The sequence below is a fragment of the Rhodococcus jostii NBRC 16295 genome (assembly GCF_001894825.1).
Lineage (GTDB): Bacteria > Actinomycetota > Actinomycetes > Mycobacteriales > Mycobacteriaceae > Rhodococcus_F > Rhodococcus_F jostii.
In genome coordinates this window covers 57,672-115,342 of sequence record NZ_BCWY01000020.1, presented here as the reverse complement: position 1 = coordinate 115,342, position 57,671 = coordinate 57,672, and the positions used below count along the sequence as shown (strand labels likewise).

The 57,671-nt window shown below is 68.0% G+C and carries 48 protein-coding genes and 1 pseudogene (1 of these 49 only partly in view); 14 read left to right on the top strand and 35 right to left on the bottom strand.

Annotated features, from left to right (window positions below; translation table 11 throughout):
* From RJ1_RS15735 to glyA, 14 genes are all read right to left on the bottom strand, one after another.
* On the bottom strand, window positions 1–97 hold the 5' end (the start) of the coding sequence (locus RJ1_RS15735) for a DoxX family protein (protein ID WP_073361352.1). It extends 434 nt beyond the left edge of the window; 97 of the gene's 531 nt are visible here — the first part of the coding sequence; the start codon lies at window positions 95–97; the stop codon falls past the left edge of the window.
* 18 nt (window positions 98–115) lie between these two features.
* Entirely contained in the window at window positions 116–607 is a 492-nt protein-coding gene (locus tag RJ1_RS15730; RefSeq protein WP_073361314.1) for a DUF4188 domain-containing protein, read from the bottom strand.
* Between the two features lie 133 nt (window positions 608–740).
* The gene (locus RJ1_RS15725; RefSeq protein WP_073361350.1) at window positions 741–1,235 is read right to left on the bottom strand and encodes a pentapeptide repeat-containing protein; all 495 of its coding nucleotides are present in this window, start codon (window positions 1,233–1,235) and stop codon (window positions 741–743) included.
* Window positions 1,236–1,442: 207 nt separating this feature from the next.
* Window positions 1,443–1,823: an excalibur calcium-binding domain-containing protein gene (locus RJ1_RS15720; protein ID WP_073361312.1), complete on the bottom strand. Its 381-nt coding sequence runs from the start codon at window positions 1,821–1,823 to the stop codon at window positions 1,443–1,445.
* Between the two features lie 457 nt (window positions 1,824–2,280).
* A complete protein-coding gene (locus tag RJ1_RS15715) occupies window positions 2,281–2,826 on the bottom strand; it encodes a hypothetical protein (protein WP_240319757.1) in 546 nt (181 codons plus the stop codon).
* A gap of 1 nt (window position 2,827) precedes the next feature.
* Complete coding sequence (locus tag RJ1_RS15710) at window positions 2,828–4,210, bottom strand: L-serine ammonia-lyase (RefSeq protein WP_073361310.1); 1,383 nt, start codon at window positions 4,208–4,210, stop codon at window positions 2,828–2,830.
* Window positions 4,211–4,213: 3 nt separating this feature from the next.
* Window positions 4,214–4,627, bottom strand: a complete 414-nt coding sequence (locus RJ1_RS15705) for a glycine cleavage system protein H (protein ID WP_073361308.1) — start codon at window positions 4,625–4,627, stop codon at window positions 4,214–4,216.
* 150 nt (window positions 4,628–4,777) lie between these two features.
* On the bottom strand, window positions 4,778–5,452 hold the full coding sequence (locus RJ1_RS15700) for an aminotransferase class IV (protein WP_073361306.1): 675 nt from the start codon (window positions 5,450–5,452) through the stop codon (window positions 4,778–4,780).
* Window positions 5,449–6,348, bottom strand: a complete 900-nt coding sequence (gene folP, locus RJ1_RS15695; protein WP_073361304.1) for a dihydropteroate synthase — start codon at window positions 6,346–6,348, stop codon at window positions 5,449–5,451. The genes RJ1_RS15700 and folP overlap by 4 nt, the downstream gene beginning before the upstream one ends.
* A 75-nt stretch (window positions 6,349–6,423) precedes the next feature.
* A complete protein-coding gene (locus tag RJ1_RS15690; RefSeq protein ID WP_073361302.1) occupies window positions 6,424–7,017 on the bottom strand; it encodes a sarcosine oxidase subunit gamma in 594 nt (197 codons plus the stop codon).
* Window positions 7,010–9,868, bottom strand: coding sequence for a 2Fe-2S iron-sulfur cluster-binding protein (locus tag RJ1_RS15685; protein WP_073361300.1), 2,859 nt, complete (start codon window positions 9,866–9,868; stop codon window positions 7,010–7,012). Before RJ1_RS15685 ends, RJ1_RS15690 begins: the two co-directional genes overlap by 8 nt.
* Window positions 9,865–10,143 carry a sarcosine oxidase subunit delta gene (locus RJ1_RS15680; RefSeq protein ID WP_073361298.1) on the bottom strand — a complete coding sequence of 93 codons (279 nt, stop codon included), beginning with the start codon at window positions 10,141–10,143 and terminating at the stop codon, window positions 9,865–9,867. The genes RJ1_RS15685 and RJ1_RS15680 overlap by 4 nt, the downstream gene beginning before the upstream one ends.
* A gap of 33 nt (window positions 10,144–10,176) precedes the next feature.
* Window positions 10,177–11,412, bottom strand: coding sequence for a sarcosine oxidase subunit beta family protein (locus RJ1_RS15675; RefSeq protein WP_073361296.1), 1,236 nt, complete (start codon window positions 11,410–11,412; stop codon window positions 10,177–10,179).
* A complete protein-coding gene (gene glyA / locus RJ1_RS15670) occupies window positions 11,412–12,737 on the bottom strand; it encodes a serine hydroxymethyltransferase (RefSeq protein WP_073361294.1) in 1,326 nt (441 codons plus the stop codon). Before glyA ends, RJ1_RS15675 begins: the two co-directional genes overlap by 1 nt.
* Window positions 12,738–12,850: 113 nt before the next feature.
* Between glyA and RJ1_RS15665 the strand changes: the two genes are divergently transcribed.
* The gene (locus RJ1_RS15665; RefSeq protein WP_073361292.1) at window positions 12,851–13,522 is read left to right on the top strand and encodes a GntR family transcriptional regulator; all 672 of its coding nucleotides are present in this window, start codon (window positions 12,851–12,853) and stop codon (window positions 13,520–13,522) included.
* A gap of 69 nt (window positions 13,523–13,591) precedes the next feature.
* On the opposite strand, the gene purU is transcribed toward RJ1_RS15665, so the two are convergent.
* The 4 genes from purU to RJ1_RS15645 form a co-directional block, all read right to left on the bottom strand.
* Window positions 13,592–14,440, bottom strand: coding sequence for a formyltetrahydrofolate deformylase (purU, locus tag RJ1_RS15660; RefSeq protein WP_073361290.1), 849 nt, complete (start codon window positions 14,438–14,440; stop codon window positions 13,592–13,594).
* A 127-nt stretch (window positions 14,441–14,567) separates the two neighbouring features.
* Entirely contained in the window at window positions 14,568–15,461 is an 894-nt protein-coding gene (locus RJ1_RS15655) for a bifunctional 5,10-methylenetetrahydrofolate dehydrogenase/5,10-methenyltetrahydrofolate cyclohydrolase (protein ID WP_073361288.1), read from the bottom strand.
* Window positions 15,458–16,078 (bottom strand): cyclodeaminase/cyclohydrolase family protein, encoded by a 621-nt coding sequence (locus tag RJ1_RS15650; RefSeq protein ID WP_073361348.1) that lies wholly within the window; start codon window positions 16,076–16,078, stop codon window positions 15,458–15,460. Before RJ1_RS15650 ends, RJ1_RS15655 begins: the two co-directional genes overlap by 4 nt.
* 23 nt (window positions 16,079–16,101) lie before the next feature.
* Window positions 16,102–18,567, bottom strand: coding sequence for a GcvT family protein (locus RJ1_RS15645; RefSeq protein ID WP_073361286.1), 2,466 nt, complete (start codon window positions 18,565–18,567; stop codon window positions 16,102–16,104).
* Window positions 18,568–18,932: 365 nt separating this feature from the next.
* On the opposite strand from RJ1_RS15645, the gene RJ1_RS15640 reads away from it, so the two are divergent.
* Window positions 18,933–19,733 carry an IclR family transcriptional regulator gene (locus RJ1_RS15640; protein ID WP_073361347.1) on the top strand — a complete coding sequence of 267 codons (801 nt, stop codon included), beginning with the start codon at window positions 18,933–18,935 and terminating at the stop codon, window positions 19,731–19,733.
* An 8-nt stretch (window positions 19,734–19,741) separates the two neighbouring features.
* On the opposite strand, the gene RJ1_RS15635 is transcribed toward RJ1_RS15640, so the two are convergent.
* Both RJ1_RS15635 and RJ1_RS15630 read right to left on the bottom strand, forming a co-directional pair.
* The gene (locus RJ1_RS15635) at window positions 19,742–20,920 is read right to left on the bottom strand and encodes an NAD(P)/FAD-dependent oxidoreductase (RefSeq protein WP_073361284.1); all 1,179 of its coding nucleotides are present in this window, start codon (window positions 20,918–20,920) and stop codon (window positions 19,742–19,744) included.
* Window positions 20,917–21,261, bottom strand: coding sequence for a bifunctional 3-phenylpropionate/cinnamic acid dioxygenase ferredoxin subunit (locus RJ1_RS15630; RefSeq protein WP_073361282.1), 345 nt, complete (start codon window positions 21,259–21,261; stop codon window positions 20,917–20,919). The genes RJ1_RS15635 and RJ1_RS15630 overlap by 4 nt, the downstream gene beginning before the upstream one ends.
* 198 nt (window positions 21,262–21,459) lie before the next feature.
* Between RJ1_RS15630 and RJ1_RS15625 the strand changes: the two genes are divergently transcribed.
* From RJ1_RS15625 to RJ1_RS15600, 6 genes are all read left to right on the top strand, one after another.
* On the top strand, window positions 21,460–22,272 hold the full coding sequence (locus tag RJ1_RS15625) for an IclR family transcriptional regulator (protein ID WP_073361280.1): 813 nt from the start codon (window positions 21,460–21,462) through the stop codon (window positions 22,270–22,272).
* A 380-nt stretch (window positions 22,273–22,652) separates the two neighbouring features.
* Window positions 22,653–23,807, top strand: coding sequence for an aromatic ring-hydroxylating oxygenase subunit alpha (locus RJ1_RS15620; protein WP_073361278.1), 1,155 nt, complete (start codon window positions 22,653–22,655; stop codon window positions 23,805–23,807).
* On the top strand, window positions 23,804–25,423 hold the full coding sequence (locus RJ1_RS15615; protein WP_083400476.1) for a BCCT family transporter: 1,620 nt from the start codon (window positions 23,804–23,806) through the stop codon (window positions 25,421–25,423). Before RJ1_RS15620 ends, RJ1_RS15615 begins: the two co-directional genes overlap by 4 nt.
* Window positions 25,420–26,940 (top strand): aldehyde dehydrogenase family protein, encoded by a 1,521-nt coding sequence (locus RJ1_RS15610; protein WP_073361276.1) that lies wholly within the window; start codon window positions 25,420–25,422, stop codon window positions 26,938–26,940. Before RJ1_RS15615 ends, RJ1_RS15610 begins: the two co-directional genes overlap by 4 nt.
* A gap of 55 nt (window positions 26,941–26,995) precedes the next feature.
* The gene (locus RJ1_RS15605) at window positions 26,996–28,564 is read left to right on the top strand and encodes an APC family permease (RefSeq protein ID WP_073361274.1); all 1,569 of its coding nucleotides are present in this window, start codon (window positions 26,996–26,998) and stop codon (window positions 28,562–28,564) included.
* A complete protein-coding gene (locus RJ1_RS15600; protein WP_073361272.1) occupies window positions 28,561–30,183 on the top strand; it encodes a GMC family oxidoreductase in 1,623 nt (540 codons plus the stop codon). Before RJ1_RS15605 ends, RJ1_RS15600 begins: the two co-directional genes overlap by 4 nt.
* Here the strand turns inward: RJ1_RS15600 and RJ1_RS15595 are convergent.
* The 4 genes and pseudogenes from RJ1_RS15595 to RJ1_RS15580 form a co-directional block, all read right to left on the bottom strand.
* A complete protein-coding gene (locus RJ1_RS15595) occupies window positions 30,086–31,267 on the bottom strand; it encodes an alpha/beta hydrolase family protein (protein WP_073361343.1) in 1,182 nt (393 codons plus the stop codon). The two genes, RJ1_RS15600 and RJ1_RS15595, sit on opposite strands and share 98 nt — an antisense overlap.
* A gap of 208 nt (window positions 31,268–31,475) precedes the next feature.
* Window positions 31,476–32,057, bottom strand: a complete 582-nt coding sequence (locus RJ1_RS15590; protein WP_073361270.1) for a dihydrofolate reductase family protein — start codon at window positions 32,055–32,057, stop codon at window positions 31,476–31,478.
* Between the two features lie 32 nt (window positions 32,058–32,089).
* The gene (locus RJ1_RS15585) at window positions 32,090–32,554 is read right to left on the bottom strand and encodes a helix-turn-helix domain-containing protein (protein WP_205415357.1); all 465 of its coding nucleotides are present in this window, start codon (window positions 32,552–32,554) and stop codon (window positions 32,090–32,092) included.
* Between the two features lie 753 nt (window positions 32,555–33,307).
* Window positions 33,308–33,852 (bottom strand): annotated as a pseudogene (locus RJ1_RS15580) (dihydrofolate reductase family protein).
* A 309-nt stretch (window positions 33,853–34,161) separates the two neighbouring features.
* Here RJ1_RS15580 and RJ1_RS15575 point away from each other — a divergent pair.
* The 4 genes from RJ1_RS15575 to RJ1_RS15560 all read left to right on the top strand — a co-directional run bounded on the left by RJ1_RS15575 (window position 34,162) and on the right by RJ1_RS15560 (window position 37,718).
* Window positions 34,162–34,620 (top strand): NmrA family NAD(P)-binding protein, encoded by a 459-nt coding sequence (locus RJ1_RS15575; protein ID WP_240319755.1) that lies wholly within the window; start codon window positions 34,162–34,164, stop codon window positions 34,618–34,620.
* 164 nt (window positions 34,621–34,784) lie between these two features.
* Entirely contained in the window at window positions 34,785–35,639 is an 855-nt protein-coding gene (locus RJ1_RS15570) for a tryptophan 2,3-dioxygenase (protein ID WP_073361266.1), read from the top strand.
* Window positions 35,636–36,871, top strand: a complete 1,236-nt coding sequence (locus RJ1_RS15565) for a kynureninase (protein ID WP_073361264.1) — start codon at window positions 35,636–35,638, stop codon at window positions 36,869–36,871. The genes RJ1_RS15570 and RJ1_RS15565 overlap by 4 nt, the downstream gene beginning before the upstream one ends.
* Window positions 36,855–37,718 carry a PaaX family transcriptional regulator gene (locus tag RJ1_RS15560; protein ID WP_073361262.1) on the top strand — a complete coding sequence of 288 codons (864 nt, stop codon included), beginning with the start codon at window positions 36,855–36,857 and terminating at the stop codon, window positions 37,716–37,718. The genes RJ1_RS15565 and RJ1_RS15560 overlap by 17 nt, the downstream gene beginning before the upstream one ends.
* Window positions 37,719–37,722: 4 nt before the next feature.
* Here the strand turns inward: RJ1_RS15560 and RJ1_RS15555 are convergent, their stop codons facing one another.
* From RJ1_RS15555 to RJ1_RS15510, 10 genes are all read right to left on the bottom strand, one after another.
* A complete protein-coding gene (locus tag RJ1_RS15555; protein WP_073361260.1) occupies window positions 37,723–38,172 on the bottom strand; it encodes a flavodoxin domain-containing protein in 450 nt (149 codons plus the stop codon).
* A gap of 34 nt (window positions 38,173–38,206) precedes the next feature.
* Window positions 38,207–39,976 (bottom strand): sulfite reductase subunit alpha, encoded by a 1,770-nt coding sequence (locus tag RJ1_RS15550; RefSeq protein ID WP_073361258.1) that lies wholly within the window; start codon window positions 39,974–39,976, stop codon window positions 38,207–38,209.
* Window positions 39,973–45,480, bottom strand: a complete 5,508-nt coding sequence (locus tag RJ1_RS15545; protein ID WP_073361256.1) for a glutamate synthase-related protein — start codon at window positions 45,478–45,480, stop codon at window positions 39,973–39,975. The genes RJ1_RS15550 and RJ1_RS15545 overlap by 4 nt, the downstream gene beginning before the upstream one ends.
* Window positions 45,481–45,856: 376 nt before the next feature.
* A complete protein-coding gene (locus RJ1_RS15540; protein ID WP_073361254.1) occupies window positions 45,857–46,252 on the bottom strand; it encodes a nitroreductase/quinone reductase family protein in 396 nt (131 codons plus the stop codon).
* 43 nt (window positions 46,253–46,295) lie between these two features.
* Window positions 46,296–47,678 (bottom strand): dicarboxylate/amino acid:cation symporter, encoded by a 1,383-nt coding sequence (locus RJ1_RS15535; RefSeq protein WP_073361252.1) that lies wholly within the window; start codon window positions 47,676–47,678, stop codon window positions 46,296–46,298.
* Window positions 47,679–47,869: 191 nt separating this feature from the next.
* On the bottom strand, window positions 47,870–48,856 hold the full coding sequence (locus RJ1_RS15530) for an isopenicillin N synthase family dioxygenase (protein WP_073361250.1): 987 nt from the start codon (window positions 48,854–48,856) through the stop codon (window positions 47,870–47,872).
* A 31-nt stretch (window positions 48,857–48,887) separates the two neighbouring features.
* Entirely contained in the window at window positions 48,888–49,451 is a 564-nt protein-coding gene (locus tag RJ1_RS15525) for a GNAT family N-acetyltransferase (protein ID WP_083400475.1), read from the bottom strand.
* Window positions 49,452–49,584: 133 nt separating this feature from the next.
* Window positions 49,585–51,081, bottom strand: coding sequence for an aldehyde dehydrogenase (locus RJ1_RS15520; protein WP_174694992.1), 1,497 nt, complete (start codon window positions 51,079–51,081; stop codon window positions 49,585–49,587).
* Between the two features lie 35 nt (window positions 51,082–51,116).
* Window positions 51,117–51,482, bottom strand: coding sequence for a cupin domain-containing protein (locus RJ1_RS15515; RefSeq protein ID WP_073361246.1), 366 nt, complete (start codon window positions 51,480–51,482; stop codon window positions 51,117–51,119).
* A gap of 11 nt (window positions 51,483–51,493) precedes the next feature.
* A complete protein-coding gene (locus RJ1_RS15510) occupies window positions 51,494–53,611 on the bottom strand; it encodes an oxidoreductase (RefSeq protein ID WP_073361339.1) in 2,118 nt (705 codons plus the stop codon).
* Window positions 53,612–53,886: 275 nt separating this feature from the next.
* On the opposite strand from RJ1_RS15510, the gene RJ1_RS15505 reads away from it, so the two are divergent.
* Window positions 53,887–55,428, top strand: coding sequence for an APC family permease (locus tag RJ1_RS15505; RefSeq protein ID WP_073361244.1), 1,542 nt, complete (start codon window positions 53,887–53,889; stop codon window positions 55,426–55,428).
* Window positions 55,429–55,514: 86 nt separating this feature from the next.
* Window positions 55,515–56,441: a LysR family transcriptional regulator gene (locus RJ1_RS15500; protein ID WP_073361242.1), complete on the top strand. Its 927-nt coding sequence runs from the start codon at window positions 55,515–55,517 to the stop codon at window positions 56,439–56,441.
* Here the strand turns inward: RJ1_RS15500 and RJ1_RS15495 are convergent.
* Window positions 56,438–57,646, bottom strand: coding sequence for an enhanced intracellular survival protein Eis (locus RJ1_RS15495; RefSeq protein ID WP_083400474.1), 1,209 nt, complete (start codon window positions 57,644–57,646; stop codon window positions 56,438–56,440). The genes RJ1_RS15500 and RJ1_RS15495 overlap by 4 nt on opposite strands.
* Window positions 57,647–57,671: the final 25 nt, after the last annotated feature.

The window sequence follows — 57,671 nt, the reverse complement described above, 5'->3', positions numbered from 1 at the left end:
GCAGGGCAACGGGCCACGGTCGAAACCGGCGCACACCCGCTGCGCCTGCGGCGAGCAGTGCCAGAGTGACGGCGACGAGGGCGATCAAGGGTTCCATCATCTTCTCCTGAATCGATCAGTGTTCGTGGGAGTTACTGCTGCGGGACAGCCGGTCTCGGGCGCGGCTGAACTTCTGTGTGACGGGTACGCGTTCGGTGGCACGTGCCAGGCCCATTGCCGGGGTACCGACGTAGATCGACTCGGCGTGGTCTACCGGATAGGTCTCGTGCCAGACACCGACCGCGCCGGGAGCCTTGCGGGCCCGCTTGTTGAAGGCGGCCCAGGCCGGGCGATGCTTCGCTTGGCTGTCGCTGGCATAGGCGTACAGCTTGTCGACGGAGTTCCAGTACTGAATCACTGTCGGGCCGCGCCCCTCGAACGTCAGGCGGTAGCCCATCAGGCCCGAATCGGGGTCCTCCGACAGCTCGCGCAGCATCCTCGGCATCGCCAGAAATGCCGGGAGCCACAGGTCCGGTCGCCACGGCCGGTTGATGGTCATCCCGATCAGGAAGACCACCAGTTCGCCGTCGTAATGGTGCGTCGAACGGGCGGGTTCGATCGTCGTCATCGGATGCCTCCCTACATTGGATATCAGTACTATCTAATAATGGATAGTGACAGTATCCAATGTCAAGGGGTGCAGGCATACGAAAACCCGGACCGCGCAGTGCGCAGCCCGGGTGGGGTGGATCAGGGATGGATTACGGGGACTGGACCGGCGGTGTCACCGGGACGACCGAGGCGAGTGCCCGTTCGTGCGCCTCGGTCGACCATTCGGGCTCGGTGGTGATGTTCATGTCCCCGATGATCGTGCCGAAGATGTCGATGTCCGTGCTGTACAGGATCACGGCGTTGCGCTGCGAGTCCGTGAAGTTCGTGTTGGTGATGTTCGCGTCGCTCAGATCGGCGTACGACAGATTCGCGGCAGCGAAGTTGGTGCCGGTGAGATCCGCTCGCTTCAGGTTCGCGCCCGACAGGTCGGCGAAGCTCAGGTTCACCCCGGCCAGATTCGCGAAACTCAGATCAGCGCCGGGGCACGTCGTACGATCTTCGGGCGTCGGATTCGCCACGATTCTGCAGCCGTTGATCTCGGTGAGCGCGTCCGCCGTGGCGGTGCCCGCGCCCGCGGCGAATGCGGCACCCCCGGCCAGCGCCACCGTGCCCAGTGTCAGAGCCGTGAAATGTGTCCTGCTCATGCCGGACTGCCCCCTCGCGTAGAAACCTCCACCGTCATCGCCGAACATAGTGCCGAACGCACCGTGCCGCACGGGGAATCGCCACACCGGCCCTGTCGGGGCTGGCGTTGTGAGATACGCACCCCTTCTCGGTAGCCGCACCCCTTCTAGTGCGCGAAATGGGGTGCATCTGCGGAGAAGGGGTGCGGCTGCGGGTGTAGGTCGGGGTTACTCGCAGGCGATGCCGTCGTTGTCGCGGTCGAGGTGCGACGCGTAGCCGTCCTGGCCTCGGTAGATCGGCGTCACACCGGCGTTGCGGGCCTCGGTGCAGTTCTTGTACCCGGCGCTCGGTGCGGGTGCCGGCGGAGCGGGAGCCGCCTGCGGTGCGGGAGCGGCCTGCGGCGCCGGTGCCACCTGCGGTGCCGGTGCCGGGGCGGCCGGGGCGGGCGGCAGGAGGGGGTTCACCGCATCCGCCGAACCGCTCGGAATCAGGGACGCGATCTCCGGGGGAAGGAAGTCGAAGATCGTCGCCGCCTGCGCGGAGGGTGCGGCTGCCATCGAAATGGCGGCACAACCGAGGACGCTGAGAACGAACCGTCGAGCCTTCATCTTCTACCTCGTTCAGGGGTGGGGCGGGCCTCGACAGGATCACCGGCACATGCACCTCGCGACATCGCTTTCATGATTCGGATCCCGTCTGCCGATGATGGTAGCCGCGGCCGAAAGGTCCTGTGACTCAGGCAGCTCCGATGTCGATCATCCGAATGACAGCGGGAGTCGCGCGACCCGCTGGATCTGAGACGCACCCCTCTTCGGCAGACGCACCCCTTCTGGGGCCCGAATAGGGGTGCGTCTGCGCAGAAGGGGTGCATGTGCGGACGGCGACGACGCTGCGGGAGAACGATCATCCGGGCCTGCCGCGGGCGTTCACCGATGCAGTGCTCGCGGCCGCGAACTAGCTCCCTCCTGTGAGCAGACGCGCCACGGCTCGAGCAGCGTCTCGAAGTGCGAGCCGGTGAAGTCGTCCGTTCCGACCAGATCCGCCACCGCGAGCGCCGCAGCCGCATCACGGACCGCGGTCGCGAGTTCCGAGCACAGCCGCTCGTCCTCCCGCAGGGTCACCCCGTCCATGTGGCGCCGTTCCCAGGCGGCGTCCTGGGCGCGATACCAGGACTTGATCCGTCCGGCCGCCCAGGCCGCATCGCGCGCAGATCCAGGCAGCGAGCCTCGGGCGACTGTCGACGGCGTCGCTCGGCTGCCGCAGTTCTCCGAAGCGCTCGTGCAGGACTGTTGCCGCGTCGACGGCGTGCATCATCACCTGCGGCCAGTTGGGGCCGAACGTCTCCTCACATTCGTGTTCGGTCACCGCGAACGAATCGAGCCCGGCGAGCGCGTCGTCCAGGACGTCCTGCTGCAGGATGTCGGACGCCGGCAGGTCGCGCCGGCTCAGCAACTGGAACGCAACGAACGCGTCACCGCGGACCGGCGCGCAGTGCACGAGGACCTCGAGAACGGAGAAGCCCGTCTCGGGTGCGGAGTCTCCGAGGTCGCGGTGCCGCCGAATGAACTGCGCGGCGCGGGCGGGCAGAAGCCGAAGTTCGTCGGTGATCACGTCAGCACTCGACATAGTTGACCGGAACGTTGACGGCCAGACCGCCGGTCGACGTTTCCTTGTACTTCGACAGCATGTCCGCACCCGTCGAGCGCATCGTCTCGATCACCTGATCGAGGCTGACCCGATGGGTGCCGTCGCCGCGCAAAGCCATGCGAGCGGCGTTGATGGCCTTGCCCGCCGAGATCGCATTGCGTTCGATGCAGGGGATCTGCACCAGACCCTCGATGGGGTCGCAGGTGAGACCGAGGCTGTGCTCCATCGCGATCTCCGCGGCGTTCTCCACCTGTTCGATGGTGCCGCCGAGGATCTCGGCGAGCCCGGCAGCGGCCATGGACGCCGCGGACCCCACCTCGCCCTGGCAACCGACCTCGGCGCCGGAGATCGATGCGCGCTCCTTGTACAGCGACCCCACCGCTCCGGCGGCCAGGAGGAAGCGGATCGCGGTGTCGTCGGGATCCGCCCTCCCCGCCGGCGTGTAGTGGACGGCGTAGTGCAGCACCGCGGGAATGATGCCCGCTGCGCCGTTGGTCGGCGCGGTGACGATCCGGCCGCCGGACGCGTTCTCCTCGTTGACGGCGAGCGCGACGAGGTTGACCCAGTCCTCGGCGAAGGCGGGATCTCGTTGCGGGTCTTCCTGATCCAGCCGCAGGTACCAGTCCCGCGCGCGGCGCCGCACGCGCAGAGCGCCGGGAAGGATCCCGTCGCGGGATATCCCACGCTTCTCGCATTCCACCATGACGTCGCGAATGTGGAGGAGTCGTTCGTGGATCTCCGCGGTCGGACGCTGTTCGCGTTCGAACTCGAGCATCACCTCGCTGATGGTGTAGCCGTGGCGGGCCGCGAGATCCAGGAGTTCCTTCGCTGACCCGAACGACAGGCCGCCGCTGCTGCCCGCCGGCGGCTCCGCGCTCTCCGCTTCGGTGACGACGAAGCCGCCGCCGACGGAAAAGTAGGTCTCGCTGTGGATCTCGACGCTCCCGGCGGCGAAGGCGGTGATCGTCATTCCGTTCGGATGCAACGGCAGGATGGTCAGCGGATGGAGGACGATCTCGTCCTCGGCCAGCGCGACGCCATGCGATCCGCCGATCGTGACGCGGCGGGTGGTCCGCATCTCCTCGAGCCGCCGTTCCATCTCGGCGGTCTCGATCTTCTCCGGGAAATACCCTTCGAGTCCGAGCAGCACCGCCGACATCGTGCCGTGGCCCGCTCCAGTGGCCGCGAGGGAGCCGTACAGGTCGACGCGGACATCGGCCACGTCGGCGAGCGCGTCGAGCGCGCGGAGATCGGCGACGAACCTCGCGGCAGCGCGCATCGGCCCGACGGTGTGGGAACTCGAGGGACCGACACCGACGGAGAACAGGTCGAACACACTGATGGTCATCGGTTACACCGCCTCGCTGAGTTCGTTGGCGTATTGCGCGGGAGTGAGGAGTCCGTAGGCGGACGACGTCGGGAGGGGGAGGACCGCGAACAGCCAGCCCCGGTGGAACGGGTCGTCGGCGACGAGTTGCGGATTCGCGAGGGCGTCGGCGTTCGTGAGGGTGACGAGTCCGCTGATCGGTGCGTACATCGTGATCGGAGTGCGGTCCGACGACCACACCAGGGCGCAGGGGGCGCCGGCCTCGATGGTGCTGCGCACCGCCGGAAGTTCCAGCCCGACCACCTCGACGTCGTCGAGGGTCGTGTCCGTGACGCCGGCCCGGAGCGGAAAGTCGGAGAAGTTCTGTCCCGGTGCGAGGGCCAGCCAGCTGTGCATTGCCGTGAACCGTCGATCCGAGGGAATCTTTCGAGCTCTCATGCCTTTTCCTTTGACAGTCGGGCGTTGTGGTCGCGGACCTCGCGTGGGATCCAACAGATCGGATATTGATATATCAGTCTGTGTGATAACGGTAGGTCAGGTATCGAGGTGGGTCAAGAGGGATCTGGAGAAGGTCCGGAAACGAAGCGGCTACGGCCGGAGGGTCGCGGGCAGCACGCCCTTGAGCGAACTCGTCACGGCGAGTGCTTCGGCGGCCAGGACGTCGGCCGGGGTGAGAATGCGCTCGCGCATCGACCCGCGGTCGAGCTGCCAGGACCGCTCGACACCCGGCAGGCACCCCGACGACAACGGCGGCGTCCACCAGACGCCGTCGATCCGGGCCGCGAGGTTCGCGATCGTGGTCTCGGTGACGTGCCCGAGTTCGTTGACCAGCACCACGTCGTCGGCCCCGGGATTGCGGCGGCGCCTGCGGTCGTACCGCTCGCGCAACGTCGTCTTGTGACCGAGGAGGACGTCCCGGGAGTCGACGGGTTCGTCGTCGAGCACGAGAGACACCGAGGCGGGCGCGACCGGCGGCCCGAAGACGTCGACGTCCACACCACCGTCGCGGTGCAAGCGCACGCGGACCCGGGCCGCTCCGACGCCCGACAGCCGCTGAGCGAGCCGGCTCCGGACGTCCGATTCCCGGAGCGCGTACCCGAGCACGGCCGCGGAGCGGGCCAGACGTCGCAGGTGACGCTCCACGTGCCGCAGGCCGGTCCGCGGATCGTGATACATCGTCTCCATCAGCTGGGCATCAGCCAGCTGAACCCCGCCGGCATCGATCGTCGCGAGCCCGGCTGCGGCGGACACGGGGGTGTTCACAGGGCGGAGGCTCGATTCGGCACGGGAGTGGAGTGGGCGGGACCACGATATACGAGCGCGCGGAGAACGGACACCGCGTCCACGGTCGCGGCGACGTCGTGCACGCGGAGCACGGCCGCTCCGTTCTGCGCCGCGACGAGGGCGGCGGCGACCGACCCGGCGAGCCGCTGGTCGACGTCGCGTCCGGTGATCGCGCCCACCATGCCCTTGCGCGACAGCCCTGCCATGACCGGCAGATCGAGGTCGGCGATCTGGTGCAGCTCCGAGAGCAACTCGAGATTGTGCGTGAGGGACTTGCCGAATCCGAATCCCGGGTCGACGAGGATGTGCGAGCTCGGTATGCCCGCTTCGAGACACGCCGTGATGCGGGCGACGAGGAATCGCCGGACCTCGCCGACCACGTCGGTGTAGGTGGGGGCTTTCTGCATCGACTCGGGGTCGCCCTGCATGTGCATCAGACACACCGGGACCTGCAGTTCCGCGGCGGCGCGCAGGGCACCCCGGACACGGAGTGCGCGGACGTCGTTGATCAGGGTCGCGCCGGCGGCGACCGCTTCCCGCATCACCTCCGGGCGGGACGTGTCGACGGAGATGGGGACAGCGGTCCGGCGAGCGAGTGCGTCGATGACGGGGACCACGCGGTCGATCTCGTCGCTGACCGACGGTGGCCGCGACCCCGGCCGCGTCGATTCACCGCCGACGTCGAGAAGTCCGGCGCCCTCCGCGACGAGCGACAGTCCGTGCTCGACCGCCGCGGACGTGTCGAGGTACCGGCCGCCGTCGGAGAACGAATCGGGTGTCACGTTGACGATGCCGCAGACCACGGGGACATCGTGGGCGAGCGCGGTGAGCAGGCGGTCGGGGCGGGACGCGATGAGAACAGGGGGCGGGGCCATCCGGGCACTCCTTCCAGAATGGGATCGGTCCGGTGGACGGCGCCATGTCGCCCACCGGACCGAGGACTGTCGCGTTTACACGGGTTCGACGCCGAACTCCTCGGCGGCGTCGATCAGCCACTCCGCGAGATACCGGGCGAACGAGGCCCGCACCAGGATGCGGTAGTCGGTGCCGGTGTCGTCGAGCGCGATCAGCACGACGCCGGCGAGACCGAGCATCGTCTGCACGGCCGAACCCGGCCCGAAGACCCTGGGGTGCAAGTCGATCGAGCAGCCCTTGGCGAGAACGTCGCGGGCGTGCACTCCGGTGAGCCGGATCGCCGTGCGCTGCGCGGAGACGTCGATCGCGGCGCCGCCGTGCGGGGTCACCGCGGTGCGCAGCGCGTCCTCGAGCTCCTCGGGAGACTGGGATCGGGTGGTGACCAGCCATTCCTCCGGGCCGAGCCAGACGACGGTGATCTCGCCGCGCCCGACGCGTGTCGACGGTGTCGTGGGCAGGTCGACGCCGAGCATGGCGGCCGCCGCCGCGCCGCCGGGGCCGCTCGGGTCGACCCACAGATCGACCGTCGCGACGAACGGTTCCTCGGCGAGGCTCACCGAACCGGGCAGCGCCGAGAACTTCTGGTCCCAGCCGTGCAGGGGGCTGAGGGGAACGAGGGTGTCAGCCATCGCGGCGTGCTCCTTCGGGATCGACGAGAACGGAACCGGTGACCTCCACAGCCACCAGCTGGCCGTCCACCGGGACGTGCAGGGTGTCACCGACTCGGGCCCGGCCACCCTTGACGAGGGCGAGACCGAACGGCCGGCCGAGTTCGGCGCTGAGGTAGCTCGACGTGACGTGGCCGAGCATCGGCACCGGAGGGGGCGGCAGGACGCCGTCGGAGATCTCTTCGATGATCTGCGCGCCCTCGGGCAGCACGGTCTGCTTGTCGAGGGGCAGCAGCCCGACGAACTGCTTGCGCAGCGGGTTCTGGTTCTCCTCACGGGAGAAGGAGCGCTTCCCGATGAAGTCGGGCTTCTTCTTCGACACCGCCCAGCTCATCCCGAGGTCCTGCGGGGTGACCGTGCCGTCGGTGTCCTGACCGATGATCGGGTAGCCCTTCTCCGCGCGGAGCACGTGCATCGTCTCGGTGCCGTACGGGGTGATGTCGAACTTCTCACCGGCCGCGATGAGGCGGGCCCACACGGCGGGCGCATGCCAGCCGTTGACGTTGACCTCGAAGGCGAGTTCGCCGGAGAAGCTGATCCGCGCGACCCGCACATGCACGCCGCCGAGGGACGTGTCGCGCCAGGCCATGAACGGGAAGGCGTCGTTGCTGACGTCGAGGTCGGGGAAGACCTCCCCGATCACGTCGCGCGAGCGCGGTCCGACGACGGGGAACGTGGCCCACTGTTCGGTGACCGAGGTGAGGCGCACCCTCAGGTGCGGCCATTCGGTCTGGAGCCATTCCTCCATCCAGTCGAGGATCTTCGCGGCGCCACCGGTGGTGGTGAAGACCTGGAACCGGTCGTCGGCCAGGCGCATCACGGTGCCGTCGTCGATGACCATGCCGTCGACGCCGCACATGACGCCGTAGCGGACCATGCCGACCTTGAGGGTGCTCATCATGTTCGTGTAGATCATGTCGAGCAGCACCCCGGCGTCGGGACCCTGGACGTCGATCTTCCCGAGGGTGGAGCCGTCGAGGATGCCGATGCTGCGGCGCACCGCGGCGCACTCGCGCAGCACCGCCGCGTCCATGTCTTCCCCGGGGAGCGGGTAGTAGCGGGGACGCTTCCACTGGCCGACGTCCTCGAACACCGCGCCGCGGCCGACGTGCCAATCGTGTAGTGCCGTCACCCGTTCGGGGTCGAAGAGGGCGCCGCGACTGCGGCCGGCGAGGGCCGCGAACGCGACCGGCGTGTACGGCGGACGGAACGTGGTGGTGCCCAGCGTCTCGATCGGCCTGCCCAGCAGTTCGGCGGTGATACCGGACGAGATGACGCCGGACGTCTTGCCCTGGTCGTGTGCGGTGCCGATGGTCGTGTAGCGCTTGATGTGCTCCATCGACGTCATGCCGGCGCCCACCGCGCGGGAGAGGTCGGCGACCGTCGCGTCACGCTGCACGTCGACGAACTGGCTGTCCTCGCCGGCGACGTCCGGCACCCGCCACAGCACCAGCGGTGCGGACGATGCGGAGTCGGCTGCGGTCGTCACGTCGATCGTGCGGTCGGGGACGGCGTAGCCCAGCTCTCTCATGATCGCCTGCCCGGCCTTCTGCCCGTCGCGCAGACACCCGTCCAAGTCGAAGATTCCGTTGGCGGAACCGGCGACGGAGACGCCGTCGAGGGTCTCGCCGGGGACGAACGCGCCGAGGTTCTCGTCGTAGCGGAGTTTGCCGCGGGCCTGGCTGAACAGGTGCACGGCCGGGTTCCAGCCGCCGCTGACCAGCAGGACGTCGCAGGCGAGGGGAAGTGCGGTGCCGGTGTTTTCGCGCTGGGAGACGACGGCGTGGCTGATCCGGCCGTTGCCGCGAGTACCCGACACCACGGACCCGGTGCGGACGGCGATGCCCCGCTTGTCGCATTCGGCCTGCCAGCGGGCGGGTGCCTGATCGCGGGCCTCGACGATCGCGTTGATGCGGACACCGGCGTCGTGCAGGTCGATCGCCGACTCGTACGCGCTGTCGTTGGTGGTGAACACGACGGCCTGCTCGCCGACCTTGACACCGTAGCGGTGCAGGAAGGTGCGGGCGCCGTGCGCGAGCATGATGCCGGGGCGGTCGTTGTCGGTGAAGACGACGGGACGCTCGTGCGCCCCGGCAGCGACGAGGATGTGCCGGGCCCGGATCCGCCACACACGTTGGCGGCTCAGCGCCGCCGGTGCCTCGACGCCGAGGTGGTCGGTGCGACGCTCGAGTGCGAGGACGAAACCGTCGTCGTAGTTGCCGAACGCCGTGGTGCGCTGCAGGTGCAGCACATCCGGGAAGGTGGCGAGCTCGGCGACCGCGGCGGCCACCCAGTCGAGGGCAGGGGCGCCGTCGATGAGGTCGGTGGACCCGAGCAGGTCTCCGCCGGCTTCGTTCTGCTCGTCGACGATCACCACCCGCGCGCCCGCCCGGGCGGCGGTGAGAGCCGCGGCGAGACCCGCCGGGCCGGCGCCGGCGACGAGCAGGTCGGTGTGGACGTGCGTGGCGTCGTACTTCGCCGAATCGGCGATCGTGGCAAGACGTCCCTGACCGGGGATGCCGCGGGCGACGAGACCGTCGAACAGTTCGATGGTGGTGGCGAGCAGCATCGGCTCGGGGAACGGCTCCTCGATCTGCACGAGGCCACCCGTGTCCTCCGCCCACGCCGCAGTGATGCCGCGGGGCCGGCCCAGTTTGATGCTGGTGGTGATCTGGTGGACGCCGTTGGCCAGCAACGCCGAGCCGAGGGTGTCGCCGGCGTGGCCGGTCAGTTCCCGGCCCTGGAAGGTGAAGGTGTAGGAGGTGTCGCGGTCGATGCGACCGCCCTGGCGGGTGCGGAAGGGTGCGTTCACGATATCGTCGGCTTCTGCTCGTCCAAGCGGTAGACGCTGTGGAATCGGTAGGTGGCGGTGTCGCGTACGGCGTTGAACCAGCGCCGGCATCCGGCGCTGTGGTTCCACCGTTCCGCGAAGAGACCCTTCGGGTTCGCGCGGAAGAACACGAAGTGCGCCCATTCCTCGTCGTTCAGCGACGCGGGGTCTTCCGGGTAGACGACGTGGGCTTCGCCGCCGTAGTGGAACTCGGTTTCCTCACGGGACCCGCACCACGGGCATTCGATGAGTTGCATTGGGGCTCCTGGATTTCAGTGCGCGACGGGGGATCAGTGCGCGACGGCCGCTGCGCCGTGCTCGTCGACGAGGGCTCCGGTGACGAACCGGTCGAGGCTGAACGGCGCGATGAACTCGTGGGGTTCGTCGTTGGCGATCGTGTCCGCCAGGCACCAGCCGAGACCCGGAGTGGCCTTGAATCCTCCGGTGCCCCAACCGCAGTTGAGATACACGTTGTCGTAGGGCGTGCGGCCCACGATCGGCGAGGCGTCGGGGCACACGTCGACGATGCCGCCCCAGGTGCGCAGCAGGTGTGCGCGGGCGAAGACGGGGAACAACTCGACCGCGGCCGCCATCTGCCGTTCGATGATGTGGAACGCACCGCGCTGGCCGTACCCGTTGTAGGAGTCGACACCGGCGCCCATCACCAGTTCACCCTTGTGCGCCTGCGAGACGTACACGTGGATCGCATTGGACATCACGATGGTCGGGTGCACGGGCTCGAGCAGTTCGGAGACCAGCGCCTGCAGGGGATGGGACTGCACGGGGGTGCGGATGCCGAGCATGTCGGTGAGCGTCGAGGTGTGTCCGGCCGCGCACAGGGCGACCTGGCCGGTCGCGATGTCGCCGCGGGTGGTGCGCACCCCGGTGACCTTGTTGCCGTCGGTGACGAACCCGGTGACCTCACAGTTCTGGATGATGTCGATGCCGGCCTCGTCGGCGCGGCGGGCGAATCCCCAGGCCACGTAGTCGTGCTTGGCGATGCCGGCGCGCGGCTGATAGGTCGCGCCCATCACGGGGTAGCGGATGTCGCTCGAAATGTTCACCAGCGGGCACAGCTTCTTCACCTCGTCGGGCCCGACCCACTCGGCGTCGATGCCGTTGAGTTTGTTGGCCTCCACGCGGCGAACACTGTCGCGGACGTCCTGCAGGCTGTGCGCGAGGTTGAGGACGCCGCGCTGGCTGAACAGGATCGGGTAGTCCAGATCCTCCTCGAGACCCTCCCACAACTTCAGGGCGTGCTCGTAGATCTTCGCGCTCTCGTCCCACAGGTAGTTCGACCGGATCAGGGTGGTGTTCCGGGCCATGTTCCCGCCCGCGAGCCAACCCTTTTCCAGGACCGCGACGTTGGTGATGCCGTGGTTCTTCGCCAGGTAGTGGGCGGTGGCCAGGCCGTGCCCGCCGCCGCCCACGATGACGACGTCGTACGACTTCTTCGGTTCCGGGTTACGCCACAGGAAGTCGGGGTGGTCGGGCAGGTGGGCGCCGGGTGGCTGGGTGGCACTCATCAGTTCGCCTCCGTGAGGTCGGGGTAGAGCGGGAAGCGCAGGGCGAGGGCGTCGACGCGGGCGCGGAGTTCGTCGAGTCCGGCCTCGTCGGTGGCCGGCCGCAGCGCGTAGCTGATGATGTCGGCGACCTCGGTGAACGCGTCCAGGTCGAAACCGCGGGTCGCGAGGGCGGGGGTGCCGATCCGCACGCCGGAGCTGACCATCGGCGGCCGCGGGTCGAACGGAACGGCGTTGCGGTTCACGGTGATTCCCACCCGGTGCAGCCGGTCCTCGGCCTGCTTGCCGTCGAGTTCGGACTCGCGCAGGTCCACCAGCACCAGGTGGACGTCGGTGCCGCCGGAGACGACGTTGATGCCGGCCTGCCGGGAGTCGTCCTGCAGGAGGCGGTCGGCGAGGATCTTCGCACCGGCGAGGGTGCGTTCCTGACGCTCGCGGAACTCGGGCTCGGCGGCGAGCTTGAAGGAGACGGCCTTGCCGGCGATCACGTGCTCGAGCGGGCCACCCTGCTGTCCGGGGAACACCGAGGAGTTGAACTTCTTGGCCAGCGCCTCGTCGTTGGTGAGGATGACACCGCCGCGGGGGCCGCCCAGGGTCTTGTGCGTCGTCGAAGTGACCACGTGGGCGTGCGGGACGGGGGACGGGTGCAGTCCGGCGGCGACGAGACCGGCAAAGTGCGCCATGTCGACCATGAGGTAGGCGCCGACCTCGTCGGCGATCGCGCGGAATCGGGCGAAGTCGAGCTGGCGGGTGTACGCGGACCAGCCGGCCAGGATCAGCTTGGGGCGGTGCTCGCGGGCGAGACGCTCGACCTCGTCCATGTCGACCAGGTGATCGTCCTCGCGGACGTGGTAGGCGGCGACGTCGTAGAGCTTGCCGGAGAAGTTGAGCTTCATGCCGTGCGTGAGGTGGCCGCCGTGCGCGAGGTCGAGGCCGAGGATGCCGTCGCCGGGCTTCAGGAGCGCCGACATCGCGGCCGCGTTGGCCTGCGCGCCCGAATGAGGCTGCACGTTGGCGAACTTCGCACCGAACAACGACGTGAGGCGATCGATCGCGAGCTGCTCGATCACGTCGACGTGCTCGCAGCCACCGTAGTAGCGACGTCCGGGGTAGCCCTCGGCGTACTTGTTCGTCAGTACCGACCCCTGCGCCTGCATCACCGCGAGCGGGGCGAAGTTCTCGCTGGCGATCATCTCCAGGGTGCCCTGCTGGCGCTGGAGCTCGGCCGCGATCGCCTGGTGCACGGCGGGGTCGAGGTCGGCGAGCGAATGGGTCAGCGTCGGGTTCGCTGCTGCCGCTTCGGTGCGGCCTGCGGTGTCCACGGTCATGGTTCGCCTTTCTGGAAGGTCAGTTGACTTCGAACTGATATATCAACTGGAAAGTAGAGTAAGGTCAGGACCGGACAAAGGTCAATAGCTCCGGAATATCAGGGAGACGGAACATGAGCCTGGCGCATTCATCGATCGCGGACACGGCATCGAACGGCGGCACCAACGCCGACCGCGCGTACGAGATCGTGCGCGAACGCCTGGTCATGCTGGACATCCGGCCCGGCGAGCCGATCAACGACGACCGCCTCGCCGAAGAACTCGGATTCGGCCGCACCCCGGTGCGTGAGGCTCTCAAGCGCCTCGAACGGGAGCGTCTCGTCGTCGCCTACCCGCGACGGGGAACGTTCGCGACCGCCGTCGACATGACCGACCTCGCCGACATTTCTGAGATCCGCAAGCAACTCGAACCCACCGCGGCCGCACGTGCGGCGCGGACGGCATCGCAGGACGCGCGATCGCGCCTGTCGGCACTCGCCGACGAGATCGCCGAGATCAGCGACAACGAGGACCCGCGTGACGTCCTCCGCAAGGACGTGCGCGTCCACCGCGAGATCTACCGGGCGTCGGGGAATCCGCACCTCGAAGACATCCTCGTCAGCCTCGACGCCCACGCCACCCGCATCTGGTGTCTGTTCCTCGACCGCCTGCCCGACGTCGCGAGCCACGTCCGCGAGCACGCGGACCTGCTCCGGGCCATCGTCGACGGCGACGAGGACACCGCCGCGGCGCTCACCCTCGCTCACGTCGCCGGCTTCGAGAAGGCCATCCGCGACCTGCTGTAGGCGCTCCGCGCCCGTGAGTGATTAACGAGTCTCTGGACTCGTTAACCACTCACGGGCGGCGGAGCCGCCTCAGCTGAAGACCACCGTCCGGTGGCCGTGGAGCAGGACGCGGTTCTCGCAGTGCCAGCGCACGGCGCGGGAGAGTGCGAGGGCTTCGGCGTCCTGCCCGACCGTGGCGAGTCGTGCCGGGTCGAAGGTGTGGTCGATGCGGATGACCTCCTGCTCGATGATGGGGCCTTCGTCGAGGTCGGGGGTCACGTAGTGGGCGGTGGCACCGACCTGCTTGACGCCGCGGTCGAACGCCTGGTGATAGGGCTTGGCGCCCTTGAAGCCGGGCAGGAACGAGTGGTGGATGTTGATGGCCCGGCCGCGCAGTGCCCGGCACGCGTCGTCGGACAGCACCTGCATGTAGCGGGCGAGGACCACGAGATCGGCGTCGAACTCCTCGACCAACTCGAGCAGTCGGGCCTCTGCCTCCGGTTTGGTGGCCGGGGTGACCGGGACGTGGACGAACGGCAGTCCGGCGGCCTCGGCCATCGGCCGGAGCGTCTCGTGGTTGGAGACGACGGCGACGAGTTCGGCGCCGAGGTTGCCGGCCCGCCACCGGAAGATGAGGTCGTTGAGGCAGTGCCCCATCTTGGAGACCATCACGATCACGCGGGGCAGGTCGGTGCCGTTGAAGGTGAACGTCATGCCGAATTTCTCGGCGACGCTCCGGAATTCCTCGGTGAGGCGCTCGATGTCGACGTCTTCTGCCGACACGAACGACGTGCGGAGGAAGAAGGCGTCGCTCAGGGTGTCGTCGAACTGCTGATGCTCGGCGATATCGCAGTTCTGCTCGAAGAGAAAGGAGCTGACTGCGTGAACGATCCCGGGACGCTGAGCGCAGCTGAGCGTCAGAGTGAAGGTCTGGGTCATGTGGGTCTCCTCGATGCCGGACTGGTTGTGGTGTCGCCAATTGAGGTGTCAGTCCGAGCGAACTGATATATCAGAATGGCCAATGTTATTTCAGGCTGGACGAGCGGGTCAAGGGGAGGCGGGGCAGTCAGCCGCCGCTTCGGGACCCGGTCAGCAGAGCGTCCGATCGGGTCTGGGCGTACTGGGTGGCGGCAGCGTCGACGGTGTGATTGAGCAACAGTGCGGTGGTCACCGGTCCCACCCCTCCGGGAACCGGGGTCAGCGCACCGGCGCGTCCGTCGACGGCGGCGAAGTCGACGTCACCGAGCAGTTGCCCGTCGTCGGTGGCCGTGGTCCCGACGTCGATCACGACGGCACCCTCCGCCACGTGCTCGGCCCTGATCAGTCCCGGGATCCCGACCGCGACGACGAGAATCTCGGCGTCGCGGGTAGCGGCGACAAGGTCGGCGGTGTGCCGGTGGCACACGGTCACCGTCGCGTTGCGTTGCACGAGCAGATGCGCGGCGGGACTTCCCACGACCGTCGACCGCCCGACGACCGCGGCGGTCTTGCCGTGCAGGTCGATTCCGTGGTGATCGAGGAGTGCGATCACCGCTTGCGCGGTGGCGGGCGCGAACGCCGGGAGGCGGGCGACGAGGCGTCCGAGGCTGACCGGGTTCGCGCCGTCGATGTCCTTGGCGGGATTGATCGCCTCGCGGAGCGCATCGAGGTCGGTTCCCTCCGGCAGGGGCGTCTGCAGGATGATTCCGTGGACGTCGGGGTCGTGGCCGAGTTCGACGAGCGTCGTGTGGATCTGCTCGGTGGTCGCCGACGGTCCGAGATCGACGATGTCGCACAGAATTCCGGTGCGCTTCGCGGCCGACGCGATGGATCGGACGTACCAGGCGGTCGACTCGTCGTCGGTGGCGAGCACCACCGCCAGGGTGGGCCGGATTCCGATCTCGGACAGGGCATCGGCCGCGACGGAGGCATCGTTGCGGATGGAGGCGGCGAGTTCGGCGCCGCCGAGGCTTCGGGTCATGAACTCAGCTGCTTTCGTACTCGTGTCGTGACGGCGTCGGCGCGGTCGAGGATGGTGTCGACTCCGGCCACGCACTCGGTGAGGGTGTGTCGGGTTCTCGGGTCGGTGATGCCGGGCAGGTTCACCTCGACGTTGACGCGCGCCGTGGTCGCCGCCGCCCGTGCGGCCTCCGCGGCGGCCGCGATGTCGCTGACGACGGTGCGATTCGCCACCGGCAGCAGGGTTTCGGCGAGGGCCACCACCTCGCCCGCCGCGGCCACCACCTCGGCGGGGACCGCGGCGGCGCCGGCGAGGGCCGACGCGATCACCGCGGTGCGCGCGGCGGATTCGTCGTCCGTGCCCTGAGGTAACCGGTAGGCGTCGATGACGGCGGTGAACGCCGCCATGTCGTCCTCGGCGAATTGCAGGGCCTTCTCCCGGTGGGCGTCCGCGGCGGCGCAGACCCGCTCGACGAGAAGACCGTGGTCGGCGTACCGCTTGCCGGTGGTGTACCGGGCGACCATCGCCACCAGGGCGGCGGCCTGGCCGAGGTGCAGCGCGGCGGTCGCGCCGCCGCCCGGAGCCGGGATCCGGGCGGCAAGCGAGTCCAGGAAACCGGTGATCGTGTCGTGCCGCATCTGATCGTTCTCCACGGTCCCCGTCACGACCGGATCTTCTTCATCTCGGGGTCGACGAGCGGTTCCGCCACGACCGTGGCGGGAATGCGGCGACCGAAGTATTCGATCTCGACGGAAGTGTCGACCGTCGCGGTCGCGGGCAGCCACGCGTAGGCGATCGGGGCGCCGACGGTGTGCCCGAATGCGGCACTCGTGACGTACCCGGCGGGTTCGCCGTCGACGAAGACGGGTTCGTGGCCGAGGACCACCGACGTCCGGTCGTCGATCATGAGGCAGACGAGTCGCCGTTCGACCGTCTCGTCGGAGACGCCGTCCAGTGCGTCACGCCCGCGGAAGTCGCCCTTCTGCAGCCGGACCGCGAAGCCCAGGCCGGCCTCGTACGGATTGTGCTCTGTGGTCATGTCGGCTCCCCACGAGCGGTAGCCCTTCTCCATCCGCAGGCTGTTGAACGCGGCCCGGCCGGCGGCGATCACCTCGTACTTCTGTCCCTCCGACCACAGCAGGTCCCACAGGCGCAGGCCGTTGTCGGCCGACGTGTACAGTTCCCAGCCCAGTTCGCCGACGTACGACAGTCGCATGGCGGTGACGGGGACCCCGCCGATCCGGACCTGCTTGGAGCGGAAGTACTTGAAGTTCTCATTGGTGAAGTCGTCGCTGCTGAGCGCTTCCACGACGTCGCGGGCGCGCGGACCCCACAGGCCGATGCAGCACGTGCCGCCGGTGATGTCGCGGACCTGCACGCTGCCGTCGGCGGGAGCCTGCCTGCGGAAGTAGTCGAGGTCCAGGTTTCCGTTGGCGCCGATCTGGAAGGTGCTGTCGGACAGTCGCGTGACGGTGAGGTCGCTGCGCACGCCGCCGGCGTCGTCGAGGGCGAGGGTGTACGTCACCGACCCGACGGACTTGTCCATCTTGCCGGTCGTCAACCCCTCGAGAAGCTCGAGTGCGCCGGGACCGCTGATCTCCAGTCGCTTCAGCGGCGTCATGTCGTACATCGCCACCGAGGTGCGGGTCTTCCAGGCCTCGGCCGCGGCGATGGGGGAGTGGAACTTCGCCGCCCACGGTTCGCGGGCCGGCGGCTGCCACTCGGCCGGAAGCTGCTGCACCAGACGAGCATTGGCCTCGAACCAGTGCGGGCGCTCCCAGCCGGAGCTCTCCAGGAACGCGGCGCCGAGTTCCTTCTGGCGTGCGTGGAACGGGCTCACCCGCAGGTCGCGAGGAGACTCCTTGGGCTGCAACGGGTGCAGCACGTCGTAGATCTCGACGAAGTTCTGCTGCGACGTCTCGCTGACATAGTCGGGTGCGATCTGGATGTCCTCGAACCGGTGGACGTCGCAGCCGTGCAGTTCGACGTCGGAGCGGCCGTCGACGAGCAGTTGCGCGACGGCGCGGCCGACGCCGGCGGAGTGCGTGACCCACACGGCTTCGGCGATCCAGAATCCGGCGACGTCCGGGGACTCCCCGATGAGGGGCCCGCCGTCCGGGGTGAAGGAGAAGACGCCGTTGAAACCCGACTCCAGCTTGGCGGACTCGAGGCACGGCAGCAGACGCTTGCACTCCTCCCAGGACGGGGCGAAGTCGTCGTCGGTGAAGGGGAGCATCGACGGCATGTCGGCGTCGGAGACGTCGTCCCTGCTCTCGGCCAGGTCGCGCAGGTTCACCGGCATCGGTCGGTGTGCGTACGAGCCGATGCCGAGGCGGTCGACGTGCTCGCGGAAGTAGAGATCCTGGTCCTGGTGGCGCAGGATCGGGAAGCCCGCCTCGGCGAGTTCGGTGTTGCGGCCGACGAGTTCGGGAATCAGGTCGGTTTTCGCGTACTGGTGCGCCAGCGGCAGTAGCGGGACGTCCATGCCGACCATCGCGCCGATGTCGGGCCCCCAGAAACCGGCGCAGGACACGACGATGTCGGCGGGGATCACTCCGTTCGGGGTGGCGACGCCGGTGACCTTGCCGCCGGCCTGCTCGATTCCGATCACCTTCGTCGAACCCTGGAATACCGCACCGCGCGCCTCCGCACGGCGGGCGAGGGCGACGACGACCCGCGACGCTTTCGCGAGGCCGTCGGTCTCCACGTACAGGCCGCCGAGGATCCGCTTCTCGTCGAGCAGCGGGTGGAGCTTCGCGCACTCCTGCGGGTCGAGGACGTTGCCCTCGATGCCCCAGGACGTCGCCCACCCCTGCTTGCGGTGCAGGTCGGCCAGGCGCTCGGGGGTGGTGGCCACTTCGAGTCCGCCGATCTGGTTGAAGCACCACTGCCCGTCGACGTCGAGTCCGACGAACTTCTCGACCGTGTACCGGGCGAACTCGGTCATCGTCTTGGATGCGTTCGTCTGGAACACCAGGCCCGGTGCGTGCGACGTGGAGCCTCCGGTGAGCGGCAACGGTCCCTGGTCGAGAACCGTGATCCGATCCCAGCCGCGAGCGGTGAGCTCGTCGGCCAGATTCGCGCCGACGATGCCGGCTCCGATGATCACTACGCGGGGTGACCCCATGATGGTCCTCCTGGTTGGGTGGGTGCCTGTGTGTGGCGAAGTACGGGTGCTGTCATTGCGTGGGCGGCGTCAGGGTTTTCGTTCGGTGTGTGCTCGAGCGGCGCCGGAAAACTTCTGGGATTCTCGAAATGGGCCGGAGTGGGATGGGGCCATTATCGACAACTGATATATCAACACAGTAGGTGTGAGTTCGATATCGGGTCAACCCCGAATTATGGTTAATTCCATGGTGATCGGATACCGGAAACGACGACCGTTCGGCGTATTTCGGTGCAATTGCGCAGCGCGACCGCTGTGACGTTGCGGGACCGGTTGTGGATGGAGGTAACCGTCGCACGGTGATGTCGCCTATCCTGATAGTCGCGATGACTGAATTGGACGATAACTCGAATGGGGATCGGAGCCGGCCGACCGGGGCTGTGCAGTCAGTGGACCGCGCGCTGGCAGTACTCGAAATCCTGGCGAGACTCGGGACCGCCGGGGTCACGGAAATCGCCGATGAGTTGGGTGTCCACAAGTCGACTGCGTCGCGTCTCGTGGCCGTTCTGGATTCGAGAGGCTACGTCGCGCAATTGAAGAACCGGGGAAAATTCCAACTCGGAAATTCGATCGTCCGTCTTGCCCGCACCGCGTCGCCGGACGGCGATCTGGTGCGGCAGAGTCAGGAATTGTGCGCCGAACTCGCGGAAACAGTCGGTGAGAGCGTGAATGTGTCGATACTCGACGGCGATCGCTCGGTGAGCATCGTCAAAGCAGACGGTCCGTCCGGCGTCGGTACCAGTACGTGGGTGGGGCAGAGCAGTCCGGCGCATGCGACGGCGAGTGGAAAATTGTTGCTGACGGAATTGTCCGACAGTGACATTGCGGAGCGCGTGGGAGAAACTCCGATTGCGCTCACGTCCAAAACTCTCACGGATGTGCAGGCGCTCGTGGAGTCGCTGATTACTATTCGCGAACGGGGCTGGGCGGAGTCCGAGGAGGAACTCGAACTGGGGCTGAACGCCATCTCCGTTCCGGTCCGCGACTACACGTCGAAAATGATTGCGGCCCTGAGTGTGTCCGGTCCGGCGTACCGGCTGCTGCCGGAACGGTTCGAGGAAGTCGCCCGCGCCGCACTCGACACTTCCCAGCAGATCAGCAGCCGATTGGGCTATGCCGTCACGTAGCGCCGGCATCAGGCCCGCGACCTGGCGAGTTGCTTCTTGTACCGGGTGAACAGGCGGGGGTTGTTCATCGCGAAGACACCGACGGTGTCGCCGTTCCGGTCGTAGGTGGCCACGAACGAGTCGGTTCCGGGGTCCCCGTCGACGAACCGCACCTCGTCGGTGCTGTGTCGCGTACCGGCGAACTGCAGCATCTTGCCGTACTGGTGGGACCAGAAGTACGGGATCGCGGCGGGCCCGGTCGGCGTCGCCATGATCGTGTCCGCCACTGTCGCGGCCTGCGCGACGGCATTGCTCCAGTGTTCGCTCCGGTGGTGAATCTGGTGGGTGTCGTCGAATGACCGTGCGCAGTCGCCGATCGCGTAGACACCGGGGAGGTTCGTGCGGCACGACGAGTCGGTGAGGAAGCCGTCGTCGATCATCAGTTCCGAATCGCAGGCCCACTCGACGTTGGGGACGGCCCCGATCCCGACCACCACGGCGTCCGCGGGCAGGACCGTTCCGTCACTGAGCCGGACGGCTTCGACTGCGCCGTCGCCCAGCAGGGCGTCGACGACCGCGCCGGTGAGGAGTCGGACGCCGTGCGCGGCGTGCTGTCCCGCGCAGATGGCGCCGAGTTCGATGCCGAGGGGGCCGGACAGGGGGGTCGGCGACGCCTCGACGACGGTGACGGCCAGGCTCATGCCGGCGGCGCTGGAGGCCACCTCCGCTCCGATGAAACCGGCTCCCACGATCACGAGGTTCCGCGCTATCGAGAGTGATTCCCGAAGTGCACGTGCGTCGTCGACCGATCGGAGGGTGTGTACCCCGGCCAGGCCGGAGTGTCCGGGCAGAGTTCGCGCACGCGCACCGGTCGCGACGATCACGGCGTCGGCGTCGAGGTGGGATCCGTCGTCGAAGGTGACGCGGTGCATTCCGTCCGGGGAGCGAACCAGGCCGGTCGCCGTGCTGTTCATGCGCCACTCGACGTCGAGGGTGTCGTCGTCGCTGTTCATCAGCAACAGATCCTGGTCCGTCACCTCGCCGGTGAGGAACTCCTTCGACAGCGGCGGTCGGTCGTAGGGAAAGGACTGTTCGCTGCCGGCCACGACGAGGCGGCCCGCGAACCCCTTCTCGCGAAGCGCACGCACCGCCGACAGTCCGGCGAGCGAAGCGCCCAGTACTACAACGGAATTCGGGACAGCATTCATCGCGTGTCGCCCTTCTGTTCGAGATGGACCAGCACGGTGCCGTCGACGATCGACACGTCGTGCGTGCGGACGGCGATCTTGGCCGGCGGGCCGGAGGGCACTCCGGTGCGCAGGTCGAAGCACGCTTCGTGGAGCGGGCACTCGACGGTGCAGCCCTCGACCCAGCCGTCGGCGAGTGAGGCGTCCTGGTGAGTGCACGTGTCGTCGATGGCGTACAGACCGTCGGAGGTGTGGAAGACGGAGATGGGGGCCATTCCCGGCGGCGTCACCGTGACTACTTCGCCCACGGGCAGTGTCACGAGCTCGCACACTGGGAACAGTGTGGTGCCGGGATGGATCACAACTGGGGAATCGTTATCGAGAATCACTCGATACCTCCGGAAGCGTCGGGGAGGAAGGACAAGTTGTGGAGCAGTTGTTGCGCTATGCGCGACGACTTGCGTGGTGTGCAACACAATGCTCTCCGCTGCGCCCCCTGGGTGTCAAGCACTCGCGTGTAAAAACTGCGTGGCGGAAGTCGGTGGGCATAACCTCGGGGCATGAGTGAATCCGAGGCAACGGCGCCCGCGGCCCAGGGTGCCGAGGGAAAAGCGAAGACCGTGCACGCGGTGGAACGGGCCATCGACGTGCTCGAGATCGTCGCGGCGGAAGGCCGGGTGGGCGCCTCGGAGATCGCCGTGCGGCTCGGCGTGCACAAATCGACCGTGTCGCGCCTGATCGCGTCGCTGCAGCAACGTGGGTTCGTGGAGGAAGCGGGCGTCCGCGGCAAGTACCAGCTCGGGTTCGCGGTCGTTCGGCTGGCCGAGGCCACGGTCGCGCAGAGCGGGCTCGTCGAGGTTGCGCAGCCGGAATGCGACCGGCTGGCCGACGCCTTCGGGGAGACGGTCAACCTGGCCGTGCTGGACGGCGCGGCGACCATCAACGTGCTCGAGGCTCGCAGTGATCGGCACGTGGCGCTGCGTACGTGGGTGGGTCAGGTCAGCCCGGCGCACGCGACCGCGACCGGCAAGGTCCTGGTCTCGGAGATGACGTCCGGTCAGCTCCGGAGCCGGTTGGGGCCGCGTCTCGAGGCGCTCACTCCTAATACGATCACCGATTTCCGGGCGTTCGACGTCGAACTCGAGCACGTGCGGTCGCGCGGATGGGCGTCCACCGCCGAGGAGCTCGAAGCGGGTCTCCATTCCATCGCCGTGCCCGTGCGCAGTCAGGTCACGAAGCGGATCGTCGCCTCGATCTGTGTGTCCGGCCCCGAGTACCGGCTCGCGCCCGAACGGTTCGAAGCGGTGGCGCTCGAACTCGCCGAAGCCGTCGTGCGGATCGAAGCGCAGCAATCCGCCGGCGAAGGCGACTGAGCGCCGGAAGTGCCTCTCGCCCAACGAGGGACAAGTAGATAGTCCCATTTGACGGGTTTCGGACGTCCGCGGTTAACGCGGTGTTTCGGCCGTGTCGCGTCTGCGAAAGAAGTGTCGAATGTGATGTTTGACACGTCTGCGGCCCACAGTCTAAGTTGTGTAAATCGCATAGCGTTGCTGATGACGCAACAATGCCGACGCCGCGGTGGCTCGGCGGAGAACAGCTGTCGGCTGTTCGACCGGTCACCGAGGATCGGGCACGTATGTCGTCTCGCTCGGCAACGACGCCTACTGCGATCTGCGCCCCATACGCACACACACTTCAGGTCACAGCTCGACCGAACGCATCTTTCCCGGCAACGAAAGAAACGGTGACATCTATGTCCGCTCCGGAGATCCAAGCCCCCGCCCCGGCACTGATCCCCACCCTGGGAGGCCGGTATTACACCGACTCCGACATCTTCACGGACGAACAGGAGAACCTGTTCGAGGCGATGTGGTTCTGCGCCGTCCGCGCTGCCGACCTCGCCGATCCCGGAGCCTTCAAGAAGATCACGGTGGGCCGGGAGAGTGTTCTCCTCGTCCGAGGCCGCGACGGCGAACTCCGCGCCTTCCTCAACATCTGCCGGCATCGCGGTGCCATGCTGTGCACCGAGGACGAAGGGCAGATCCGCAGGAACCTGCAGTGTCCGTACCACGCGTGGACGTACGGACTCGACGGCAAACTGGTGGCCGCCCCCAACATGGCCGCGTTGCGGGACGAGACCGGTGCCGACATCGACAGGGTCCGGTACGGACTGATCCCGGTCGCGATCCGCGAGTGGCTCGGGTACGCCTGGGTGTGCCTGGCCGACGACCCGCCGTCGTTCGAGGACGAAGTCGTCGGAGCCGTGACCGAACGACTCGGAGATCCGGGCGCCATCGATCGGTACCAGATCGGCAGCCTCGAACTCGGCCGCCGGATCGTCTACGACGTCGCGGCCAACTGGAAGCTGATCATCGAGAACTTCATGGAGTGCTACCACTGCGCGACCATCCACCCCGAGCTCACCGAGGTGCTCCCGGAGTTCGCGGACGGCCTTGCCGCACAGTACTTCGTGGGGCACGGCGCCGCGTTCGGTGAGGACGTCGAGGGTTTCACCGTCGACGGCAGCGGCGGATTCGAGTCGCTGTCGGGTATCAGCCCCGAGCAGGACCGCAAGTACTACGCCATCACGATCCGTCCCCAGGTCTTCATCAACCTCGTCCCCGACCACGTCATCTTCCACCGGATGTTCCCCGTGTCCGCAGACCGCACCATCGTCGAATGCGACTGGCTGTACGCGCCGGACGTGACCGCGTCGGGCAGGGACGTGTCCCGTTCCGTCGAACTCTTCCACCGGGTCAACCAGCAGGATTTCGATGCCTGCGAGCGGACGCAACCCACGATGTCGTCGAAGGCGTACCGCAACGGGGGTGTGCTGGTGCCGGCGGAACACCACATCGGCGAATTCCACGACTGGCTACTCGAAAGGCTGAGCGGGGATCCGCGATGACGTACGCCGGCGAACAACCGAGGGTGACCGATCCTCCTCGGGTGCAGGCGCCGGAGCCGGCGGCATCCGTCGACGGCGAGGAGCGGGGGAGCGTCGACAAGGTGGTGTTCGGTGCGGCCGCGGCGCTCGGCATCGGACTGATCCTGTGGGGGCTGCTGGCTCCGGACAGCCTCGGGGAGATGTCGGCGGCCGCACTGGACTGGGTGGTGGCCGACCTCGGCTGGCTGTTCATCGCCGCGTCGTCGGCGTTCGTCGTCTTCTCACTGTTCCTCGCCTTCTCCCGGTACGGGCGGATACCGCTCGGCCGCGACGGCGAGAAGCCGGAGTTCCGCACGGTGAGCTGGATCGCGATGATGTTCAGTGCCGGGATGGGCATCGGCCTGATGTTCTACGGCGTCGCCGAACCCCTCGCCCACATGGTGAGCCCGGCGCCGGGAACAGACGGTTCCGTCGGTTCGGCGATGGCCACGACGATGTTTCACTGGGGACTGCACCCGTGGGCGATCTACGCGGTCGTCGGATTGTCCATCGCCTACGGCTCCTACCGGCGCGGACGCAAACAACTCATCAGCGCCGCGTTCTTCCCGCTCCTCGGACGGCGGTCGGAGGGGGCGGCCGGCAAGGTCATCGACGTCCTCGCCATCATCGCGACGATGTTCGGCACCGCCGCGTCGCTCGGGCTCGGGGCACTGCAGATCGGTTCCGGGCTCGAGATCATCGGCTGGATGGGGCACGTCGGCACGTTCGCGCTCGTCGCCCTCGTCGGACTGCTCACCTTCGCGTTCGTCGGTTCGGCGGTCTCGGGTGTCGCGCGCGGCATCCACTGGCTGTCCAACATCAACATGGTGCTGGCCGTGGTCCTCGCGCTGTTCGTCTTCGTGCTCGGTCCGACGGTGCTCATCCTCAACCTGCTTCCCACTGCGATCGCGGACTACGCGGCGCAGCTCACCACCATGTCGGGACGAACGGCGGCGAGCGCCGGTGACGACACCGCGTCCTGGCTGTCGTCGTGGACGATCTTCTACTGGGCGTGGTGGGTGTCGTGGACTCCCTTCGTCGGGATGTTCCTCGCCCGCATCAGCCGAGGCCGCACGATCCGGCAGTTCGTCATCGGCGTGATCGTCATCCCCACCTCGGTCAGCCTGGTGTGGTTCGCGGTGTTCGGCGGCGCCGGCATCGGGCAGCAGCAGGACGGCGTCGATCTGGCGTCGAAGTCCTCGACGGAGGGCCAGCTGTTCGGAATGCTCGACCACCTTCCGTTGACGGGGTTCGCCACAGTCCTGGTCATGGTGCTGGTCGCGATCTTCTTCGTGTCCGGCGCCGACGCCGCGTCGCTGGTGATGGGCACTCTCTCGCAACGAGGCGCGCGGGAGCCGAGCACGTGGGTCGTCATCTTCTGGGGCACCCTCACCGGGGGCACCGCGGCGCTCATCCTCTGGACCGGTGGCTCGGACGCCCTGCAGGGACTGCAGACGATGACCATCATCGCGGCTGCGCCCTTCCTCCTCGTGATGATCGGGCTGTGCTTCTCGCTGTACCGGGACGTCTCCCGCGATCCGCTCATCGTCGGAACATCGAAGAAGTCTGCACACGAAAGGGTTTCGGACACACCATGAACATGTCGGCACTATCGGAGGAACTCGACACCCCGAGGTTGTTCGGAGCGGCGAATTTCATCGCAGGGCAGTGGGTCGCTGCGACGTCGGGCCGCACCCGCGACTGCATCGACCCGGCGACCGGCGCCGTGATCGCCACCGTCGACGAGGCATCGCCGGCGGACGCCGCGAGGGCCGTTGCCGCCGCCCGCGCGACGTTCGACGCCGGGGACTGGCCGGCGACGCCCGTCGCGGATCGGTGCGCGCTGCTGTCGCGGATCGCCGACCTGCTCGAGCGGGACAAGGAGGAACTGGCTCGCATCGAGACACTCGACACCGGTAAGACGCTGGCGGAGAGCCGCATCGACATCGACGACGTCGTCTCGGTGTTCCGCTACTACGCCCGGTTGGCCCTCGTCTCGACCGACCGCGTCGTCGACGTGGGCGACCCCGCCGTCGTCTCCCGGGTGGTCCACGAACCGATCGGGGTCTGCGTCCTCATCGCGCCGTGGAACTACCCGCTGCTCCAGATCTCCTGGAAGGTGGCGCCGGCGCTGGCAGCCGGATGCACGATGGTGCTCAAACCCAGTGAAGTCACACCGCTCAGCACCATCGCGTTCGCGCGGCTCGTCGAGGAGGCCGGTGCGCCCGCGGGCGTCGTCAACCTCGTGCAGGGCAGCGGCGCCGACCTCGGTCCCGCGCTGACCGACACCGGCGACGTCGACTTCATCTCGTTCACCGGCGGACTGGCGACCGGGGCGACCATCCTGGAAACCGCCGCGAAGCACGTCACGAAGGTGGCGGTGGAACTGGGCGGCAAGAATCCGCACATCGTGTTCGCGGACGCCGACTGGGAGTCGTCGGTCGACCAGGTGCTCACCGGCGTGTTCCTGCACTCGGGGCAGGTGTGCTCGGCCGGGACGCGGCTGATCGTCGAGGAGTCGATCGCCGACGACTTCGTGGCCGCTCTCGTCTCGCGAGCCGAGGCCATCCGCATCGGACCGGGCCTCGATCCCGGCAGTGAGACCGGGCCGCTGGTGTCGACGGCGCAGCGCGACAAGATTAAATCCTATGTGGCACTGGGAATCTCCGAAGGAGCGACGCTCCGGACGGGAGGATCCCGGCCTGCCGATCCCGCACTCGACGCCGGCAGCTACTACCTGCCCACCATCTTCGACCACTGCGACCGCTCCATGCGCATCGTGCAGGAGGAGACGTTCGGACCCATTCTCACGGTCGAGCGTTTCACCACGGAGGAGGACGCCGTCCGGCTCGGCAACGACACCGAGTTCGGACTCGCCGCCGGCGTACGGACTTCGGACGCCGCCCGCGGCGAGCGCGTGGTGCGCCGCCTGCGCCACGGAACGGTGTGGCTCAACGACTTCGGCTACTACACGGCCGCGGCGGAGTGGGGCGGGTTCAAGAAGTCCGGCAACGGACGCGAACTCGGGCCCGCCGGGCTCTCCGAATACCAGGAGACCAAGCACATCTGGAACAACACCACCTCACCTGTCGCGGGTTGGTTCACCGCGCCCTGACACGCTCCCGGAGGGTACGCGTGCAGACCCAATCGACTTCTCAGGAAGTGATCGAATGACCAGTACCGACAACACGACCGGCGATCACGACAGCGGACTCGAAGATTTCGGCTACAAGGAGTCCCTCGACCGCAGCATCGGCAAGTTCGCGAGCTTCGCCGCCGGCGTCAGTTACATCTCCATCCTGACCGGCACGTTTCAGTTGTTCTACTTCGGTTTCGGCACCGCCGGCCCCGCGTACCTGTGGTCGTGGCCGCTGGTGTTCGTCGGCCAGCTCGCGGTGGCACTGTGCTTCATGGAGCTGGCCGCCAAGTACCCGATCGCGGGCTCGGTGTACAACTGGGCGAAGACGCTCGGCAGCAGGGTGGTGGGATGGTCCGCCGGGTGGCTGATGCTCACCGCGTCGATCGTCACCCTGTCGGCCGTCGTGCTGGCGCTGCAGCTCAATCTGCCGCGCCTGTGGAGCGGCTTCCAGATCATCGGCGACGGCACCGGCGAACACGACTTCGCCACCAACGCCGTCGTACTCGGCACGGTGATGATCGCGTTCACCACCGTCGTCAACGCGCTCGGGGTCCGGCTGATGGCGATGATCAACAGTGCGGGAGTGTTCATCGAGCTGATCGCCGCCGTCCTGATCGCGATCATCCTCGCCGCCCACGCGACCCGCGGCCCGCAGGTGTTCTTCTCCACCCACGGGTACGGTGCCGGCGAAAGCGATGGATACCTCGGCGCGTTCCTGGTGGCCACCCTGGCATCGGGCTACGTGATGTACGGATTCGACACCGCGAGTTCGCTGGGCGAGGAGACGGTGGAACCACGCCGCACCGCCCCCAAGGCCATTCTGCGAGCGATCCTGGCGTCGTTCGTGATCGGCGGTGCGATCCTGGTCTTCGCCGTGATGGCGGCACCCGACCTGGACGATCCGAAGATCGGCGCGTCGGACGGCAGCCTCCAGTACATCGTGGAGCAGGTGATGTGGGGTCCGCTGGGCACGATTTTCCTGGTCTGCATCGTCATCGCGGTCACCGTCTGCTCGCTCGCCGTGCACACCGCCGCGATCAGGCTGACGTTCGCGATGGCACGCGACAACGCACTCCCGTTCGGGGAGCGGCTCGCTCGCGTTCATCCGAAGACGCGGACGCCCGTCGTGCCCGCGGTGACGATCGGAGTGGTGGCCGCGCTCATCCTGGTGATCAACATCGGCCAACCGCACATCTTCACGGTGCTCACCTCGATCGCGATCATCATGATCTACCTCGCCTACCTCATGGTCATCGGTCCGATGCTGACGAAGAGGCTGCGCGGCGAGTGGCCGCCCCGAGACTTGAAGGAGGGCGGCTACTTCACGATGGGTAAGTGGGGGATGCCCGTCAACATCGTCGCCGTCGTGTGGGGAATCGGCATGGCCGTCAACCTCGCCTGGCCCCGTGAAGCCGTGTACGGGGAACCTTGGTACAACACCTGGGGCGCCTTCGTCTACATCGGCGTCATCCTCGGGTTCGGTCTGCTGTGGTACCTCACCACCGGCCGCCACCACATCGGCACGCTGACCTCACACTGCGCGGCGGTGGTCCCGCCCGCGCCGGAATCCGAACCCATCGACAAGGAGCTTGCCCGATGACCGACGACGAATTGCGGAGCACTGCAGTGGAATTCGACTACGTGATCGCCGGGGGTGGCAGTGCGGGGTGTGTTCTCGCCGCGCGCCTCAGTGAGGATCCGTCGGTGACGGTGTGCCTGCTCGAGGCCGGACCGTCGGACGTCGGCGACCGGGCGATCCTCGAGCTGTCGCAGTGGATGCACTTGCTGGACTCCGGATACGACTGGGACTATCCCGTCGAGCCGCAGGAGCGGGGCAACAGCTTCATGCGGCACGCTCGGGCGAAGGTGCTCGGCGGGTGCTCGTCCCACAATTCGTGTATCGCGTTCTGGCCGCCGGCGGAGGTCCTGGACGACTGGGCGGCGATGGGTGCGTCGGGGTGGGCGGCGCGCGACATCCTCCCGTACGTGAGCCGGCTGGAGAGCAACGACGCCCCCGGCGAGGGGCACGGCCGCAGCGGTCCGGTGCGATTGCGGGACGTCCCGCCGAACGACCCGTGCGGGCACGCGGTTCTCGACGCCGCCGCCGCGGTGGGTCTGCCCACCGTCGCATTCAACCGGGGCGGAACGGTGCTCAACGGCGCCGGGTGGTTCCAGATCAACGCGGCGGAGGACGGCACCCGGATGTCGTCGTCGCACGCCTACCTGCACCCGATCCTCGGCACCCGGCCCAACCTGGAGGTCCGGACCGGCTGCTGGGTCAGCGAGATCCTGTTCGACGAGCAGCGGACGGCGACGGGCGTGCGGTACCAACGCCCGGATCTCACCGGCTACGACACGGTGTCGGCCCGGCGGGAGGTGATCGTCACGGCGGGCGCCATCGACACCCCGAAGTTGTTGATGCTCTCCGGAATCGGCCCCGCGGCGCATCTCGCCGAGTTCGGCATTCCCGTCCGCGTCGATTCACCCGGCGTCGGATCGAACCTCGACGACCATGTGGAGGGCCTCGTCTTCTGGGAGGCGTCCCGGCCGATGGTCACCGAGTCCACACAGTGGTGGGAGATCGGCCTGTTCGCGACCACGCAGGAGGGCCTGAATCACCCAGATCTGATGATGCACTACGGCAGCGTTCCCTTCGACATGAACACCCTGCGCTGGGGATACCCCACCACGGACAACGGATTCTGCCTGACCCCCAACGTCACCCAGGGCCGGTCCCGCGGAACGGTGCGGCTGCGGTCCCGCGACTTCCGCGACCGCGCGAAGGTCGACCCCCGGTATTTCACCGACAGCGAGGGCCACGACGACCGGGTGATGCTGGCCGGGGTGAAACTGGCCCGGACCATCGCCGAGCAGAAGGCGCTCCGCGGGTGGATCGCCCGTGAACTGGCGCCCGGCCCGGACGCGGTGACCGACGAGGACATCCTCGACTACATCCACAAGACCCACAACACGGTCTATCACCCCGCGGGCACGGCACGAATGGGCAGCGCCGACGACCCGATGGCGGTGCTCGATCCGGAACTGCGCGTCAAGGGCGTGCGGGGACTGCGGGTCGTCGACGCGTCCGCGATGCCGAAACTGCCGCACGTCAACCCCAATATCACGGTGATGACGATGGCCGAGCGCTGCGCGGACCTGCTGCGTGGTCGCGCGGGCGCCGCCCAGCGACCGGCGGAGTCGACGCTGTCCGAGGTCTGAGCCGGGAATCGACCGCCTCGACGACGCTTCGCCAGATGTCGCTGCCCGGATCGATGACGGCGAAATGATCGCCGGGACCCTCGATCGCGGCGACGTCGTCGGGCGTTGCCGCTGCGGCGTCGTAATACTGTCTGCTCATCTCCAGCAGGTCCGGTTCGTCGCCGACGGCGCACGCCACCAATTGCGGGACGCCGAGCGGCAGTCGCTGGATCGGTGACGACCGCGCGTAGATCGCCCGGTCGTCCACCCAGTGGCTGCCGACGGCGTCGGCCACCGCGCCCTCGCCGAGCCGGCGTTCGTCGGCGAGCCGCAGATTCAGCACCCCCGCGAGGCTGACCGCCAAGGCCGGGCGCACCGCCGCCCCGTCGGACACGGCGTCGGCGGCGGCGCGCAGCGCGAGTTGTCCGCCGGCGGAGTGCCCGAGGATCACGACGCGCCCCGGGTCCGCCTCCGGGACGGTCCCGGCGGCCTGCACGGCGTCGGCGACATCGGACGCCATCGCTGCCCACCGGTTTTCCGCGGAGCGCCGGTACTCGACATTCCATGTCACGTACCCCCGGGCCGTAAGGTCGACCGCCAGACCGTCCATCAGGTCGAACTCCCAACGGGGGCGCCAATATCCGCCGTGAACCAGCACGGCGACGGGGAAGGGCCCCGCGCCGTCGGGGATCCGCAGTTCGGCGCGCTGATCGGGGTGGTCGCCGTAGCGGAACATGGTCCCGGCGTGGAAGCGGTGGTGGTACCAGCTGTCGACGGCGAAGCGGAGTCCGTCGAGTCCGCGTCCGCGGATGTGCACCCGGGTGCCGTCCGAGCGGTCCGCTTCGCACTCCGCGAGATCGACGCGGATCGCCCCGCAGGCCGGCGCGGCGAACACTGCCCCGGCGCCCGGCACGACGACGAACTCTCCTCGGCTCGCCGCCGACTGCACGGCGCGCTCGAAGTCCGCGGTGTCCGCGGCGAATATCAGAGCGCCGGTGAGGCCGCGCGCGTCCAGGGCGCGGCCGAGAAGTTCCTCCGTGGTTCCGCAGTGCGCCACCGTCCCGGGCGCGAAGACGACGTCGACACGGCGAGAGTGTTCGGTCACCAGGCCACCGTACGCACCCGTGATGACATCTGGCCAAGGCACGCGAGATCCCTGCGAGGGCCCCGATGATCGGAAGGGTTCACGGACTCCCGGTCGGTCGATGCGGCGTCGGCTGCCCGACCAGGGACAGCGATGCGCACACGCAGCCGGAGGCCCGATCTTGTGTCACCGTTCGCAGTGGACTTCTTCGCGTACCCGCTCAGATCGGTCAACGGCGCACCCGATAGCGCAGGTGAAGCACCCGGTTGCCCTGAATCACCACGTCAGGATCCTCCAACAGGTGCTGCGCGTGAACCGACCCGAGGTAGCGCTTGCCGGACCCGAACACCACGGGTACGACGTCCATGCGCACCTCGTCGACCAAACCTGCGGCAAGCACCTGGCCACCGACGTCACCAGCGGCGACCTCGACGATGCGGTCACCCGCAAGCTCCTGCGCCTTGGCCACCGCTGCCTCGACGCCGTCGACGAAGTGAAACGGCGCCTCGGGGTCCCAGCCCTCGGGCTGCGGCCGGTGCGTCACGACGACCACGTGGTCGATCCCGCTCGGAGGCTTCCCGTCCCAGCCGTCCGTCAGGTCGAAGACGTGGCGGCCGACGAGTGTCGCCCCGATCTGGTCCCAGTACGGCCGGGTGTAATCGTAGGATCTCTGCGACACCTTGATCTCGCCGCTCTCGTCCAACGGGACGTCACCGTTGGACAACCAGTCGAACAGCGGTCCGGGCTGGTCGTGCTCGTCCGCGACGAAGCCGTCCACCGACACCGAGCTGTACATGACCACCGTGCCCACGGGGCTCTCCTCCGCTTTGGGGTGCCCCCACATTAGCGTGTCGTGAGCTGTCGCTCGTGTAAGAAATCAATCGGCCGGCAGCGGCCAGCTGTCCAGCGCGTGGCCGGGATGTTCGCGCAGGAACCGCCGCCGGACTTCGACGTACCGTGTCGGCGTGAGCCCGGTGAACGCCCGGAACTCGTGGCCGAAGTGGGCCTGGTCGAAGTAGCCTGCGCCACCGGCGAGGTCGGCCCAGTCGATCGGTCTCTGGCGGGGTTGATCGCGAACACGGTGGCGGTGAAGCGGTAGGAGCGGGCCAGCCGCTTCGGCGTGACGCCGATGAGTGTCTTGAACCGCTGTGCCAGATGAGTGGTGCTGACAGCGGCTGCCACGCTCAGGTCGCCGATCGCCACCGCCCCGCTGGTCGCCGCGATGACGCTGCTCGTATCGCGGACCAGCCCCAGGCCGGCGGTCTCGCACAACCGTCGCATGAGCTCCTCCTCGAGCAGCGTCAGCATCTCGTGCGGTCCGTCCGCCGTGGCCAGCCGGTCTGGCAGCTCAGCAATGGCGGGCCGGCCCCACACCTGCTCTACCGTCACCGGCCGGTCACACCGCCCACAGTATCGCCGACGCCCCGCCCCGACTACACCCTGCATTGTGAAGAGCCATCAATGCGGTGACCTGAACCGCAAATGCCGGAACGGGGATCGGGAAACAAAAGATCAAAAGTAATCCAGAAACGAATACCGCGATACACATTTGTATCGCGGTATTCGACAGACAGTCGGGCAGTGAGGAGCCGGCTGATAAAGATTCGCGGTGGATTCCGTAGGGCAGGGAAGATGCTCGCCGTTTCCGATACCCACGAGCGGCAGTACGTCAGGCAGGATGCAGCAGGCTTGCGAGCTGTTCGTGGTCGATCGACACGCCCGGCGCCCACTCGCGCACGCTGAAGTGGTCGCCGCGGACGTCCAGCACGCCGATATCGGTGACGGTGCTGATGCAGCGTCTACATAGATCTCGTGCTTCCTACCACTGACGTGGCTGGTGTTGGAGATGTATGTACTTCACGGCTACCCGTGACACCGTGCGGTGTTGCGGGTTCTACCGTGTCCCACACCGACGACCACCACCACGCTCACGGCTCCTGCTGACGCGGAGCGGGAGCGGCGACATCCGGAGCCGGAACGGTGAAACTGCCTATCCGGAACGGTCCCGGCGGGATCGCCTGCTGGGAAACCGTCGTCCGCTGAGGGCCCTGGGTGGTGTACTCAGACGGTGTAGTGCAGCAGAGAGACGCCGTTCTGGAAGCCCCGGGCCTCCACCAGTTCCAGCCTCGGCATCTCGTACCCGTCGGGGAACAGCCTTCGTCCCCGACCTTGGACGGCGGGGTACACGAACAGCCGGTACTCGTCGACCAGGCCGGACTCGATCAGGGCATGCGTCAGCATGATGCTGCCCGTGACCACGATGTGGCCCCCTCCTGCCCTTTCAAGGCCCGCACCCGGGCGATCCAATCGCCCGTGAGCACGGTCGAGTTCTGCCACTGGGGGTCGGCCATGGTCGAGGAGACGACGTACTTGTGAATCTGGTTCAGCTCGTCGGTGATCCCCGTCTGGTCGTCGGTCTGTCGGGGCCAATAGCCGCGGAAGTCCTCGAACGTCTGCCGACCCAGCAACATCGCGTCCGTGCGCTCGGACTGCCGGCGGGTCGCCTCCAGCAGCTGCGGATCCTGGTCCGCGGGGTCGAACCAGTCGCCGAGCATCTCGATGGAGCCGTCGAGGGTGATGTTCTGGGTGATCGCGAGTGTTCTCATACCAAATACTGACACCGCGACGGCCGCAAAATCATCGGCAGCAGTCACCGCTAGCGCTGGCGCGTTCCGCCGGACCACCTTCGACGGAAGGTCACGATGCCCCACCCGATCAATCCGAGCAGGACGACCCCTGTCACGGCCAGTACCGGTGTCGGTATTGCGGCGGTGACCCGGTTCTGCCAGCCGATCTCCGCCCTAGGTGCGGATTCTCGAGGAGGACGGGGCGATCCATATACTTTCTCGGTCACGGACCGAATGTCGAACGGGGTGCCGGTGTACGGGCCGCACGCATATCCTTCCCAGACAGCGGTGACCGAGAGGTTGCTGCGAGAATCCTCGGTCTCGTACACGATCGTCGGGCCGACCTACTTCTATGACAACCTGCTCGGTGGACTCGACGGCATCCGCGGAGGCCGACTCGATCTGCTTCTGCCGGTCGATACCCCGCTGCAGCAGTTGTCGCGGCGAGACCTCGGTCGGTTCGTCGCCCTCGTGTTCGACGATCCGGACCGATTTGCCCGGACAAGAATCGACCTGGCGTCGGATGATCCGACGCCACGTCGCATGGCCGAGGTGCTCGGTGAGGTCCTCGGCACGCCCGTGCAGGCCCATGCGTCCGACGCGGACGCCATCGCATCGCCGGACATGCGGGCTATGTTCCGCTTCCTGACCGACACGGGGTACGACGCGAACATCGGTGAACTGCGCCGGCTCTACCCCGAGGTGGGATGGCAGAGCTTCGCCGATTGGGCAGCCGAGTTGGCGTGAGGTCTGCTGGGAGCACCAGCGGTACTGATGGATACCGGTGTGGTGTGGGTGCTGACGGCGAGACCAGGCCGCGAAGCGCGTATTCGACATCTGTAGCGGTCGCCACGATTATGTAATATGGGGGTTGGGAGCCCGGTACTCGAACACCAGCAGTGAGGACGGTCATGGGCGTGCAGGCCAACACCAGAGCCATCGAGAAAGACATCGTCACCGATTTCAGCGAGCGGATGAGCTACGGCTCGTACCTCGACCTCGACACCTTGCTGAGCGCGCAGAAACCGGTGAGCCGGCCGGAGCATCACGACGAACTGCTGTTCATCATCCAGCACCAGACCACCGAACTCTGGCTGAAGCTCGTCCTGCACGAAACCCTCGCCGCCCGAGCCGCTTTCGACGCCGACGACATCGGCAGGGCGCTCAAGTGCGTGGCGCGCGTCAAGCACATCCAGAAGACGCTCACCGAGCAGTGGTCGGTCCTGGCCACGCTGACGCCCACCGAGTATTCCGAGTTCCGTCAGTTTCTCGGCAATTCGTCCGGGTTCCAGTCCTATCAGTACCGGGCCGTCGAGTTCGTTCTCGGCAACAAGAACGCCGGAATGCTGACGGTGTTCGAGGCGGATCCCGCCGCCCACGAACTGCTCGAGCGGCTGCTCCGCGAGCCGAGTCTGTACGACGCCTTCTGGCAGTGCCTGTCCCGGCTCGGATACGACGTGCCGGAGTCCGCGCTGAACCGCGACGTGACCGCCGCCTACACCCTGAACGACGACCTGATGCCGCTGATCAAGTTCGTGTACGAGAATTCCGAGGAGCACTGGGCCGTCTACGAGGCGTTCGAGGAGTTCGTCGACCTCGAGGAGAACTTTCAGCTGTGGCGCTTCCGCCATATGCGCACGGTGCTGCGGACCATCGGCATGAAGCCCGGGACGGGCGGATCCAGCGGTGTCGGATTTCTGCAGAAGGCGCTGGACCTGACGTTCTTCCCGGAACTTCTCGCCGTCCGCACCGAGATCGGACGATGATGACCACCTCCACCGGCGCACTGACGACGCGGGCCGAACAACTCGACGCCGCGGATCCGCTGCGCGCGTACCGCGATCTGTTCGTCGGCGCCGACGACCCCGGGGTCGTGGCCTACCTCGACGGCAACTCGCTAGGTCGGCCCACCCAGGCGAGCGCCGAGCGGATCAACTCGTTCGTCACCCGGTCGTGGGGCGGCCGGCTCATCCGCGGGTGGGACGAGGAGTGGTACGACCTGCCGATCACGATCGGCGACACCCTCGCGCGGGCGACGCTCGGTGCGGCCGCCGGGCAGACCACCATCGGTGACTCGACCACCGTGCTGCTGTACAAACTCGCCCGAGGTGCGCTGGCCCTGCGGCCGGGCCGTTCGGAGATCGTCGTGGACCGCGACAACTTTCCGACGGACCGGTACGTGCTGGAGTCGATCGCCGGCGAACTCGGACTCATCCTTCGATGGATCGAATCGGATCGGCGGGGCGGCGTCGGCACTGGCGACCTGAACGCCGTCGTGTCCGACCGCACCGCGCTCGTCGTCCTCAGTCACGTCGCCTACCGCTCGGGGTACCTGGTGGACGCGGCGGCTGCCGCTCGCGTGACCCACAACGCGGGTGCGCTCCTGCTGCTCGACCTGTGCCACTCCGTGGGGTCGGTTCCCCTCGAACTCGACGCGTGGGGTGTCGATCTGGCGGTCGGGTGCACGTACAAGTATCTGAACGGCGGCCCGGGCTCACCGGCGTTCGCCTATGTCCGTGCCGAGCACCAGCAGGACTTCGTGCAGCCGATCTGGGGCTGGATGGGGCGCGACAACCCGTTCGCCATGGCGCAAGGATACGAACCGGCTCCCGGCATCCGCCGCGTGATCAGCGGAACGCCGTCGATCCTCGGCATGCTCGCACTGCAGGACACCCTCGCCCTTCTCGACGAGGTCGGCATGGAGGCGGTGCGGGCCAAGTCGATCGCGCTCACCGAATACGCGCTCGACCTCGTCCGCGACGTGCTCGTTCCGCTGGGTGTGGAGATCGGATCGCCGGAAAATGCCGCCGAACGCGGCGGTCACGTCATCATCGATCACCCGCAATTCGAGACCGTCGTCGAGCGACTGTGGCAGAAGGGCGTCATCCCCGACTTCCGGGCCCCGCAGGGCCTACGTCTCGGCCTGAGCCCGCTGAGCACGAGCTTCCGTGAGGTGTGTGCCGGGATACTCGCGATCCGTGATGAACTCACCGACTGAACCGGCGAGCGCGATCCTCGACGACTTCGATTCGCGGCCCGGCAGCGTGACGTCGCTGATCCGCACGGTCCTCGGCGCGTACGTGCGCGACCTCGGCGGGTGGGTGGCGATCGCCGACTTCGTGGAACTGATGCAGGCCGTCGGCATCCCCTCCGAATCGACGCGCATCGCGGTGGCCCGCCTGAAGAAGAAGGGGGTGCTGCGGCCACGTGCCCGCGACGGGCGTACCGGGTACGAGGTGACCGAACAAGCCGAGGCGATGTTCACTCGCGGCGATCCGCGGATCTTCGGCTTCCGGCAGATGACGGACACCGACCCGTGGCGGCTGATCTCGTTCACCATCCCCGAATCGCAACGCGCCGCGCGGCACCAGCTGCGCAGGCGGCTCGGGTGGATCGGCTGCGGAACGGTGTCGCCGGGACTGTGGATCGCCCCCGAATACCTCGCCGGTGAGGTGGGGGACATCGTCGACGCGCTGGGCCTGTCCGACTACGTGACGACCTTCGTGTCCACGTCGGTGTTCGTGCCCGATTCGATGACGGACGCCGCGGGACGGTGGTGGGATCTCGACGACATCGCCGCGCGGCACCGGGAATTCCTCGACCACCACCGGTTCGCACTGTCCGAGGCAGAAGAGGTGTCGCCGCGCGACGCATTCGTCCGCTTCGTGCCGCTGCTCGACGAATGGCGGATCATCCCGTACATCGACCCGGGACTACCTGCCGGAATGCTGCCCGCGAACTGGCCGGGCTCCGACAGCGTCCACCTGTTCGCGTCGGCGCGGGACCGCTACCTCGCCGGGAGCCGCGACTGGGTGCGGAGCGTGCAGTCGCGACTCCCGGTGTGAGGTGCTATCCGAGGAATTCCTCGCCGATGTTCTTGGCCCACTCCTCGGCCTGGTCCTTGGGACGGATGGAGCTGGAGCCGTCGTGCCGGCCGTGCTCGCCGACCTGGGCCGCGCCGAGGGAGACGAGCTTCTCTGCGATGATCTCGCCGCCGCGGTTGTACGTCTCCTCGTAGACCTTGTCGCCGAGGCCGAACAGCGCGAACTGCATGCCGGTGAGGTCGGGTTCGTCCTCCTCGAGGCCCTCGAAGAAGGGTTCCGCGCCGGTGGGCAACTCGCCCTCACCGTAGGTGGAGCACACGATGACGTGGAAGTTGTCGGGGTCGAGATCGCCCGCGTCGAACTCCATCATGTCGTACAGGGACGTGTCGCCGTAGTCGCCGAGCACGTCGGCGATGTTGTCGGCCACCAGTTCGGAGGTTCCACCCTCGCTGCCGTACAGAATCACCACTGCCATTGTTCTTGCTCCTCGTGAGTTGCTGCCGACGTGGTCAGTACACGTCGCGCAGGTAGCGCTTGTCCTTCTTGAGCTTGGTCACGTACTCGGCGGCCTGCTCGGTGGAGAGGATGCCATGGGTGGCGACGACCTCGTGCAGGGCCCGGTCGACGTCCTTCGCCATGCGGGTGGCGTCGCCGCAGACGTAGAAGTGGCCGCCGTCCTCGAGCCAGGCGAACAACTCCGCGCCGTTCTCGACCATCCGGTTCTGCACGTAGATCTTCTCCGCCTGGTCGCGGGAGAACGCGAGGTCGAGGCGGGTGAGGAGACCGCTGTCGGTCATCGCGCCGATCTCCTCCTCGTAGATGTAGTCCGATGCGCGGTGCTGGTCGCCGAAGAACAACCAGTTGCGTCCCGACGCGCCGCGCGCCTGCCGCTCCTGCAGGAACGCGCGGAACGGGGCGATGCCGGTGCCGGGGCCGACCATGATCATCGGTGCGCCGTCGTCCGCGGGGACGCGGAACGACTTGTTCTTGGACACGAAGATCCCGCCGTTGTCGCCCTCGGCGATCCGGTCGGCGAGGAACGTGGAGCACACGCCACCGCGGTCGCGCCCCGCGGAGCTGTGGCGGACGCTGGCGACGGTCAAGTGCACGCTGCCCGGGTTGGCCAGCGGGCTGGACGAGATGGAATATGCCCTGTGCTGCAACGGCTTCAGCAGTCCGACGAAGTCGTCGGCGGTCAGGGTCACCGACGGCTCGAGGAGCAGCAGGTCGAGCACGTCCTTGCCCCACAGCCAGGCGTCGAGGGCTTCCTTGTCGCCGTGCCGCAGCACATGGCTCAGTTCTTCGTCGCCCGCCCGCTTCTCGATCTCGTCGATGAATTCGTGGCTGGGCGTGGAGATCTCGTACGCGTGCAGCAGCAGGTCGCTGAACGGCCGCTCCTTGCCGGTGACGGCGGCATCCGCCGGAATGCCCAGCCGGGCCACGAGGGCGTCGACGAGGACGGGGTCGTTGATCGGCATCACCCCGAGCGCGTCACCGGCCTCGTACTCGAGACCGCTGTCGGCGAGCGCGAACTCGTAGTGCCGGATCTCCTTCGCCGAGTCCTCGCTCGACAGCCGGCGGTTCACGGAGAGCGTGGACGCGTAGGGGTTCTTGCGGTTCCACTGCGACCGCTTGCGGGCCGGTGCCGTCTCGGGCACGGCGACGTCGGCGACCGCGGACTCGCCACGAATGCCCTCGACGGCCGCGAACAGGGGGAGGGTGTCGGCCACCCACGCGGCGGCCGTGTCCTCGTAGTCGACGTCGCAGTCGACGCGCGGGGTGACCCGGTGGGCACCGAGCTGCTCGAGCCTGGTGTCGATCATCTTGCCGGCCTGGCAGTACCCGTCGTACCCGGTGTCGCCGAGGGCGAGCACCGCGAAGTCGGTGGCCTCGAGCCGCGGCGCCGTCTCCGCCGCCAACGCCTGCCAGAACAGTTCCGCGTTGTCGGGCATCTCGCCCTCACCGTAGGTGGAGGTGACGACAAGGACGCGCTGCATGGCGGCGAGCGCATCGGTGTCGACGTCGTCGAGGGCGCTCACGACGGGCGCGAAGCCCTGCGAACGTGCCGCGGCCGCAGCGTCTTCCGCGACGCCCTCGGCGTTCCCGGTCTGGCTGCCGTACAGCACGTGCATGGCGGGCAACTGCCCACCGGCCGCCGCGGCGGGTGCGTCGGATCCGCCCGCGACGAGGCGTGAGCTCATCCCGGCGAGAAAGCCGGTGAGCCAGACGCGCTGGTCCTCACTGAACGGGGCGTCCTGGGGGATGTAGGGCATCTTCATGACGGCACAACGTCTTTCGTGGAGATGTCTTTCGTGGGGATCAGGTCGGGCAAGGCGTGCTGAGCGAACAGCTCCTCGAAGCCGGGCAGCCGGCCGATCTTGTCGACGTTCTTCGCGTCCTGGTGCAGGATCCAGCCGTACGTGCCGGGGGCGTCGATGGACCGGACGTTGCGGCGGCGCAGCGCATCCTTGTAGTCGGCGAGACGCTTGGCCGCCACCATCACGGCCAGGTCCTCGTCGCTGTAGTCCTTCAGCGCCTCCCGCGCGTACCGCTGCAGCCGCTGCACGAGGAAGAAGTCCTCGGTGAGCAGCAGGTTGCGGACGGCCTTGTCGACGGCCGGGTCGGACGGATCCGTGACTCCCGGAAGCTTCGACAGCGCCATCTCCTGCGCCGCGTTCAGCACGGTGTAGTTGTTCAGCAGCGCGAACATGGCCTCGGTGTCGGTCTCGCCGTAGCCGGGCACGGAGCCACCCTGGACCGCGCGACCGTCCCGGTAGTCCAGCTTGAACTTCCGCACCTGGTGCGCGACCAGCGCGGCAGCGAGTTCGTCGGCCAGATCCTTGCGGGGCTTGGCCTTCAGGATCTCGTCGCTGTCCTGGTACTGCAGCAGCGCGCGCGGCATGCCGTACACGAAGTGGTGCTGTTCGGTCTCCCAGTTCTCGAGCAACCACGCCGCCTTGGCGGAGCCGGTGGCCTCGAGGTGCCACCCGAGCAGCACGTGCACGGCCTGACGGTGCAGCGCCGCGTGCTCGTCGTCGCCAGTGATCGAACCGAGCAGGATCGAGTCCGCGCTGGCCTTGCCGGGCAACGTGCCCTCGGGGTCGTACTGGTAGACGAAGCCACCGCTCATGCCGTTGCCGACACCCTTGCCGAAGCCGCCGAGGTTCAGCACGGCGCCGTTGGTCATGTACTCGCACGCGAAGTCGCCGACACCCTCGACCACCGCGGTGGCACCCGAATTGCGGACGGCGAACCGGTCACCCGCCTGACCCTCGACGAACATGCGTCCGCCGGTGGCGCCGAACAGCGCGAAGTTGCCGATCAGCACGTTTCCACCGTGAAGGTCGGAGCCGCCACCGGGCGAGCGCACGACGATGCTGCCGCCGTTGGCGCCCTTGCCGACACCGTCGTTTGCGGTACCGGTGTGGTCGAGGGCCATGCCGTCGTTGCAGAACGCGCCGTACGACAGACCCGCGGACCCGGACGTGGAGATCCGGACGCTGCCGTCGCGCAGGTAGCCGCGGCCACGCTCGTCGCGGAGCACGGCGGGCAGCTCGACATCGGTGAGCTCGTGGTTCAGCATCCGCTCGATGTCGACTGCCAGCTGGGCTCCGACGCTCTTGTTGCGGTTGCTCAGGTGCACGCCGTCGCCGAGCTCGACCGTCGCTGCGCCCTGCTCGACCAGCGCGGCGCGCAGTTGCACGAGCCAGCCGTCGTCGAGCGTGTAGTCCTTCTCCAGGTACACCGGATCGCCGATCACGACCTCCTCGACCACCGCGAGCATCGCCCGCAGGTCGAGCTGGCCGACGCTGGACGGGTGGTCGAGAAGCTGCAGCAGATCCGAACGGCCCCGCGCCTCGCGCAGCGAGGACATCCCCAGCTCGGCCAGCACCTCCCGGGTCTCGTGCGCGATGTTCAGCAGGTACTGCGCCATCGCCCGCGGATCACCGTCGAACAGTTCGGGATTGGTGGTCAGACCGGCCGGGCACTTGACGTTGCAGTTCTTGGCCATGACGCACTTGAGCATCATCAGGGCGGTGGTGCCGAACTCGAAGCTGTCGGCGCCGAGCAGCGCCGACTTCACCACGTCGCTCGCCGTCTGATGCGCGCCGGAACACCGGAGCAGCACCTTCTGCCGCAACCCGTTGGCGCACAACGCCTGGTGGACCTCGGCGACGCCGATCTCCGCCGAACGTCCGGCGTACTTGAGGCTCGTCACGGCGGCGGCACCGGTGCCGCCGGTGTTGCCCGCCACGTTGATGACGTCGGCGCCGGCCTTCGCGACACCCACCGCGATGGTGCCGATGCCCTCCGAGGACACGAGCTTCACGATGACGCGGACCCGCGCCGCCTTGCAGTCGTGGATCAGCTGCGCGAGGTCCTCGATGGAGTACGTGTCGTGATGCGGTGGGGGAGAGACCAGTTCGACGCCGGGGGTGCCGCCGCGCGCGGCCGCGATCTCGACCGTCACCTTGGGTGCGGGCAGCTGCCCGCCCTCACCGGGCTTGGCGCCCTGCGCGATCTTGATCTCGAGTTCCTCGAGCATCGGGTCGGCCAGGTAGCCGGCCCACACACCGAAGCGGCCCGACGCGAACTGCTTGATCCGCGAACCGCGGATGGTGCCGTAGCGGGAGATGTGCTCGCCGCCCTCGCCACTGTTCGACATGCCGCCGACCATATTGGTGCCGTGCGCGACCGCCTCGTGGGCGTTGGAATTCAACGCGCCGTGGCTCATGGCGCCGGACGTGAGGAACGGCGTGATCTCGCTGGCCTTCTGCACCTGCTCGATCGGCAGGCTCGCCGGAGCGGTGCGCAGCAGCGACAGGCACCGCAGCGCCTCGCCGGACGTCCGCACGACGAGGGCGTCGCTGTCGACCCGGTACTCGCGGAGGTCGTCGCCGAACCGCATCACCAGCGACTCGCCGAGCGCCGACAGCACCTCGGCCTCGCCCGCGTGGGGTCCGGTGAGCCGGAGCCGGAACTCGTCGTCGCCGACCGCCTCGGACGCGAGTCCGCGGACCGCGAAGCTGTTGTTGCCCTTGCGGGAGAAGCGGCCCATCTGCTTGCGGAACTCCGCAGCCGTGGTGAGGAACGTGACGTCGGCCGGCAGGTCCAGGACGTCGCGCAGCGCGGCGGGACGACGGGTGCGCTCGTCGGCCATGGTCCGCGCGAACGCGCGGTAGCCGGGGGTGATCTCGAAACGGTCGATCGCGTCGTGCGTCAGCTTCTGGAAACCGGCGTTGCGGTACGCGTCGTCGTCGAGGCCGAACGCGTCCTCGAGCCGGTTCAGCGGCAGCAGTCGCAGCGACTCCGTGTGGTCCTGCGTGCCCGCAGTGTCGAACGCGATGGGCTCCTCGGTGAGGTCGACGAAGCCGCGCACGGCCGCCGTGCCGTACGAGTGACCGGCGCCTTCCGCCCGCTCCTTGAACAGGCCGAGCAGCGGGACGTCCTTCTCACCCGTCACCGTCAGGGCACGCTGGTGCCAGTCGGCGACGGCCTGCGCGATGACGGCGAACCCGACACCACCGACCGGCGTCTTCACGTTCGCGAAGTAGCGGCGCAGAACCCGATCGTCGGTATCGAGGTAGTTGGGTTCGAAGAACTCGCCGCCGATGTAGCTCTCGGCGGTGCACAACCCGACCCGGCCCATCGTCTTCATCAGCGACTTCTCGGCGGCCTTCGCGAACCGCTTGAACGCCACGTCCGCCTCGTCGGCGAACTTCTCCTCGGCGCGCAGACGGACGGCGAGCGGGTAGATCGCGGCGGCGCCGAATCCGAGGGCGGCGGCCACGTGATGCGAGGACGAGATCTGACCGCTCTCCGCGACGACGGACACCCGCAGGCGCAGGCCCTCCTCGATCAGCCGCTGGTTGACGGCGGAGATCGCCACGATCATCGGCAGCGCCGCGCGGTCGGTGGCCACGTGACGGTCGGTGAGGATCGCGATGCCACCCTGCTCGCGGGCGAACGCCTCCACCTCGTCGCACAGCCCGTCGACGGCGGCCTCGAGCGCGGCCGCGTTGGCGGCGGTGTCACCGTGCACGGGGGTGTACAGCATCGGGATTCGCTGCACCGGCGTCTCGGACTGCTTGCGGATCCGCAGCATGTCCATGTGGGTGAGGATCGGCGAGGGCACCACGATCTGCGGCGCCGACAGCGCACCACTGTTCGGCTTGGCGCCCAGCGCGACGCGCAGCGTCATGCCGTCGGCCTCACGGATGCTGTCGAGCGAAGGGTTCGTGACCTGCGCGAAACGCTGCGAGAAGTACTTCGCCACACCACCCTCCTGATCGGAGAGGGCATTGATGGCGTTGCCGTAGCCCATCGCGGAGATCTTCTCCTGACCCGACGCGAGCATCGGGTCCATCATGAACTTGAAGCTCTCCTGGTTGTGCGAGTACGCGACGTAGCGCTGCGTGCGCTCGAGGTCGCCGTTGTACCGCAGCGGTCCCGGCTCGGCCTCGACCTCGGGCAGCGCCTCGATGGTCCGGCGCGCCTCCGCGACGAGCGTCGGGTAGTCGTCCCGGGAGGCGAGCAGTTCGAGCGCCTCGTCGGTGGAGTACGAGCGGCCCTCACGGTGGTCGAAGTACAGCATCCCGCCGGCCTCGATACGGCCGCGGTGCAGGACGGTGGCGGGATCGAAGTCGATCTGACCGGCCTCGGACGTCACGCACAGGTACTCGTCGGTCTCCACCGAGCGCAGCGGGCGCAGACCGAGCCGGTCGAGGCGGGCGCCGACGACGGTGCCGTCGCCGAAGATCAGCGCCGCCGGACCGTCGTTTTTCTCCTCGTACAGCGAGAAGTACTCGAGCATCGCCCGCACCTCGGGCGACAGGGTCGAATCGTTCTCCCACGCCGGCGGCATCATCGACACCACCGCGGTCACGAGGTCGAGACCGTCCTCCACGACGCGGCTCTGCAGCGTCTGGTCGAGGCGACAACTGTCCGACTGGCCGTGCGGGCGGACGATCTCCCGGTTGCGGGCACGGGCCAGCGCCGTCTCGGAGAGGCGGTTCTTCTTGTCGGTGTTGAGCTCACCGTTGTGCGCCATCAGACGGAACGGCTGCGCCATCGTCGGATGCGGGTCGGTGTTGGTCGAGAACCGGGTGTGGAAGTACAGGGTGTGGATGGCGTGGGCCGGGTCGACGAGGTCCCGGAAGTAGGGCATCACCTCGTTCGAGTTGAGGCGGCCCTTGAGCACCTGGGTGCGGGCGCTCAGCGACAGCGGGTACAGCCCGGCCAGGTCCGGCTGGGTGTACGCGACGGCCTCGATCGCGAGCAGGGCGTCGTGGATGCGACGGTCGAACTCGGCCGCGTCGGCGCACGCGGCGGGCGCGGTGAACACCCACTGCCGGATCGGCAGCTGGTGCCGGATCGCGGCGGGCCGGAGCACGGCCGCGTCGACGGGCACGTCACGTTCGAGCAGCACCTCGAACCCCTGCTCGGCGAGGGCCCGCTCGATGACGGCCTCGGCGTCACCGTGGAACGCCACGTCGGTGGGGAGGAAGAAGTTGCCGACACCGAAGCGGCCGGCCTCGAGACCGTCCTGCCCCGTCAGAGTGCGGAAGAACGGCACCGACAGGTCGACGCAGACACCGGCGCCGTCGCCGACACCCTCGGCCGACATGCCGCCGCGGTGAGGAACCGCACACAGGGCCTCATGGCCCCGGAGGAGGACGTCATGGGTCTGAATGCCGTCCTTGCGGGTGATGAAGCCCACGCCGCAGCTGCTCTTGTCGAGCGTCCTGTCGTACAGGCCGGACTCGGTGGCACTCGTGTTCAACCGACTGTCTCCTCGCGATACTCGCCGAATAGGGGTCCGTGCTGGGCGCACGGGTGGCGTCGGCGAGAGGATCACGGCGGAGAACCGGCCCCGAACCGATACGCCGGTGAGGCAGACGTCGTTGTCTGAAGTGCGGAACGTGGCATGTCCGCGCGAAATCGCAGATTAGCCGAGGCTAAGTCTCTAGAGCAAGTAGCTCGATCCGCAGCCGACGAGCGGTACCAAATCCGCGCCGAGCGTGCAGGCCGAACGCGTAGTCGCGAACATCACACCTGGCCAGGCGGCTGGGCCGGGTATGCAGATGCTCGGACATTGGTCGGACGCCGGCGCTGTTGCGGCTGCGGATGACTATTCCGTGGGCGTCTGCAGGTGGGTCTCAGTCGGTGAGATCGATGCGGACGGTCAGGAGATCGGTGCCGACGGCCCGGACGGCGGCGCTGTTCATCCGCGGGAGCTGCGCCAGCCGGGCGTGGGTGTCGTCGTCGGGTAGCAGTGTCGCCGTGCCCGCATGCCATCTGCCGTGGATCCGCAGACGAACGGCATTGTTCGCACGGATGTTGCGGATGTAGTGGGAGTGGTCACCGAACTCGGACACCAGCCAGAACTCGGTGCCCGATCGCCGGCCCCCGATGGGGGTGAGGCGGGGCTGCCCGCTGACGCGTCCGGTGGTCTCGAGGAGGGTCTGGCTCGACAACCGGGTGGTGATCGGGTTGGCGACGTGCCGCTGGAATTGTGTGACGATCCGATGTTTGATCGCGTCGAGGTCCGGCATGACGACAGCCTTCCACGTGCGGAAGGCTGTCGTCTCGCATTCGCTACGCCGCGGCGACGGTCTCGTCGTCGTCGACGAAGGGGTCGCCGGTCCGTTCGGCGTTGTAGCGGGACTCGTCGAGGATGCCTTCCCGCTTCGCGACGATGGTGGGGACGAGCGCCTGGCCGGTGACGTTCACTGCGGTGCGGCCCATGTCGACGATCGGTTCGACCGCGAGCAGCAGGCCGACACCGGCGAGGGGGAGGCCGAGGGTCGACAGCGTGAGCGTCAGCATGACCGTGGCGCCGGTGGTGCCCGCGGTGGCCGCGGACCCGATGACCGACACGACGATGATCAGCAGGTAGTCGGTGAACGACAAAGGCACACCGTAGAACTCGGCGACGAAGATCGCGGCGATCGCGGGGTAGACGGCGGCGCAGCCGTCCATCTTCGTGGTCGACCCGAGCGGCACCGCGAACGACGCGTACTCGCGGGGGACACCGAGGTTGCGTTCGGTGACCCGCTCGGTGAGGGGCAGGGTGCCGATCGACGAACGGGAGACGAAACCGAGCTGTGTGGCCGGCCACACCCCGGAGTAGAAGGCGCGCACCGACAGTCCGTGCGCGCGGATCAGGACGGGGTACACGACGAGGAACACGATGGCCAGGCCGATGTAGACGGCGGCGGTGAACCAGCCGAGCGAGCCGATGGCGTCCCAGCCGTAGGTGGCGACGGCGTTGGCGATCAGCGCGGCGGTCCCGATCGGGGCGAGGCGGATGATCCACCACAGCACCTTCTGCACGATCGCCAGCAGCGACGCGTTGAACTGCAGGAACGGTTCGGCCTTGGCCCCGACCTTCAGGGCGGCGATGCCGATCGCGGCCGCGACGACGAGCAGCTGCAGCACGTTGAAACTGAGCGACGTGCTGGCCGCGCCCTCGGTGAGGGTGGTCTTCGCGTTCAGGCCGAGGAAGTTGCTGGGCACCAGGCCGGTGACGAACGCCCACCACGACCCGGTGGTGGTCGGTTCCTTGCCCGCGCCGGTGACGGTGGTGTGTGATCCCGGTTGCGTGACGAGTCCGATGACGATCCCGATCACGACGGCGATGAACGCGGTGATCGCGAACCACAGCAGCGTCTGGACGGCGAGGCGTGCGGCGTTGGCCACCTCACGCAGGTTGGCGATCGAGCTGACGATGGCCGTGAACACCAGCGGGATCACCGCGACGGTCAGCAGTTTCACGTAACTCGAGCCGATGGTGTGGACGGTCCCGACGAGCCAGTTCTCGTTGCCGTCGGCGGCGACGGGCATGGCCCGGGCGACGAGTCCGAGGATGACGCCGACGACGAGTCCGGTGACGATCTGGGGGCCGAACGCGGTGGCCCACTGGGGGAGACGGCGTCGAGAGGTGTTCTCGGCGCGCGTGGGCAGAGCGGAACTGGGCATGGGTGTGCCTTTCGCATGGGGCCGTGAGACTTCGCCCGGTGGGGCGGATACGGCGAGAGAGAGTCCTGAGTGGAGAGGTGCGTCAGCGCGAGCGCGGACAGATGGCGCTCGCCTGGAGGCGGAGGTCGACGTAGCGTCGAGAGGTCAGGAACAACACTGCGGGAACAATACTCCCGGCGGTGGAGGCCTGATTACTGCGGTCTCGCCTCGTCCGGATACCAGCGCTGGTAGACGTCGGGGTGGGCGCGGGTGCGGCTCTTCCACGCGTTCTCGCCGTAGGTGCGGTAGAGCGGATTCGCCGGATCCAGTTCGATGCCGCGGGCGCGTGCGGCCAGGTGTGGGGGCAACTCGATCGTCGGAACGGTGGCGTCGAGTGCGGGATTGAGGAAGTACGGCACCGACAGTCGCTCGGGCGCGCCGGCGGGGGTGAGCACCCGGTGCCGGGTGGCGCGCAGGTATCCGCCGGTGGCGACCTCGAGCAGTTCGCCGATGTTCACCACGAACGATCCGGCCCGGGCGGGGGCGTCGATCCAGTCGCCGTCCTCGGTTTCCACCTGCAGTCCCGACGACCCCGGTTCGAGGAGCAGCATCGTCAGCACACCCGAGTCCTTGTGGGCGCCGACGCCCTGCTCTCCGGTGTGGTCGGCGCTCGGCCGCTCCGGGTAGCGGACGACCTTGATGAGCGTGGCGGGGGCGTGCGCGAACGCGTCGTCGAAGATCGCCGGGTCGGCGTCGAGCGAGGCGGCCCAGTTCCGAAGCAGTCGCATCCCGACGTCGGCGAGTGCGGCGTCCAGGGCTTCGATCGTCTTCTCGAGGTCGGGGAGGTCCGCGGGCCATTGATTGGGACCCTGCAGCCGCAGGTGGTCGGCGGCGCCGGGGATCGGCTGCCGTTCGGGACCGATGTCGATCTGTTCCCGCCAGTCGGTCTCGCCGTTGGTGAGTTCGCCGCCCACCCGGTTGTACCCGCGGAAATGGGGGCTGTTCAGCATGGCGATCGACTGCTTGGAGGCCTCGGGCAGGGCGAAGAACTCCCTCGCGACGGTGAACACCCGGTCGAGCAGCACCCGGTGGACGCCGTGCCCGTCGAGGTAGAAGAAGCCCACGTGGTGGGTGATCTCCCGCAGCCGTTCCCGCCCGGCCGGTGTGTCCAGTTCGGCGAGGTCGATGACGGGGAGCATCCCTCCACGGTATGCCCGCTTCGTTCTGGTGTCAGGTGTCCCGGCGGCGCTCGAGGAGAACGCTGTCGTGCCAGACGCCGTCGATCTGCGCGAGCCGCTCCCGGACCCCGACCGTCCGGTATCCGACTGCGTGGTGCAGGGCGATGGACCCGGTGTTCACGGCAAGCACCGACGCCTGCAGCGTCCAGATGCCCGAGAAGTCGGCCTCGTCGATCAGCCGGCGCATCAGCGCGGTCCCGACGCCCGCGCCACGGAACTCCCTGGCCGTGTACACGGAGTTCTCGGCGACCCCGCGGAAACAGCGCCGCGAGGACACGGGGGAGAGGGCCGCCCACCCGGCGACCTTCCCCTCCACCTCGGCGACCCACCGGTGCCCGTCCAGCCACCGCGCGTCCAGGTCGGACCGCGTCGGCGTCTCCGTGTCAAAAGTGGCCAGCCCGCCGGCGATGCCCTCCGAGTGGATCCGGAGCACCGACCCCCAGTCCCTCGTGTCGAGCCGGCGTACGGCGATCGACGGAATCGTGGCGGTGTGGCCATGAAGTGCTGTGACGCAACGCAATCGAGGATCGGGTTCCGAAGGGGCGAGGGCAAACATGGCGCCAGCTTAACGGCTCGACGGGCCCGCGTGGGGTGCCACGTTTCGGGCGAATGTACCTTCGGGCGCCTCTGCAGCGCCGAAGGGTACATTCGCCCGGCGAGTTCGGGAGCTGAACCCGGTGCCGTGAGGGCTACTGCCGCAGCCGGATCCAGGTGGTCTTCAGCCCGGTGTACTTGTCCATGGCGTGCAGGGACAGGTCGCGGCCGAACCCGGACTGTCCGAACCCGCCGAACGGGGTCTGCGCGCTGATGGCGTCGACGGTGTTGACCGACACGGTCCCGGCCCGCAGTGCGGCGGAGACGCGGTGGGCCCGGTTCAGGTTCTCGGTCCACACCGAGGCGGCGAGACCGTAGATGCTGTCGTTGCCCATGCGGATCGCCTCGGCTTCGTCGGTGAACGTCTGGACGGTGAGGACGGGCCCGAACACCTCCTGCGTCACCACCTCGGCGGTCGGTGCGAGGTCCGCGAAGATCGTCGGTTCGACGTAGGATCCCCGCCCGTCGACGGTGGTCCTGTTGCCGCCCAGCAACACCCGGCCCTCGACGCGGGCCCGGTCGATGAACCCCGCGACCCTGCGCGCGTGGTTCTCGTCCACGATCGCACCCAGCGTGGACGCCGGGTCGAGCGGATTGCCGGGGCGGATCGTCGACGCCCGGCGGATAAGGGCGTCGGTCACCTGTTCGGCCACCGACGCCTCGACCAGCAGCCGGGAGTTGGCCGAGCACACCGCGCCCTGGTTGTAGAACGCGCCGAACACCGCCTTCTCCACCGCCTCGTCGAGGTCGGCGTCCGCGAAGACCAGGTTGGGGCTCTTCCCTCCGCATTCGAGCCAGACCTGCTTCAGGTTCGAATCCGCCGCGTACCGGAGGAACCGCTTCCCGGTCTCGGTCGAACCGGTGAAGGCGACGACGTCCACGTCGGGGTGCAGACCCAGCGCCGCGCCGGCCTCGGCGCCGAGACCCGGCACTACACTGAGCACGCCGTCGGGGAGCCCCGCCTCGGAGGCGAGTTCGGCCAGCCGCAGCACCGACAGCGGAGCCTGCTCGGCGGGTTTGAGCACGACGCTGTTGCCCGCTGCGAGGGCCGGTGCCAGCTTCCACACCGCAAGGTCGAGCGGAAAGTTCCACGGGACCACCGCCCCGATGACGCCGAGCGGTTCGCGCGTGACCAGGGCGAGACTCCCGGGATCGCTGGGTGCGATCTCCCCGCCGACCTTGTCGAGGGCCTCCGCGTAGAACGCGAAAAGCTCGGCCGCCGAAGGGACATCGACATTCAGCGCCTCCACCACGAGCTTGCCCATGTCGAGGGAGTCGAGCAGCGCGAGCTCGTGGCGGTGTTCGAGGATCAGCTCGGAGAGCCTGAGCAGAACCCGCTTGCGGTGGGACGCCGGGCTCCGCGACCAGATACCCGAGTCGAACGCCTCGCGCGCAGACCGGACCGCGGCATCGACGTCCGGGGCGTCCGCGGCCGACACCCGTGCCAGCAGTTCTCCGGTGGCCGGATTGATCGAGTCGAACGTCTCGTCCGACTTGGCGGGACGGAACGCGCCGTCGATGAAGAGTTCCCGGCGCGGCGTGATCGTCGCAGCGAGCCGGGTCCAGTCGTCGAGTGTGGTCGGATCAGGCATCGTCATCCCTCGTGCTCGAAGTGGGTGGGGTGGGCTCAGGCAACATAGATGGCGAACTGTTTGAGCAGGGGCTCGTCGACGCGGTACTCGCCGCGCCACCCCTTCGTCAAGGTGAACGCCTCGCCGGGACCGAAGGTGTGCGAGGCGCCGTCGTCCGCGGTCAGCGTCACGGAACCTTCCAGCACGCGGGTGTATTCGTCGCCTGGGTAGGACTCGATGTACTCGCTGTACGGCTCCGCGCGCCAGGAGCCGACGGTGAACTTGTCGTCTCCGCTGCTCAGGTGAACCATTTCGTGTTCCTTCGGGTCACCCGCCCGGAGCGTGTCCGCGGTGACGTACGCGCTGGGCGTCATCGCCGCGATGTTCCGGGCGTCGGTCGGGATGGGGTGCACTGCGGTCATGGTGGTGTTCCTCAGTTCTGTGCGGTGGCGAGCGGGGGGACGGACAGTGAGCGGACGGGTTCGATGGACAGTCCGGTGACTTCGCGGCGGAACGCGACCGGGCCGGGGGCCGGCGGTTCCTCCAGTTCCTCGGCGTACCGGTGCCCGGACCAGACCGCGGCCGCGATGGTGGACGGCGCCCAGGCGTCGCCGATGCCGCGGACACTGCGTAGGTCGGCGTCGGCCCATTCGGGTTCACGCGACTGCAGTTCGTGGAACAGGCCGTCCTTCGGGAGGCGCGCGGTGACGAGGACGACGCTGTCCGCGTCGACGAACTGCTCGTCTCCGGTGAAGGCGCACACGGTGCGGACGCCCTGGGCGGTGACCGCGGTGACGGCGCGGTTCACCTGAACGTGCACTCCGGCGTTGATGATTCGCTTGCGGATCCGGACCACTTCCATGGTGTTCGTCGTCCACTGCGACACGTGCGCGGCCGGCGTGATCAGGGTGACGTCGAATCCTTCCTTGGCCAGGAGTTCGGCGACAACCGCACCGAGGTAGTAGTGGTCGTCGTCGAAGAGCACGACCTTGTTGCCCTGGGGGCGCAGCCCCGCCATCACGTCGTCGGGGGTCAGGACGTCGGCGTGCTCGTCGACGGGGACGGCGTGGGTGTGCCACCGGCCGACGCCGTCGCGGCGCCAGTGCGAGCCCGTGGCGACGACGACGTGGTGGAAGTCGTTCTCGATGACGTCGTCGGCGGTCATCTCGCTCTCCATGAACACGTCGACGTTGGGGAGCTTGCGGAGTTGTTGTTCGCGGTAGTCGACGACGCGGATCCACGCTGACAGTCCGGGAAGCTTGGACTCGCGGGTCACGCGGCCGCCGAGTTGCCTGCTCGCCTCGGCGAGGCTGACGTTGTAGCCGCGTTGGCCGAGCGCGCGCGCCGCCTCGAGTCCGGCGGGGCCCGCACCGACCACGAGGACGTTCGAATCGCTCGAGCGCACCTTGATCCGCTCCGGGTGCCACCCGCGCCGGAACTCCTCGCCCATCGTCGGGTTCTGGGTGCAGCGGATCGGCGACATCGTGAAGTCACCGGACACGCAGATGTTGCAGCCGATGCATTCCCGGATGTCCTCGAGGTTCCCTTCCTCGATCTTGCGGGGCAGGAACGGGTCGGCGATCGAGGGGCGAGCCGCCCCGATGAAGTCGAGGATGCCGCTCTTGACCTGGTGCAGCATGGTGTCGGGCGAGGTGAAGCGGCCGACTCCGACGACGGGTTTGGTGGTGAGCTGCTTGAGTCCCCGGACGTACGGTTCCTGCTCGGCTTCCGGACCGAACCGCGAGGTGACGGAGTCGTCCTCCCAGCTGCCGAGCACGAAGTCCCAGAGGTCGGGGGTCTCGCCCAGCAGGCCGATGACGTCCTCGATCTCGCTGCGGGTGATCCCCTCGTCGCCGAGGAGTTCGTCGACCGAGATGCGGCACGCGACGGCGGCTTTCCCGTCGGCGACCTCGCGGGAGTCCTCGAGGATCTCGCGGAGCAGGCGCACCCGGTTGGTCAGGCTGCCGCCGTACTCGTCCGTCCGGTTGTTGTAGCGGCGGGAGAGGAAGTGGTGCAGGCCGCCGATCGCGTGCCCGGCGTACACGTAGACGATGTCGTATTCGGCCTTCAGCGACCGGCGCACCGCCTCCTTGTGCCAGTGCCGGAGGTCGGCGATGTCGGATTTCGTCATCGCCCTGGCCTGGACGGGGTCGTAGTTCCAGGAGACGACGGGCAGATTCTGCGGGCCGAGCGGGGTCTCGCGGCTGATCAGGTTGGGACTGTTCAGGCCGTTGTGGGCGAGTTCGATGCCGGCGAGCGAGCCGCCCTCGTGAATCTTCTCGGAGATCCTGGTCAGGGCCGGCAGGTCCTGGTCGTCCCACAGTCGCAGTTCGATGAACGGGCCGATGTCGGAGGTCGGGTGGATCTCGACCTGCTCGGTGCAGACGACGGCCCAGCCGCCCTCGGCCTTGACGCGCCGCATGTACGCCTCGCCGGAGGGGTCGCGGTAGCCCATGCCGTTGCAGTGGGGGACTTGGAAGAATCTGTTGCGGGCGGTGACCGGTCCGATCTTGACCGGCTCGAAAAGGATGTCGTATCGCGGATCACGCACGGTGGGTTCCTCACGCTGTTCGGTTCGTGCAGTGCCAGAATCGTCGGTCCGCGCGACCACAACAGTCAACAGGATCTTTTCGTGCCACTGCATCAGTTATTCAGATGCCAACGTCGCAGCCTCGACATCTGAAGAACTGATGCAGTACCCCTGATCTTTGTGCTGTACAGATTTGCCGGGGTCGGACGAGAGTAGTGACCGGCATCACTGCAGCGCCGGCTGAAAACACCATCGCCCAAGCACATTCCTATCGACTCCAGCAACGAGGTACAGCGATGAGCGACAACACCCCCACCGCCCTGGCGGACGAACAGACACAACACCTCAAGAAGTCACTCGGCCGGTTCGACATCGTCTTCCTCATCGTCGCGGCGGTGGTGTCGGTCGAGGTCCTCGGTCAGGTCTCCACGTTCGGCGCCGAGACCTTCACCTGGGCACTCGTTCTCGCGGTGTTCTTCCTCCTGCCGTACGGCCTGATCTTCGCCGAGATCGGCAGCTCGTTCACCGGCGAGGGCGGTGTGTACGTATGGGTGCGGCGAGCGTTCGGCCGCCCACTCGCCGCGCTCGCGTCGCTGCTGACGTGGGTGACGCAGCCCGTGTGGGTCGGCGGGTCGATGGCGTTCATCGCCGCCGAGACATGGAACCACTACGTCGGCGCCTTCGAGGAGGGTTCGGTGACGGACTACCTCTTCAAATTGGTCTTCATCTGGCTGACGGTGCTGGCCGCCGTGGTGAGTCTGGCGCGCGGCAAATGGATTCCGACGGTCGGCGCGTTCCTGAAGATCGTGTTCCTCCTGTTCTTCCTCGTCACCACCGGGATCTACGCCGCGAAGAACGGATTCGCCGGCATCTCCGCGGGCGACTTCAGCCCCACCCTCACCGGGCTCCTCGGGGTGACGCCGCTGCTGCTGTTCTCCTACCTCGGTTTCGAATCCGGGAACAGCGCAGCCGGAGAGATGAAGAACCCCGCCCGCGACGTCCCGATCTCGATCGCCCGCGCTTGCGCGATCGCCGCCGCGTCGTACCTGCTGCCGATCTTCGCGATCCTGCTCGTCGTGCCCGCCGACGACATCACCGGTGTCGGCGGACTGCTCGAGGCCGTTGCGACCGTGTACAGCGTCTACGGTCCCGCCGCGCCGGCCATGCTGACCGTGACCGGCGTGATCTTCGCGGTCATCCTCATGACCCAGGGTGCGGCGTGGATGATCATCAGCGACCGCATGCAGGCCATGGCGGCCGCCGACGGCGCCTTCTTCGCCGGGTTCTTCGGCCGATTCCATCCCCGCCTCGGCACGCCGGTGCGCGTCAACTTCCTGTCCGGCGTCGTCGCCACCGTGTTCATGCTCGCGGCCATGCAGATCACCGGATCCGGCGGTTCCGTCTTCGCCGTCGTGCTGACGATCTCGATCTCGACGTTTCTGCTCAGCTACCTGATCGTCATCCCGTCGGCGATCCGGCTGCGCACGCACTTCCCGGACGTCGTGCGGCCCTTCCGGGTTCCCACCGGCAACGCCGGCTTCCGCATTCTCGGCGGACTCTGCTTCGCCTGGGTGCTGCTCGGTTCCTGGGTGGCGGTGTTCCCCGGAACCCTGGACGCGGTCTTCGGCCTGGACTACGACTTCGACGAGATCTGGGGCGTGAGTCAGGGGACGTTCGAGGTGTTCACCCTCGGGACGCTGGCCGTCCTCGCGCTTCTCGGCGTGGTCGGGTACCTGCGCGGCAAGTCCGTGCGGTCCGCGACCGGCCCGCGTACCGCGTGCGACGACGACCCGGGTGCGGAGCCGGATCCCGACCTCGTGAAGGCCGACGTCCGGTAATGGCGTCGCGTCCACCGCGTGTGTCGTGGGTGGCTCCCCGGTCGGAGACCTGCGATCCTGGTGGCCTCAGATCCCGAGGAGAGCGCATGCAACGACGACCCGACGTGACGTTCACCCAGCTCAGGTATTTCGTCGAGGCCGCGAACTTCTCCAGCATGACGAAGGCCGCCGACGAACTGATGGTCGCGCAGTCGGCGGTGTCCTCGGCGATCTCTCAGCTCGAGCACCAGATCGGCACTCAGCTCTTCATCCGGCAACGGTCGCGCGGGCTGGTTCTCACGGCGGCGGGGGAGGAGATGCTCCGCGACACCCGCAGCGTGCTCGCCCACCTCGGAGAGGTGCTCGACGCGGCGCGCGGCCACGAGGACAACGTCCGGGGCACCGTCCGGCTGGCCTGCTTCGTCACCCTCACCCCGTTCATCCTGCCGACGCTGATCTCGGACCTGCGCGATCAGCACCCCGACCTCGAGGTGGAGGTGGTCGAGACCCAGGCGGAGGCGGTGCGGGCGGCGCTGCGGAACGGCACCGCCGAACTGGCCCTCACCTACGACCTCGCGCTGGGCGACGACATGGAGACCGAGACCCTCGGCGTCGCGAGGCCCCACGTCATCCTCCCGCCGGACCACCGGCTGGCCGGGCACGACGCGATTGCGCTCGCCGACCTCGAGGGCGAACCCATGGTGCTGCTGGATCTGCCGAGCAGCCGCGACTACTTCCTGGCGATGCTGTCGGGGTCGGGTGTCACGCCGTTGGTCCGGTACCGGTCGGCGAGTTATGAAACGGTGCGCGGACTCGTCGCCCGCGGCCACGGCTTCTCGATCCTGAACCAGCGGCCCGCGGAGGGCCGGACCTACGACGGCGGACGGGTCGCGACGGTGCCGATCGCCGACGACGTTCCGGGCCTCCCGGTGGTGCTCGCCCGGCTGAAGGGGGTGCGGAGCACGGCGCGGGCCCGGGCCGTCGCCGAGCGGGCGCGGGCGGTGTTCGCGCAACAGGCAGGTGCGTCGGGTTAGAACGCCCATCCCATCTGGGCGTCGCGGTCGGAGCCGAACGCGCTGTCGAACCGGTCGAGTGTGTCGGCGTCGGCGGCCCACAGCCGGTTCGCGGCCGCGAACGTCCGCGCCCGGTGCGCCCCGAGATACAGGCTGCCCAGCACGTCGAGGTCGAGCACCAGGTGGGGAGTTGCGTCGGTCCGGGTGCACACGGCCTTGCCGTCCCGCACGGTGAGCGCGAATCGGCCACCCGCGTCCAGGAACCCGTCGTCGACCTGGACCACCACGTCGAGGTCGCGGCGATAGGTGCGGGCTTCCAGCGCGGCCGGCACCTCCATGATCCGCACCCACAACTCGTCGTGGCGTGACGTGGTGCGCACCAACCGGCCGTCGCTCAGCAGATACGGCAACGGGTCCTCGGGGGTCAGATTCGCCTCGACGCGGCGCACCAGGTCGAGCCCGAGCAACGCCCGCCACAGCGCGGCATGCGCCGCGGCGCCGACGGTCCGGATCTCCTCCACGCGGGCCACCGATCCGCTGTCGCCGGAGACGCGGCGGTAGAGCACGTAGCCGTCGGGGTGCACCAGTCCGAAGTGGGCTGTGCCGCCGCCCCGCTCGCTCTCCCGGTCGGCGAAGATCCGATTCCACACGATCGCCGGCCGCACCTGCGCTCCCGGCGTCATCGCCTGCCAGCGGTCGTAGACGTCGGTGAAGGCGGGCCGCGCCTCGGCCGGATGCACCATGCGCACCCCGCCCGGGTCGGGTGCGTTCCGGTGCGGGGTCGCGAAGCGGCGGTCGATGCTCACCGTCGCCTCGACCGTCGCGGGCCCGTACCCGAACCGTCCGTAGATCCCGCCTTCGCTGGCGGTGAGAATCGACAGCGGCGCCCCGGACTCCCGGATGCGAGCGTGGTGCTCGGTGTACAGGGCGCGGAGGATACCGCGCCGGCGGTGGGTGGGCGCGACCGTCACCGCCGTGATACCCGCCGCCGCGACGCTTCCGCCGCCGGGGACGGTGACGGTCATGGGAATGTCCATGGTGGCGCCGACCACCTCGTCGCCGTCGAGAGCGATGATCGGCGGCTCACCGCTCACGAGTTGCTTCCAGTGCGCGGTGAATTCGGCGGTCTGCGGTGTCAGGAAACAGATCTCGTTGAGCACGGTGATCTTCGGCCAGTCCTGTTCGGTCGCAGCTCTGATCGTGATTCCGTCGTCGCTCGTCATCATCCGACACTGACACACCCCGCGCGGA

Excerpts from the sequence above, each read along its gene's own strand:
- RJ1_RS15680 (WP_073361298.1), bottom strand. The coding sequence starts at position 10,143 with ATGCAACTCATCGAATGCCCGTGGTGCGGGTCCCGTGAGGAAACCGAG.
- RJ1_RS15565 (WP_073361264.1), top strand. The coding sequence starts at position 35,636 with ATGATGACCACCTCCACCGGCGCACTGACGACGCGGGCCGAACAACTC.
- RJ1_RS15675 (WP_073361296.1), bottom strand. The coding sequence starts at position 11,412 with ATGAGTGCCACCCAGCCACCCGGCGCCCACCTGCCCGACCACCCCGAC.
- RJ1_RS15650 (WP_073361348.1), bottom strand. The coding sequence starts at position 16,078 with ATGCGGCACGACACGATCACCGGTTTCCTGGACTCGCTTGCCGCCCGG.
- RJ1_RS15655 (WP_073361288.1), bottom strand. The coding sequence starts at position 15,461 with ATGACCCGAAGCCTCGGCGGCGCCGAACTCGCCGCCTCCATCCGCAAC.
- RJ1_RS15525 (WP_083400475.1), bottom strand. The coding sequence starts at position 49,451 with ATGTTTGCCCTCGCCCCTTCGGAACCCGATCCTCGATTGCGTTGCGTC.
- RJ1_RS15495 (WP_083400474.1), bottom strand. The coding sequence starts at position 57,646 with ATGATGACGAGCGACGACGGAATCACGATCAGAGCTGCGACCGAACAG.
- RJ1_RS15730 (WP_073361314.1), bottom strand. The coding sequence starts at position 607 with ATGACGACGATCGAACCCGCCCGTTCGACGCACCATTACGACGGCGAA.
- RJ1_RS15505 (WP_073361244.1), top strand. The coding sequence starts at position 53,887 with ATGAGCGACAACACCCCCACCGCCCTGGCGGACGAACAGACACAACAC.
- RJ1_RS15615 (WP_083400476.1), top strand. The coding sequence starts at position 23,804 with ATGACGTACGCCGGCGAACAACCGAGGGTGACCGATCCTCCTCGGGTG.
- RJ1_RS15610 (WP_073361276.1), top strand. The coding sequence starts at position 25,420 with ATGAACATGTCGGCACTATCGGAGGAACTCGACACCCCGAGGTTGTTC.
- RJ1_RS15665 (WP_073361292.1), top strand. The coding sequence starts at position 12,851 with ATGAGCCTGGCGCATTCATCGATCGCGGACACGGCATCGAACGGCGGC.
- RJ1_RS15600 (WP_073361272.1), top strand. The coding sequence starts at position 28,561 with ATGACCGACGACGAATTGCGGAGCACTGCAGTGGAATTCGACTACGTG.
- RJ1_RS15620 (WP_073361278.1), top strand. The coding sequence starts at position 22,653 with ATGTCCGCTCCGGAGATCCAAGCCCCCGCCCCGGCACTGATCCCCACC.
- RJ1_RS15645 (WP_073361286.1), bottom strand. The coding sequence starts at position 18,567 with ATGGGGTCACCCCGCGTAGTGATCATCGGAGCCGGCATCGTCGGCGCG.
- RJ1_RS15570 (WP_073361266.1), top strand. The coding sequence starts at position 34,785 with ATGGGCGTGCAGGCCAACACCAGAGCCATCGAGAAAGACATCGTCACC.
- RJ1_RS15560 (WP_073361262.1), top strand. The coding sequence starts at position 36,855 with ATGAACTCACCGACTGAACCGGCGAGCGCGATCCTCGACGACTTCGAT.
- RJ1_RS15635 (WP_073361284.1), bottom strand. The coding sequence starts at position 20,920 with ATGAATGCTGTCCCGAATTCCGTTGTAGTACTGGGCGCTTCGCTCGCC.
- RJ1_RS15725 (WP_073361350.1), bottom strand. The coding sequence starts at position 1,235 with ATGAGCAGGACACATTTCACGGCTCTGACACTGGGCACGGTGGCGCTG.
- glyA (WP_073361294.1), bottom strand. The coding sequence starts at position 12,737 with ATGACCGTGGACACCGCAGGCCGCACCGAAGCGGCAGCAGCGAACCCG.
- RJ1_RS15540 (WP_073361254.1), bottom strand. The coding sequence starts at position 46,252 with ATGCCGGACCTCGACGCGATCAAACATCGGATCGTCACACAATTCCAG.
- RJ1_RS15520 (WP_174694992.1), bottom strand. The coding sequence starts at position 51,081 with ATGCCTGATCCGACCACACTCGACGACTGGACCCGGCTCGCTGCGACG.
- RJ1_RS15625 (WP_073361280.1), top strand. The coding sequence starts at position 21,460 with ATGAGTGAATCCGAGGCAACGGCGCCCGCGGCCCAGGGTGCCGAGGGA.
- RJ1_RS15550 (WP_073361258.1), bottom strand. The coding sequence starts at position 39,976 with ATGAAGATGCCCTACATCCCCCAGGACGCCCCGTTCAGTGAGGACCAG.
- RJ1_RS15605 (WP_073361274.1), top strand. The coding sequence starts at position 26,996 with ATGACCAGTACCGACAACACGACCGGCGATCACGACAGCGGACTCGAA.
- RJ1_RS15500 (WP_073361242.1), top strand. The coding sequence starts at position 55,515 with ATGCAACGACGACCCGACGTGACGTTCACCCAGCTCAGGTATTTCGTC.
- purU (WP_073361290.1), bottom strand. The coding sequence starts at position 14,440 with ATGACCCAGACCTTCACTCTGACGCTCAGCTGCGCTCAGCGTCCCGGG.
- RJ1_RS15530 (WP_073361250.1), bottom strand. The coding sequence starts at position 48,856 with ATGCTCCCCGTCATCGACCTCGCCGAACTGGACACACCGGCCGGGCGG.
- RJ1_RS15585 (WP_205415357.1), bottom strand. The coding sequence starts at position 32,554 with ATGCTGACGCTGCTCGAGGAGGAGCTCATGCGACGGTTGTGCGAGACC.
- RJ1_RS15690 (WP_073361302.1), bottom strand. The coding sequence starts at position 7,017 with ATGGCTGACACCCTCGTTCCCCTCAGCCCCCTGCACGGCTGGGACCAG.
- RJ1_RS15720 (WP_073361312.1), bottom strand. The coding sequence starts at position 1,823 with ATGAAGGCTCGACGGTTCGTTCTCAGCGTCCTCGGTTGTGCCGCCATT.
- RJ1_RS15515 (WP_073361246.1), bottom strand. The coding sequence starts at position 51,482 with ATGACCGCAGTGCACCCCATCCCGACCGACGCCCGGAACATCGCGGCG.
- RJ1_RS15640 (WP_073361347.1), top strand. The coding sequence starts at position 18,933 with ATGACTGAATTGGACGATAACTCGAATGGGGATCGGAGCCGGCCGACC.
- RJ1_RS15705 (WP_073361308.1), bottom strand. The coding sequence starts at position 4,627 with ATGAGAGCTCGAAAGATTCCCTCGGATCGACGGTTCACGGCAATGCAC.
- folP (WP_073361304.1), bottom strand. The coding sequence starts at position 6,348 with ATGGCCCCGCCCCCTGTTCTCATCGCGTCCCGCCCCGACCGCCTGCTC.
- RJ1_RS15710 (WP_073361310.1), bottom strand. The coding sequence starts at position 4,210 with ATGACCATCAGTGTGTTCGACCTGTTCTCCGTCGGTGTCGGTCCCTCG.
- RJ1_RS15555 (WP_073361260.1), bottom strand. The coding sequence starts at position 38,172 with ATGGCAGTGGTGATTCTGTACGGCAGCGAGGGTGGAACCTCCGAACTG.
- RJ1_RS15535 (WP_073361252.1), bottom strand. The coding sequence starts at position 47,678 with ATGCCCAGTTCCGCTCTGCCCACGCGCGCCGAGAACACCTCTCGACGC.